The organism is Gracilibacillus halophilus YIM-C55.5, from assembly GCF_000359605.1.
GTDB classification, from domain to species: domain Bacteria; phylum Bacillota; class Bacilli; order Bacillales; family Amphibacillaceae; genus Gracilibacillus; species Gracilibacillus halophilus.
Genome location: NZ_APML01000025.1, coordinates 1 through 57,671, shown reverse-complemented (window position 1 = coordinate 57,671; position 57,671 = coordinate 1). Strand labels below are relative to the sequence as shown.

The following is a 57,671-nucleotide window of genomic DNA, read 5'->3' as shown; positions in this document are numbered from 1 at the left end:
ATTGTCCATCGGTTTCTGCATAAATCGCATGCAAGTTAATTCGGTGATTTCCTGGTATAAGTGACAATGCCTTTTCTAAATCATTCCGTAATTCCTCTGGTGAGGTTGCTTTACCTGGATAATTACCGGTTACATCAATGCCGCCGGATAATTCTTGTTGTTCGGTTTCAAAGCCGGCAATATCATCCCCTTGCCAACAATGAATTGAAATCGGGACATTCTTTAGTTTCTCAAATGCCTCCTCGATTGAAATCCCCCATTTTTCATACTGTTTTTTCGCTTGTTCAAAATATTCATGGTTCATGTCACCACTCCCTTTAAGAAAATGTATCAATTGGAAACGACTGTTGAATCAGTTGTTTCGATGCTTGAACCGATGAGAGCTCACCTGTTGCTGAAAATTGAGCGAGTAAATTGCCAAGCGCTGTTGCTTCCGTTGGCCCAGTGAAGATCGATTTATTTGTTTTCATCGCCAATTTTTCATTCATATAATGATTCTTACTCCCACCTCCAATAATATGAATCGAATCATAGGTCTTTCCGGTCAATTCTTCAATTTGTTCCGCTACTTTGTGATAACTCTCCACTAAACTATCAAAAATGCACTTGGCCAATTCACCAGCTGTGGTAGGAACCGATTGATTCGTTTCTTGACAATACGTTTGTATGGCTTCAGTCATACGATGTGGTCGTAAGAAACGTTTATCATTCACATCAACAATGGCATGAAAGTTTTCTTCTTGATATGCCAAATTAACAAAATCCGTGTACGAATAAACATGATTCCATTCGCGTTTGACTCCTTGGATCATCCAAAGTCCCATAATGTTTTTGAGAAAACGAATCGACCCATTCACCCCACCTTCATTGGTAAAATTGTAATCATACGCTTTAGGTGTACTCATCGGCTGATCTAACTCAACCCCCATGAGCGACCATGTGCCTGAACTAATATAGATCGTATCTTGGCGTGGCACGGCCATGACTGCTGAGGCAGTATCATGCGTTCCTGGCAAAACAACTTGCAACTGACAATCTAGTTCTTCCTGCAATTCATCTGTTAATTCCCCAAGCACTTGTCCTGGTTGCATTGGCTTTTGAAACAGCTTTGGATCAATATCAATGGCTTGTAATAATTCCTCGCTCCAATTTTTTGTATCCGCCTTCAACAATTGTGTGGTTGTTGCATTGGTGTACTCATTCGACAACCTTCCTGTAAATAAGTAATGCAAATAATCTGGTATCATTAGAAAATATTGAGCAGCATCAAGTACTTCTGGACTTTCTTGTTTCAATGCGTACAGTTGATAAATTGTATTAAATGGCTGAAACTGAATACCTGTTTCTTTATAAATATCATGTTTTGAAATGGTTTGAAACACTTCTTCCATCTTCCCATCGGTACGGTGATCTCTATAAGCGACAGCATCCGTTAAACGCTCTTTATGCTGATCAAGTAATACAAAATCTACCGCCCATGTATCAATGCCGATAGTTGTTGGTTGATACCCTTGCTGCAAGGACTTTTTAATCCCTTTTTTTATTTCGAAAAATAATGTATCGACATCCCAGCATAAATGACCATTTTGTTCGATCATTCGGTTATGAAACCGATGAACTTCATCGAGTTGTAGGCGCTCATCGTTCATATACCCAGCGATCACACAACCGCTAGAAGCACCAATATCGACAGCGAGTTTACATTTTTGCATTGCTTCACCCCTTTTTTGTAAACGGTTTATATTAAGTGTATGTGATAAGGAGTGAGAAAAATATATCGAAATTTTATTAAATATTGTCTTTTTTTGCATAGATTGATAAAAAGATGAGTATAGGAGGTAATAACATGGAGCTTTTGACGTGAATAAAAATGAAACCAAAAAAAACCTTGTTCGTATCACTCATATAGGAGGTGTAATTCTTACATGGTTTTTCGCGCCAAGATCGATACATTTTTTGTACGTTTTATATCAATCACGATTATCATAATTGGAATAGTGACTTTTCTTCCCTTACTTTTAGAAGATGGAGCTAAATTTTTTGTAATAATGATACTACTCTCTATATTCCTACTTATATCCAGTTTCATTCTATGGTGTGCCTTCGCTGTAAAATACGTTTTTTATCAAGATTATCTACTTGTAAAAGGTGGTCCATTTAGCAGTCGAATCCCCTATGTCAATATCACAAAAGTGTCATTTACAAAAGATATTTTTACAGGTTATCGAATACTCTCATCAAGGGATGGGATTGAAATTTTTTATACAAATGCGATACTGGGTAGTCTAAAAATTTCACCCAAGGATAAAAGGTCATTTATCAATGAGTTAGAAAAACGTTGCTCAATTACTAAAAATCAGGATGAAGATTCACTTTAACTTTTAGTACTCGTTACTTCGGCCTCTTCTGCCATATGTTTTTTATAGGATCGCGGGGTCCATCCATATTTCTTTTTAAACAAACGATAAAAATAGCTAATGTTTTCATAACCAACTGCTTCAGCAATTGCTTGCATCGACATATCTGAATGCAGAATCAGATTTTTAGCTACTAATAGGCGCTTCTCCTGCAATAAATCTTTAAAATTTTGATTCGTGAGTCGTTTAATTTGCTTACTTGTCCAATATACCGATTGATAAAAGATATCGGCTAGATCTTGTAAATTCGCATAAGGATAGTTTTCTTCTATATAGCGAAACACTTCTTGTAAAAACTTCTGTTCTTCTTCATGTTCGGTGGATTGTTGATTTTGCTGTTGCGTTTGAATGAGTTCGATAATTAATAATCCCATGAGAAACTTACGCTTGGATTTTGATAAAAATTGACCAAACGTCATTTCATTTAGAATTTGTTCCATCAATTCTTGTACACGTAAAGAAGAGGCAACAGGAAAGTATAAAAATTCACCCTTTTGCGAGTAAGCAAACATACTATTCATTAAAAATTGCATCATTTGATTTTGACTAAATCCTTCAGATAAATTTGCCAAAATATAATCAAAAAAGCCAGGATCAATAATAAAGTTAATGACAATATCATTTTTGCCACATGCGTATAATTCATGCTCAATATGCTGATTCAACAGGAGGATGTCTCCTTGGTTTAATGTCATCTCTTTATCACCGATTTTTTGTCGCAGGGAACCTTGAAATACGTAATTCATTTCAATATAATCGTGGGAATGGTTCGGAAAGTCAATATAACGTGGATGTTTACGGATCATAATCAATTCATCTTGTAAAAATTTTTTACTTTGTATGACAAAATTTGAAGTTACATCCGTGTAAATCGCTTTATTCACGGTTTGATTTTTTTCTTGAATGGCGCGTTCTTCATCTGTTTCTTTCATTAATTCTTCTAATAATTTTGAATCCATATCCGTCCCCTCCCTAATGGAAAGGAAGCAAGGCCATTCCCTGCTTCCAAAACAAAACTCAAATCAATAAGTGAAAAAGATCCTCGTCTTTATTGATTTCAATATACGTAAATCCATTCGCTTCCATTCGTTCAATCAGCTGATAATAATCGTTAGAATCTTGTAATTCGATGCCTACAAGTACCGGTCCTCTATCTCGATTATTTTTCTTCGTATATTCAAAACGCGTAATATCGTCATTTTCCCCTAGTACTTTATGCATAAATTCACGAAGTGCACCTGCACGTTGTGGGAAGTTAACGATAAAATAATGTTTGTACCCTTCATAAATGAGAGAACGTTCCTTAAATTCCTGCATGCGGTCAATATCATTATTTCCACCGCTAACGACACAAACTACATTCTTACCCTTAATTTCATCTCGATAATCATCAAGAGCTGAAATCGGTAGCGCGCCAGCAGGCTCAGCAACGATCGCATTTTCATTGTAAAGATTGAGCAGTGTTGTACAAAGCTTTCCCTCTGGTACTGTTGCTACATCATCAATGAAATTTTTCGCGATTTCAAAAGAAACATTTCCTACTTGTTTCACACTTGCGCCATCCACGAATTTATCAATTTGATCTAACTTAGTCACTTCATCTTTCGCCAAGGCCGCTTTCATAGAAGCAGCTCCTTCTGGTTCCACACCAACTATTTTCGTGTCTGGACTAATACTACTAATATATGAACCAACACCAGAAATTAGACCGCCACCACCGACAGACATAAATACATGCGAAATCGGTTCATCGATACTATCTAAAATCTCTAAACCAATCGTTCCTTGACCAGTAATCGTCCGTGTGTCATTAAATGGATGAATAAAAGCGGCCTCATGCTCATCGCAATAGGCCATAGCCTGTTCATAAGAGTCATCAAATGTGTCACCCACTAGTTTTATATCGACAAAAGGGCCACCAAAGAATTCTACCCGATCGACTTTTTGCCTCGGTGTTGTACTCGGCATAAAAATCGCACCTTTGACGCCTAATGCTTTACAAGAATAAGCAACACCTTGTGCATGGTTACCAGCACTCGCACAAACGACACCGTTTTTTAATTCTTCTTCTGATAAACCTTTCATAAAGTTATATGCGCCACGAATTTTAAATGAACGCACCACTTGTAGATCCTCACGTTTTAGGTACACATTACATTGATATTTCTCAGATAAAATTGTATCACGCTGTAATGGTGTCTTCACCACTACATCTTTTAATACTTGATTGGAAATAATAATATCTCTCACTTGGATTGGATTAACTTTAGTACTCATAATACGAACCCTTCCTACTACAATTATTAGCTTTATACTAACATAAAGCTGTAAAATAGAAAATCGTTACCTACTATATTATAACGCAATTTTGTGAATTGACGAAATATCCGCTTTTGTTGACAGCGGGATTGACATTTATACATAGGATATATCGTAACACGTGTTATTTGGGGGTTAAATAATGAAACAGAATTGGCAGGAGATATTTGGTTCATGGGTCGTAGCAACAGGAACTTTCGTGTCTGCGATAGCCAATACCCCTTCGATTCCATTCACTCGTACGTTACAGCAAGACTTTAAAGTGATTGGTAATACAATGCAGGGTACTGGTAATGCATTATCTGTACAACCAATCTATAGTTTCACACTTGAGGATCTAGCAAATGAAGTACAATCGATAGGCAATACCACGATTGTAGGCTCTCTTTTGCTTGATTTTAATGACTCAACGAAGCAATCACTGAATACAAAAGGAAACTTGTTACAAGCATTAGGTGGAGGTATGGCATTTGCAAAAAACTATCAGAAAAAATTGTCTATTCGTACAGTATACATTGGCTTTGGCAACCTTTTGCAAATGATTGGAAACAGTTTTCAAGCCGTATCTCCTCAACTGAAACAAATAGAAGCAATTATTAATACATTGGGAAATTGGATTCAAGCGCTTGGGGCACTGATGACTGCAATTGGTACAACAATGCCCGGCGAAACGAATCATTAGTAGATGACATGTTCAAGTTGTTTGATATGATGTTGATCATGATTGATTAACCTTTTTAAATCACCGTATAACGTATATTGTCCATTATTCGTATGAAATTCTTGATCCCACAGATCATCATCAAGCGATTGAAGGAGTTGAATGAGTTCTTCACGTACTTGATGAAATCGTTCAAAAATTTCTTCCTTACTTTTCGTTTTACTTTCGCGCGATGCTTCTTGATTTACTGACTCAATATCTACTTGCGTCAGTGTTGATTCATCAATAATTTCTGGGATTCGGTTTATAAAATATTGATCCCAATAAATGAAATGTCCGACCACTTCTGCTACGGTCCATTTTCCTTTAGCGATCGGTTTCCTCCACTTTTCTTCAGATATATTATGTAAATTTTCAATCCATTCTAATGTATGATGACAGTTCTCAATAACGGTTTCTTTTTGTTGATTCATTCTCGTTCGTCCTTTCCCAAATTTTAATTGAATGACTTATCTATAATAATCTATCAGGTTCATTGGCATACCACTCAGTAAGACCACAATTGGGGCAAACATATGGATTTAATCGCGTGTGTTTTTTATTCTGGAATAATTGAGCACCTTTAGGATTTTTAATTAACAATCCCTTCAGTCCCCCTTCATCAACTTGGGAAGCAATCATTTTTTGATTACATTTTTCACAATATTTTTCTTCTGTCATTTTTCTGTCCCCTTCCATGGTACATGTTTATCTATTGTACGTCTAGCATCCTATTGACGTTTCATCTTTTTATAAACACGAATGGTTCAACCTAAGATGATTGGCATCAATTTTTGAAGATGGCCAATGACAGGTAAGTTGGTTTGATGTTCGTTAGGTTTTCGATTGATCCATATTCCTTTGAATCCAGCTGACTGACTTGCGATGGCATCAGACTCAAGTTGGTCTCCAATATAATAACAATACGAAGCTTTCACTTGTGCTTTGCGACATGCATGTTCAAAGATACGTGCATTTGGCTTAGAAACGCCCACTTGATCGGATGTGATAATCAGTTCAAAGAATGTCTCGATTCCTATTGTTTGTAACTTGTCGACTTGTTGTTCGTAAGCACCATTACTAATAATTCCTAATCGATGGCCATGCTGTTTCAATTGTTCAAGACAATTCATCACATCATCGAACATTTTCCAGTTCCTTTTGTATAAAGATAGATATTTGTTAAATAAACAGTCCGCTTTTTCATCACTGATATCATATGAAAATAAATCTTTCATTCGCATTCTCCGTTGTTGTTGAAAGCTGAGTTGATGATTTAGAAAATGCGTGAAGTATTTATGTGAAAGTTGTGGCCATAATTTTAGAAACCGATCTTCGCTATACTCTAATGCTTGTACATGTTGATGATAGAATTGTTTCGCAGCCAAATGTTCTGCTTGCTCATGATTTAAGAGCGTACCATCAATATCAAAAAAAATCATTGTCAATAGCTCCTATATGTATTTCTTTACTAACCCTATACTTTTACGTTCAAAGCCTAGATCAGTATAAAATTTATGAGCATTCCGTCGCTCTTTACGATCACCGGTATTCAATAGAATCGTTTTTGCATCTTGTTTTACCGCCCAATTTTCGGCAGCATTAACCAATCAATGTGTGCAATACATAAGTGTAAACATTTATATCACATGATTCCTCGTCTCTAAGTAGAAAATTTTACGTCTATTTTTTCCGTAAAAAGTCTGGTATGCGTGTCATTACTTTCTCTTGCTCCAGATGAAAATCATATTGTTCGTAAAGTAGATGGGCATCTCTCGTCGATAAGTAACCAAATAAATCTTTGAAATCATCTGATCTCGTAATCTCCTCTATAAGCCTTTTCCCGATACCATTTCCTCTATATTGTTCATCTATAAAGACATCACAAAGGTAATACATTGTTGCATAATCAGTCACAATACGAGCAAATCCAATTTGTTTATTATGATGATAAACCCCATAACAAAAAGAGTATTCAATAGATTTGATCATTTTTTCTTTCGTTCGCCTATTTGCCCAATAACTCTGTTGTAGAAATTCATAGATCGCTTCCATATCTAGCAATGACTTATCTTGACTGATCTTTATGTCGTTCCTGTTCATCTTCAAACGACTCGCCTCCTACAAATGCTCATGAACCAAAACTAACTGCTACCATTCTAACACAAATTTCCTGCAGATAGTGTTACGAGTAGGAAACGTGTCTCTATTATTTAATATGGAAACATACATATTGTTTAGCCAGTTTAAGAGATCTCCATCAATTAATTTTTTTCATCGATAACGGCCTTAAACAACATTAGTTTAACGATAAAATTTCATATGGGGCTTTTCCTGTTTATAATAATCTAGTCGATCCTTTAACGTTCCCGTATGAAATTCAAATTTATGACTATCAGGATCTGTGAAATAGATGGATTTCCGATCCCTATCATCTCTAGAGCGTCCCGATAGAATGTTCACGCCCAACTCCTCAAGTTTCTGATATATCGTCTCATAGTCTGATTCCTCAATGGAAAAAGCTATATGTGTATATGACTGACTGATTTCATGCCGAGGAATATCTTTCTCTTCGTTAAGTGCCAACCACATACCATTCAAATCAAAATAAGCTGTTGTGTTTCCTTTCACTAATAATGTAGCGTTAAAAACATCTTGATAGAATGTAATCGAAGTTTCCAAATCAGATACCGAAAATAAAAAATGATTCAGTCCCTTAACAAACAATAGGCTCACCTCTTGCATTAAATGAAAATTTCAAACATGAATTCACATATGTACTCAAAAATAGTTTCAATCTTCCTGTTTTTATCCATGAATTATTTCATAGCATACCATTTTCTCAGTTGGTTTATATGAGCCTGATGATAGCGGTTATGATCAGCCATATGAATAGTTGCTCGCTTTTCATTGTTATGACCAAATGTAACTACTTTTTCAAGATCAGCATCTGTTAATTCTGTACATATATTTTTAAACTTATCAAATACATTATCATATTCAGATAAATATGTATTCAAAGACTTTCCTTTTACCATCGGAAGACGATTATTAACATCTATCATCGGTCCATATTGCATTTTTATAGAATAAGGCATTGTATACCCTTCCATTCTATAGGTCCAATTAAGGTCAACATACATGATATGTCTCATTAACTGCGCGGTACTATTTAAGTTGTCATTTGGTCCTTGATAATCTATTTCTTCTTGTGTCATACCTTCAGTAATACATTTTAGTCGATTGTAATTCTCTTTGACAGCCGAGTATAGTATTCCAACAGTTGGCGACATATTGGCTTCACCTTTTAAATCTTTAAACATTTTGTTCCCCACTTTCTATGATTTATCCGTAGAAAAACTATATCACACTGTAAGAAGAAAACTGACGCCTAGTTAAGCAACTATCCATACATTAGAAGGGCTATAATTATAGATACAATTGGTAATATGATGCCAATACCACTACAAATAACACCTGATATGGCAAGATTTCTGCCATTTTGCTCGAATCGTTTAATATTCGATAAACCTACGATACCTAAAATAAACCCAACAATTCCAAGGATGAGACCGATCAGTGGTATGATGATAAATATTATAGATAAAATGCCAAGAATCAACGAAGCAATACTTTTACCATTTGTTTCACTGTTGTTTGAAGCTACATTTTGACTCATTTTGAATCCTCCTATACTTTCTCTTTATAACCTATTCATAGAACAGCTGAGATTTTATGAAAAGAATAAATAAATCGGGTACTAATCCTCTTTTGACTAGTACCCTCTTGTTGAGCTATTTTTCTTGATTAAAAAGCATTGGTTAAGTTCGGAACCACTTGTTTCTTACGGGAAACGACCCCTTCAAGTGTAGCTGTTTGATTATCAAGTGTTACATCAAATGCTTTTGCGACTTTTTCGGTTTCTTCACCGACTGCGAGAACAACAGAATCGTTCTTCAAGATATCGGTAATTAAGAAGACAAACAGTTTTAAGCCTTTATCAGCTACATTTTTTTCGATCACTGGCTCAATTTGATCACGTAGTGCTAACACATCATCAACAGAAACCGTATTAACTTGGGCGACTTCAACTTTGTTTCCATTCATGTCAAATTCTTTCGCATCAAGTGAAATTAATTCCTCAGCTGATTTATCACTTAGATCTGCACCTGCTTTTAACATTTCCAGACCGTACGTTTCACTGTCAACACCTGCGATTTCAGCCAATTCTTTCGCTGCTTGCACGTCTTCGTCTGTACATGTTGGAGAATTAAATAATAAAGAGTCAGAAATGATCGCAGACAGCATTAATCCAGCTGTGTCCTTGTTGATTTCAACGTTATGTTCTTTATATAACTTATTAAGGATTGTTGCTGTACAACCCACTGGTTCAGCACGATAATATAACGGATCTTTCGTCTCAAAGTTGGCGATGCGGTGATGGTCAATGACTTCTTTCACCTGCACATCGTCTAAGTCTTCCACACTTTGTTGACGTTCATTATGATCGACTAAAATGACTTGCTCCACTTCATTTGCTACTGTATCGACCTGTCGAGGGGCTTTTTTATTAAAATATTCGAGTGCATAATTGGTTTCCCCATTCGGTTCGCCTAATCGTACAGCTTCGACATCCTCGCCTAATGCCTGCTTCAATTCTGCATAAGCGATCGCAGAACTAATAGTATCCGTATCTGGATTTTTGTGTCCGAAAATTAATGTCTTTGCCATTTTGCATACTCCTTATTTACTAAAATTTTTCTCACCGTTTATTATACATGAATTGTTTCATCAGAAAAGGATTTTATTTGATTTGTCCTTCTCCATATAGTAAATATTTTGTCGATGTGATGGCTTCGAGCCCCATTGGTCCTCTAGCATGTAATTTCTGCGTACTGATACCAATTTCCGCACCGAAGCCAAATTCAAAGCCATCTGTAAACCGAGTGGATGCATTGTGATAAACAGCTGCTGCATCAACTTCATTCATGAATTGAATCACATGTTGGTCCGTTTCTGTAACAATGGACTCAGAGTGCTTGGTACCATAATGGTTGATATGATCAATCGCATCTTGAACGGTTTCAACAACTTTTATGGCGACGGTCATATCAAGATATTCAGTTTCATAATCTGCTTCAGTGGCTTCAATGACGTTTTCTCCTTGATTTACAGTAAAGGAGTCGCCATGCACTTCTACCTTAGCTGCTTGTAATTTTTCGACTAATTCGCTCAAATGCTTCTCTGCCCAGTTTTGTTGGACGAGAATGGTTTCAGCTGAATTACAAACCGATGGGCGTTGTGTTTTTGCATTAATCGCTACATCGATCGCCATGTCTTTCTTTGCTGATTCATCGATAAACACATGACAATTCCCTGCCCCCGTTTCTAATACTGGTACGGAAGCCTGTGACACAACTGTATCGATTAGTTTTTTCCCGCCACGGGGAATGAGAACATCTAAATGCTCCGTCAATTGGAACATTTCAGAGGCCGTTTGACGACTTGTGTCTTCGACTAATTGCACGGCATCATTTGGTAAAGAGGACTCCTTCAGTGCATCATGTATAACTTGAACTAATGCTGTATTCGAATGAATCGCCGAAGAACTCCCACGTAGTAAGACTGCATTCCCTGTTTTTAAACATAAACTAGCCGCATCAATCGTTACATTCGGTCTTGCTTCATAGATCATACCAACAACGCCAATTGGTACTCTTACCTTTTGAATCTCCAAGCCATTTGGACGATCCCAAGATTCGATAATATCACCAATTGGATCAGATAAATCCGTTAATTGAATTAATGCATCAGCCATTCCTTCAATCCGTTGTTCATTTAAAATCAATCGATCAATAAGCGATTCATGGAGTCCATTCGCTCTCCCTTTTTCAATATCCTTTTGATTTTCCGTCATTATAAATGACTTTTGTTCGCGTAATGCCTCTGAAAGCAAACGTAACGCTTCATTTTTCTCTTCTGTGGTTTTAGTGGCTAATGAAGTGGTTGTGTCTTTGACAAGTTGTGCTTTTTTTAATAAATCACTCATATTGATAAGCCTCCTCCATTGATAATACTAAACGATCACGATGAACGACTTCTGGTCGATTCACCATCGTTCGTTCCATGACGACTTGACTTGATTCACCTTTCGTTTGTTTCATATCTCTTGAAGAGTAGTTAACTTGGCCTTTGGCTATCACTGTGTTTTCATCAACAATTTCAACGACAGCACCTGCATCAAAACTTCCATCAATCCAACGAATCCCCGCTGGTAACAAACTTTTTCCTTGATGGAGTATAGCTTCTACAGCACCTTTATCTACATAAATTCGCCCTTGTATTGGCGAATGAAAGGCGATCCATTGCTTCTGTTTGCGAAAATTATTCGTTAAATGCTCACCTATATATGTGCCATCGCCCCGATTTTCCATAATATCAATCAATTTATCTTCACCGTTACCAACACCGACAAACACGCGTACACCTAAGGAAAGAGCCGTTTTTGCTGCTAAAATTTTCGATTTCATGCCACCCGTTCCAACTTTTGATCCTGATTCTGCTTTTGTGTCTGCTACGATTTTATCAGATATTGTAGTTAACCGATCATATCGAATGGCATCAGGATGTGTGTTTGGATTCTTATCATAGAGTCCGTTAATATCAGTTAGCATCATTAAAAAATCAGCATGAACGAGACCGCTAACTAATGCTGATAACATATCATTATCACCAAAAGTTAATTCATCAATTGCTACTGTGTCATTTTCATTAATAATTGGGATGACATTACGCTTTAGTAGCTCAGTTAACGTAGAATAGACATTACTATATTGTGTCTCGTTACTAAAAACATCTTTGGTTAATAATAATTGAGCGGGCAACTCATCAAAGGTTCTAAAAGCGTCATTATATGCTTGAACTAATAAACCTTGGCCGACTGCAGCGGCTGCTTGTTTGCCTGACACGGTAACTGGTTTACTCGGATAACCTAAATCATGAAAGCCAGCACTAACCGCACCCGAAGAAATCAGAATCACTTCATAGTTTTGTTGTTTTAATTTTGCAATAGCGGCAGTGTGCTCGTTTAATTTCTTGATATCTAAACCACCGTTTTTGTTTGTTAACGAACTACTACCTATTTTGACAACGACTCGTTGTTTCGCCATTTGTCTCACGTCTTTCCTAGATTTTAAACTTAGAGTTTTATTTCCGCACCAAGCGAACGTTTGAGCAGAATTGACTGCATCACATAAACATGAATACATTTAATTAACATAAGTAAAAAAACTCTTCTCGCCTTCACTTATAAAAGGACGAAAAGAGTTCTCCGCGGTACCACCTTTGTTGATAATCCCGTGATTATCCACTTTCCTCTTTAACGCAGAGGTACGATTAAGTTCAGTCCTTAATAGCTCCCAGAGTAGGTTCATCAGATGAGTGGGATACGGAATTTCTCAGCCAGTGAATTCCGCTCTCTTGATCCTTCATTCCGACTATTGACTCTGATTGTAGCCGATCATTTTATTCTAATACTATTATAGCTAATACCTAACAAAACCTCAAGCAATTACTTGACGCGAACCACCCAATGAAACGGATCTTTTTCAACTCCGTATTGAATGCCAGTAATCGTGTCATATAAGCGACGAGAAATTTCACCTGTTTCACCTTGGTTAATTTCCATTTGTTCACCTTTCCAAGCGAGTTCGCCAATTGGTGAAATGACAGCAGCCGTTCCTGCACCAAAAGCTTCTTCCAACTCTCCATTTTGGTGATATTGATAAATTTCTTCCATGCTAATTCGACGTTCTGTTACTGGTATATCCCAATGCTTTAACAATTGAATGACAGAATCTCTTGTCACGCCTTGAAGAATGCTACCATTTAATGCTGGTGTAATGACTTCTCCATTTACCTTGAAGAATACGTTCATACTGCCTACTTCTTCAATATATTTCTTCTCTACACCATCAAGCCATAACACTTGGGCATAGCCTTTTTCAGCGACTAATTCTTGTGCTTTTAAACTGGAAGCATAGTTACCGGCTGTTTTTGCTTCACCTGTGCCTCCACGAACAGCACGGACATATTCATCCTCAACAGCAATTTTGACAGGATCAATACCTGCGTCATAATATGCACCAACAGGAGATAATATAACAATAAATTGATACGTCGTTGATGGGCGAACACCTAGATAAGCTTCTGTTGATATAATAAACGGACGAATATATAAAGAAGTGCCTGGAGCATCCGGCACCCACTCATGGTCAACATGTACGAGATGCTTGATCGCATCAATCCCGAACTCTTCATCAATCGATGGGATACATAAACGGTCATTCGAACGATTTAGTCGTTCCATATTTTTATTCGGCCGAAATAATTGGATATGCCCGTCTTCGGTACGATAAGCCTTTAATCCTTCAAAAACGGTTTGACCATAGTGAAATACCATTGATGCTGGATCTAACATCATCGGTTGATATGGGACAATGCGTGGATTGTGCCAGCCTTTGTCTTCACTATAATCTTGTATGAACATATGATCAGTGAAATAACGTCCAAATGATAAGTCATCGGATGCTGGTTTTGGCTTTTCTTCTTCACTTTTGATTACGGTAATTGTATATTGCGACATAACTACTGACTCCTTACTCTATTTCTTTCATTTTGCGCTTTTCATCCTGTATGTAATATTTTATTACTATTTTGTCTAAAAACACAACCTTTTCGCTGAAAATTTTCAAACAAATCTGTTTATTCCCGACAAAGTCGTTTAAAATAAGCAACAAACTATTTCATTATCATAAAGAAACGATTCAGTATCACGAAATTAGGTGAGATATGTTGGAATCAAATCAAAATCGACATCAACTCTCAGAAAGGTTTGAGGCGGCTTTTAATCGCATTCATGATCAGCTATGTTCATATGCACAAGAGCATAATCAACACGTCTCATTTACCGAAGTATTACAAAAAGCAAGGACAAAACATCAAGTGATTGACGTGCATTTCGATTTATTGAAGCAATGTACCAAATTAAGAAATGCCATGGTACATCGTAAAATTGATCATGATTTTTATATAGCAGAACCACATGAAGATGTCGTTGATGAAATCGAAAGACTATCCAAACAATTAGAGCAACCACCTGCTGTCACAACAATAGCATCGCAACCAGTTGAGTTTTTTTATAGCGACACTCCATTACGAAAAATTCTTCAAACCATTCAAGAACGTGGATTCTCGCAGTACCCGATTTATCAAAACCAACAGTTTACTGGATTGTTAACGGAATCCGGTATTACGCAATGGCTTTCCGCGCATTCACAAGATGTAACGATTGAACAGACGACTGCAAAAGATGTGTTATCATTTGAAGAAAATAACCATGTGAGCTTTTTAGCTCAATCGGCCAATATTTTTGATATTCAAATGACTTTTGATGCTTATTTAAAACACCAACGAAAATTAGAGGCCATTATTATTACAGAAGGTGGCGTTGCTCATCAATTACCGGTCGCCATTGTGACCTCATGGGATTTAATGAAATACAAACCGTTGCAATTTCCAATCATCCAGCACACGTAGAAAACCTGCAAATATGGGGTCACCCATAATCGCAGGTTTTCATCCTTACATATTCGCGACAGTTGGAAGAGCAGTTTCTCCCATTAAATATTGATCTACTTGATAAGCTACTTCACGACCTTCATTTATGGCCCAAACAATCAAGCTTTGACCTCTTCTTGCATCTCCTGCAGCAAATACGTGATCAATATTTGTTTGGAAATCATTATAAGCTGCATTTACCTTATTACGTTCAACATCTACTCCAAATGCTTGTAATACAGGCTGTTCTGCCCCTTCAAAACCAATAGCAATAAGCACGAGTTGAGCTGGCCAGACTTTTTCTGTTCCAGGAATCTCTTGATAAACAAACATCCCGTTTTCGTCGCGTGTTTTTTCCATTTCAACCGTATGCAACTCTTTTAATTTACCTTGTTCATCAGCGACAAACTTCTTCGTTTGAATGGAATACTGACGAATATCTTCACCAAATTTTTCTTTCGCTTCTTTATGTGAGTATTCTAAGCTAAATACTTGTGGAAATGCTGGCCACAAATTGTCTTCTGTTCTAGCAATTGGTAATTGTGGGTGTTTACCAAATTGATAAATACTTCTTGCTCCTTGACGAAGTGCTGTAGCGATACAATCTGCTCCTGTATCACCACCTCCGATGACAATCACATCTTTGCCTTTTGCATCTAATTCTTCTTCTGGTGCTACGTCTTCGTTTAATAACGATGCAGTAGACGTCGTTAAATAGTCCATTGCATACCGAACACCTTTGGATTCTCTACCTTCAAGTGGTAAGTCACGATGTTTTTGTGAACCGGTGCATAAAATGACCGAATCATATTCGCTTTTAATATCTTCAGCGGATATATCCTTACCCACTTCTGTATTTAAGACAAATTCAATTCCTTCATCACGTAATAATTGTACACGGCGCTCGACCACTTCTTTATCTAACTTCATGTTCGGAATACCATAAGTTAAAAGTCCACCCGCACGATCTGACCTTTCATATACTGTAACGCTGTGTCCTGCTTGATTTAATTGATCAGCCGCTGCTAATCCAGCTGGTCCAGAGCCAATAATAGCAACAGTCTTTCCTGTACGATGCTCTGGGATTCGAGGCGTAATCCATCCGTTTTCAAACCCTTTATCAATTATCGCTTGTTCAATATTTTTAATGGCAACTGCTGGATCATTGATAGCTACCGTACATGAGCCCTCACATGGCGCTGGACAAACTCTTCCTGTGAACTCAGGAAAATTGTTCGTTTGCATTAAACGATCTAACGCTTCTTTCCATTTTCCTTTATAGACTAAATCGTTCCATTCAGGAATTAAGTTATAGACAGGACAACCTGATGTTGCCCCATCAATATCCATTCCGATATGACAGAATGGTGTCCCGCAATCCATGCAACGTGCTCCCTGTCGCGTCATTTGTTCATCCGAGAAAGGAACAGAATATTCTTTCCAATCATTTAGCCGTTGCACCGGATCACGTTTTATCGATTCTTCTCGCTCAATTTCCATAAAACCAGTTGCTTTCCCCATATACCTGTCTCCTTTCTATTTGATTAGTGTTTCCTGTTGATCTGTCGTCACCGTCATTTTATCTTCTTTTTTGGCCATAAACGCTTCGTATCTTGCATCATCTGTCGATAATCCTTGATTCTCATAATACTTAATTTGTTCGACCATTCGTTTATAGTCCGTCGGGATAACTTTCACGATTCTTTCGATTTCGTCATTCCAGTTTTGTAATGTTAAAGCTGCCTTCTCACTATTTGTATAGTAATAATGGTTGGCAATGATCTGTTTTAACTCTTCAATTTCTTCTTGATCTGTGATGTTCTCGAATTGAATTAATTCTGTATTACACCGCTTTTTAAACGTTTCGATATCATCAGGTTTTACATAAGCGATTCCGCCTGACATTCCTGCTGCGAAGTTTTTACCGACATTACCTAAGATCACAACACGTCCACCTGTCATATACTCACAACCGTGATCTCCTACACCTTCAACTACGATATTTGCACCACTATTTCTAACCGCAAAACGCTCTCCAGCATAACCATGAATATACGCTTCACCACTCGATGCACCATAAAATGATACATTTCCTGCTATTACGTTATTACCTGGATCAATCGTAGTCTCTTTAGGGGCACGAACAATTAGTTTACCGCCAGATAATCCTTTTCCGACATAATCGTTGGCATCCCCGGTGACCTTCATCGTCATACCAGAAGGAATAAATGCACCAAAGCTTTGTCCGGCTGAACCGGTAAAGTTAAGTTTTACCGTATCTTCTGGTAATCCTTTTTCCCCATATAGCTTGGATATTTCACTTCCCACAATCGTACCAGTGACACGATCAGTATTTTTAATCGCAAAGGAAGCTTCTATCTGTTCTCCGTGTTTTATCGCATGTTCTACTTTTGGTAAGATCTGTTTCATGTCAAGTGATCGATCTAATTGATGATCTTGCTCGACTCTATGAATACGTGTGCCTTCAGGTTGATAGAGTAAGGTGCTTACATCTAAATGTTTTGCCTTCCAATGACTGTGCGCACGGTCTGATACTTGAAGGACATCCGTTCTTCCTACCATTTCATCCATCGTACGGAATCCTAATTCAGCCATGATTTCCCGTACTTCTTCTGCAATAAATTTCATATAATTCACAACATGATCTGGGTCACCTGTAAATTTCTTGCGCAGTTCAGGGTTTTGTGTCGCTACACCAACAGGACAAGTATCCATATGGCATACACGCATCATCACACAGCCAATAACGACTAATGGCGCTGTTGCAAATCCATATTCTTCAGCACCTAGTAATGCTGCCATGACCACATCTTTACCCGTCATTAATTTTCCGTCGGTTTCAAGAATGACTCGATCTCTTAACCCATTCATCATTAATGTTTGATGAGCTTCTGAGAGTCCAAGTTCCCATGGTAGACCAGCGTGTTTAATACTTGTCTTTGGAGAAGCACCAGTTCCACCATCATAGCCGACAACCGAAATTACATCTGCATTTCCTTTGGCCACACCAGCTGCAATCGTACCGACGCCTGATTTCGCTACTAACTTCACGGTTACTCTCGCATCACGATTGGCATTCTTTAAGTCATGGATGAGTTGTGCCAAGTCTTCAATCGAGTAAATATCATGATGTGGCGGTGGTGAAATTAAATCCACACCAGGTGTAGATCCACGAACATCAGCCACCCACGGGTACACTTTTTTCGCTGGTAATTGGCCACCTTCACCTGGTTTAGCACCTTGTGCCATTTTAATTTGTAATTCTTTTGCATTGACTAAATAATGACTTTTGGCTCCAAAACGTCCAGATGCCATTTGTTTAATCGCACTAGAACGTAAGTCCCCATTTTCATCAACTGTATAGCGCTTAGGATTCTCTCCGCCTTCGCCACTGTTACTTTTACCACCTAATCGGTTCATGGCTATCGCTAGCGCTTCATGTGCTTCTTCGCTAATGGAACCAAATGACATAGCTCCTGTCTTGAATCGTTTCACGATCGATTCGACAGGTTCTACTTCTTCAAGTGGAATACTATTTGTTTCTTTAAAGTTAAATAAGTTTCTGAGGAAACCGATTCGTTCTTCATTCGCAGCGTCTGAAAATTCTTTAAATAAGCTATAATCACCACGGCGACAAGCCATTGCAATTTATGAATCGTTGTCGGGTTAAAGGCATGGTGCTCGCCTGTTTTTCTCCATTGAAAATCACTGCCTGGTTCTAACGACTGCTCAATGGCCTTTGTATAACCATCTTTGTGTCGTTTCTCTGTTTCTTCCTGGATAACCGCTAAATCAATCCCATCAATTTGTGAAGCTGTGCCAGTAAAGTATGTTTCCATCACTTTCTTACTAATTCCAATCGCTTCAAAAATTTGTGCACCACGATAGCTTTGAACGGTAGAGATGCCCATTTTCGACATCACTTTGATAATGCCTTCCGTTGCAACAGATAAAAATGTTTGCTCTGCTTCTTTGAAAGATAAGTCCAAGTTACCTGCTACGATTTGAGAGTGTAACGTTTGATAAACGAGATACGGATGAATCGCATCAACACCATAACCGAGCATTGCCGCAAAATGGTGAACTTCACGTGCTTCACCCGTTTGTGCAATGATACTTGCTTTTGTACGAATGCCTTCACGGACAAGATACTGGTGCAACCCACTGACAGCTAACAGTATCGGCATGGCCGCGTTCGTTGCATCCATCGATTGATCAGAAAGAACGAGAATATTATGACCGGATTCAATCGCAACTTTTGCATCGGTAAAAAGTTGATCCAATGATTGTTCTAAATCACCGTTAAACGTCGTATCTAATACCTTTGTTGAAAAACCATCCACTTCATGTTTAACGATTCGATCCATTTGTTTGTTTGATAACATCGGCGAATCAAGACGAATCCGTTTGGCACTCGTGTTCTCTGGGTGTAATAAATCGCCTTCTGTTCCTAACCAAGTTAAAGTTGAAGTGACTAATTGTTCACGATACGCATCAATGGGCGGATTGGTAACTTGAGCAAACAATTGTTTGAAATAATTAAATAACGACTGCGGTCTTTCTGACAATACGGCGATCGGTGTGTCATTTCCCATCGCACCAATTGGATCTTTACCACCTGTTACTAGTGGAATTAAATATTTCTCGATATCTTCGGTTGTGTAACCAAATGCTCGTTGTTTCTGTATAAGCTGTGGATCAATGAAATCATCTTGATCGCTATTTCCTTCAGGATCAAGAGTGACGATTTGTTCGTCTAACCATTGGTCGTATGGTTGAGCATTACTAATCTCTTCCTTAATCTCTTGATCAGATATGATCCGTCCTTCTTCCATATCAACCAATAGCATTTTCCCTGGGCTCAAACGTTCTTTTAACAGGACATTTTCTTCTTCATAATCAATGACACCAACTTCAGAAGAGTAAATGATATAGTCATCTTTTGTGACATAATAACGAGCTGGACGTAGACCGTTACGATCTAATATAGCTCCTATTTGCTTACCATTTGTAAATGTGATCGATGTAGGTCCATCCCACGGCTCCATTAACGTACTATGATATTCATAAAACGCGCGTTTATTTGGATCCATATGCGGATTGTTTTGCCAAGGTTCTGGAATTAGCATCATTGCAGCATGTGCTGGTTTTCTACCTGCTAGTGTGAAAAATTCAAGCGCGTTATCCAACGTTGCCGAATCACTGCCATTTGCATTGACGATTGGCAATACTTTTTCTAAATCATCACCAAATGCTTCTGAGACAAATTGTTGTTCTCTTGCGCGCATCCAGTTCACATTACCGCGCATCGTATTAATTTCACCATTATGAATTAAATATCGATTCGGATGGGCTCTTTCCCATGTAGGAAACGTATTTGTACTAAAGCGGGAATGTACAAGTGAAAATGCAGACACAAAATCTTCATCCTGCAAATCTAAATAAAACTCATCGACTTGATCAGGCGTTAGTAATCCTTTATAAACGATCGTTTTATTCGATAAGCTTGGAAAATAGAATCGAATCCCTTGATCTTCAGCCCATTTTTCCGCTTGCTTACGAATGACAAATAGTTTTCGTTCAAATGCCAAATCATCTAAAGATTCATTGGCACGAATAAACACTTGTCGTACACTCGGTACAGTTTCTTTGGCGGTCTCGCCAATTTTCGATTCATCAGTCGGTACGTCCCGCCAACCAATTAATTGCTGCCCTTCTAATTCAATTAATTGATTGATCTTATCTTCTACCATTTGTTGTTCGTTCTCATCTTTAGATAAGAAAAGCATCCCAACTCCATATTCACCTGAAGCTGGTAGTTGAAAGTCTTTACATTCTCTTCTAAAATATTTATCAGGGATTTGTACCATTAATCCCGAACCATCACCCGTGAGTGGGTCACTGCCCTGCCCACCACGGTGCTCTAATTTACAAAGCATATTTAGCCCTTTTTGTACGATATCATGTGTCTGTTTTCCCTTTATATGTGCGTATAAGCCAATACCACAAGCGTCATGTTCAAAATCGGGATGGTATAACCCTTGAGCATGTGGCAAATCGTGATACGTCATATTTGTCGCCCCCATTCCAAAAAACTTTTATGATCAGTTACGGTGTCTATTTCTATTGTAATTGTTCTTATTTATCGAAACAATATATAATAAATATCATAATGTTCTCATTTTGATATATATTTGAGGTGAAGCCTTTGGAACTACGTCAGTTACGCTACTTTGTAGAAGTAGCCAGTCGCGAACATGTCTCTGATGCCGCTAATGAATTGCATGTAGCACAATCCGCGATCAGTAGACAAATTGCGAATTTAGAAGCAGAACTTGGAGTAGAATTATTCGAAAGAGAAGGAAGAAATGTGCGATTAACTCATATCGGACGAATTTTTCTTACTCATACCAAAACGGCATTAAAAGCGATTGACCATGCCAAAAAACAAATTGATGAATATATTGATCCAGAACGTGGGTCGATAAAAATTGGTTTTCCGACCAGTCTCGCCAGTAATCTATTACCGACTGTCATATCTGAATTTAAGAAAAGACATCCGAAAATCGGCTTTCAATTGCGTCAAGGATCATATAATTTCTTAATTGAATCAGTAGAAAATCGAGAAATTGATGTCGCTTTCCTTGGTCCTGTCCCTACTGAGCACCCTGACATTATTGGCGATGTTTTATTTCGGGAAAGTTTTTATGCACTCGTACCGAATTCACATCCATTAGCTGAACAAAGCAGTGTGAATCTGACAGATATTCATGACGAATCATTCGTGGTATTTCCTGAAGGGTTTGTGCTTCATCAATTAGTCATCGATGGATGTAAACAGGCTGGTTTTACACCAAACATCACATCACAGGGGGAAGATTTAGATGCTATTAAAGGGTTAGTGGCAGCAGGAATCGGGATTACGTTGTTGCCAGAAAGTGCTTTTAATGATTTAAATCCATACTATAGTGCAAAAGTTGCCATCCAGAATCCAGAATTAAAGCGATCGGTCGGTATTATTATCCCGAAAAACAGAAAACTTGCCCCATCAGAGCAAGTCTTCTACGAATTTATTAAAGATTTTTTCTCCATCTTGCAAAGTTTTCAGTGATTGCCTAATTTATATGAAGCGTCTTGAATGACCTAGATATGTTGGTTAAGCGAGTTGGCTCACTTTGCTTAACCAGCGCTCTGGATTTTGAAACTCAAGTTCCTCTCGTAAATATTGATCAACTACTTCGATTTTTGTTTTCCAAATCGCTTCTTGGATATCAAAGGTTAAAGGTACACTTGTGTAAATTTCAGCAAGCTTACGTGAGATATCTAAATCATCTTGGTATTGCTCTAATTTTTTTTGCATCCCTTTGGTTAATTGATCTTTATGCTCAATTAAAGAATGAATGGAGCCATACTCTTTTAATAACTTTAATGCAGTTTTCTCACCTACACCTTTTACACCTGGATAATTATCTGAAGAATCTCCCATTAATCCTTTCATATCAATAATTTGACTTGGAGATAATTGTTTTTTCTCTTGAAAATTTTCTTCAGTGAATACTTCATAATTGCCTTGACCTTTTCGCATAATGGCTACATCAATTTGGTGATCCACGAGCTGTAATAAATCTTGATCTCCCGTCATAATCGTCACATGATAATCATGGTGAAATTGCTTGGCCAATGTTCCGATACAGTCGTCAGCTTCATATCCTTCCATACCAACGTTAGGAATATCAAAAGACTCCACTATATTTTTGGCTAAATCAAATTGAGGTATGAGTTCCTCTGGTGGTGCATTCCGGTTCGATTTGTACCCTTGATACATTTGGTTACGGAATGTTTGAGAACCCATATCCCAACAACATATCACATGAGTGGGCGTAAAGGTTTCAATCGCATTGGTAAAATAGTTCAAAAAACCAAATAAACCATTACGCGGAATCCCTTTACTATTCACCATAAAATTTCCTGTAAACGCCGTCGCAAAAAATCCACGGAATAACAGTGCCATTCCATCGACAATTAATACTCGTTTTGTATTTGTCATCTTGAATCATCCCTTATATTACCTATTCATTTACAAAAAAATCATAACGTTGTATATTATACATCATGTGAACGATGATGAGGAGAGATTTTAGATGAAAAGATTTGAAAAAGCAACGTTTGCTGGCGGATGTTTTTGGTGTATGGTGAAACCATTTGATCAATGGGAAGGTGTACATAGCGTCGTATCGGGGTATACCGGTGGTGATATAGCCCATCCTACTTATGAACAAGTAAAAACAGGTACAACCGGGCACTATGAAGCTGTACAAATTACATATGATCCAACCATTATCAATTACCAACAAATTTTAGATTTATATTGGCCTCAAATTGATCCAACTGATGACGGTGGTCAATTTCATGACAGAGGTCCACAATACCGTACCGCGATTTTTTACCATACAGAAGAACAGAAACAATTCGCTCGAGATTCTAAAAGTGCGCTAGAAAACTCCAAACGTTTTCAAAAAACAATCGTGACAGAAATACTACCTGCAAGTACTTTCTATCCAGCTGAAGACTACCATCAAGATTTCTATCAAAAAAATCAAGAGGAATACAAGCTAGATCGAGAAAAGTCAGGTAGAGACAAATTTATCGAAAACTATTGGAAATACTAAGACGTTTTATAGATAGTTGAACTCTTCTGAAGATACCAACAATTAAGCTTTTATATGTATGAATCGGTCTGGATGCATATGTTAATGGATCGCAGAGTACCGATTCATTACATTTATGACCGTGCAATATCATTTCAATTCGTCTTTATTGGTTTTGCATTTTCCTATTTTTTCTAGTGTTGTTCTAATTTTTCCAGGCATTCCTGTTATACTTCACAAAAAGATGCTCCTACCTAAAATCGATAAAATGCTACTATGATACTTAAGCAGATTCAGATTTTTTTACGTTTTCCTGCGTTAAGAATCATTTTATAAATTAGAGTTAATACGTAATCATCATATCCGCTATAAAATACTATTACTGATGAAATTCATAGTTAAAGACGATAAAGGCAACAAATAATAGTTTTTCATTTTCGATCGTTTCATATGTCGGATGAAAATGATAGACAGAATCACCTAACCGTTTACCCTTAGCTATACAAGTATCTCCTTCATATACCTCTGTTTTTGAACCAATTCCAAATGATGTATAATAGTATTGTCTACCGTTATATTCTACAAGCATGCTTTCTTTTAATTTCGTTGCATTTTTTACAGAATAATCGGTATGTATTTCTCCTGCTTTCACATCGCTAGTGTATATGTCCCACTGGTTATGTTTAAATATGTTGTTTTGCTTTACTCCTTTTATTTCAATTTGTTCATCATTGACAAAAGAAAAAGTTAGATTTAAATACCATTGGCCAGATTTACCCATCATATCTGCGATAAATCGCTGCCAACGAGCTTGATAGAATCGATAATAAAAGCCAATTCGCTCGCCGTTATAATATACTTGTTTTTTTGTTCTTGAAATACGATCCCCTAATCTTGTTACATAATCAGTATAATATTGATCTGGTGCATAATCACGATCTTTATTGTATTGCCATTTTTGTACATAAACGATCCCAATACTAGCCATAGGAAATAGAAAAAGAATGAACAGCTGATCGATTTCAAATTCTCCCTTAAGCAAATAGCGCAAACATAAACCAATAAACCCTAAAATAAAAAGAACTAATAGCGTAGTCATAGAAACACCTCCTACCAACTTCTCATATTATGTTTACGCGCTAGAAGAAATTACGTTTCATTTTCTAACATAAAAAAGGTTGCCTTTCGTATCTTTTTACAAGAACATCAGACAACCTCTCCTTTGAGTTACCATTTATTAATTTCGGGGCGATCTCCTTTGCTGTTTCCTTTCTTGGCAAAACGGTTGGCTAATTCACGCTTTACATCTTCTAGAGACACATCCTGATCAGCCATGAGAACGAAGGCGTGATAGAGTAGATCACTAACCTCATTTGTTATTTCGTCTTTGTCTTGATTTTTAGCTGCGATAACGACTTCTCCAGCTTCTTCAATCACTTTTTTACCGATCTTATCGATACCTTTGTCATACAAATAATTTGTATAAGAGTTATCAACACGATGCTCTTTCCGTTCCTTCACTTCTTGCATAACCTCTTCAATGATCGCTGAATGATCATTTTCATCAGCTTCTTTTACCGGATGGAAGAAGCAAGAAGTCTCTCCCGTATGACAAGCAGGGCCGTTAGGAACAACTTGAATTAACAAAGTATCTTGATCGCAATCGAGATCCATTGATATCACTTCTTGTGTATTTCCGGAAGTAGCACCTTTATGCCATAATTCATCACGTGAGCGTGAGTAAAACCATGTTTCATTCGTTACTAACGTTTTCTCATATGCTGTTTCATTCATGTAAGCGAGCATTAATACATCTTTTGTTTGGTAATCTGTTACGATTGCTGGAATTAATCCTTTTGAAAAATTAGGCTTCACGTACATTCACTCCTTGTTGTATGCAAGAATCTTTCACTTGTTTCATCGTAAATGTATTTTCATGAAAAATCGATGCAGCAAGTCCAGCTGAAACATCGGTTTGATTAAATACTTCAGGAAAGTGTTCTGGTTGACCAACACCACCAGAAGCAATCACTGGGATACGCACAGCACGAACAACTGCTTCTGTTAATGAAAGATCAAAGCCATCTTTCACCCCATCAGTATCCACACTTGTTAGTAACAGTTCGCCAGCACCTCGAGCTTCTGCTTCTTTGGCCCACTCCAGGGCATCAATACCTGTATCTTTACTTCCACCATGTGTCATTACATGCCATTTATCACCGACACGCTTGGCATCAATTGCTACGACTGTACATTGGGCTCCAAATCGTTCCGAGGACTCTGTAATGAGCTCCGGATTTTTCACAGCTGCTGAATTCATACCTACCTTATCAGCCCCAGCTTTCAATAAACGATTGACATCATCGATTGATCGTACACCACCACCAACTGTAAACGGCACGAATACATTCGTCGCTGTTTCACGGACGATATCAACCATCGTTTGACGACCTTCGTTTGTAGCCGATATGTCCAAAAAGATAATTTCATCCGCTCCTGCCTCAGAATATCTCGCTGCCATTTCAACAGGATCGCCAAGTTCGCGCAGACCAACAAAATTCGTTCCTTTTACAACCTTCCCTTCTTTTACATCAAGGCAAGGTATAATTCGTTTCGCTATCACGACGTCATCTCCTTTAATGATACGCTGCCATCATAGATTGCTTTCCCGACAATGGCTTCTTCAATGCCAATCTCATCTAAAGCACGAATATCTTCATTACTACTAATGCCACCTGAAGCAACGATTTTACAGCTCACAGCCTCGTTCAAACTTTTCAATTGGTCAAGGTTGGGACCGGTTAGCGTACCATCACGTGAAATATCCGTGAACACAATCGTTTGCACCCCTAATGCTTCCATTTGTTTGGCAAAGGTAATATAGTGTGTCTTAGATACAGTTTCCCAACCTTGCGTCGCTACCATTTCATTTTTCGCATCAATGCCAACAACAATATGTTCTTGAAAACGATCTAACGCTTCTCTTAAAAACGTTTCATCCTCTAAAGCTGCAGTACCTATAACTAATCGATCGGCTCCAGCGTTCACTAGATTCTCTACCGCTTCGATATTTCGAATCCCACCGCCAACTTGGACAGGAACGGTTGCAATCGAGCAAAGTTGTTTAATCAATTCATACTGTCTAGCTTCGCCATTTCTAGCGCCATCTAAGTCAACAATATGAACAATTTCTGCTCCATCATCAAGAAATGTTTGAATTTGAGATTCCGGATCACTACCTACTTGTTCCGTTTTCGAAAAATCACCTTGATATAAGCGAACACATTTTCCATCAATTAAATCAATGGCAGGTAAAATTTTCATTTTCACGCCTCCATTATGTCGTTAATTCCATAAATTTTTTTAACAATTGTACACCGACTTCACTACTTTTTTCCGGGTGAAACTGCATCCCGTATACGTTTCCCTTTTGAACAATCGCAGGTATTGTTGTGCCGTAGTCTGTTGTCGCCACCAAATACTTGGATTCAGACACCGCTTGATACGTGTGAACAAAATAAACGTGATTGCCTTCAAATTGGTTCCATTCATCGTCATCAAGCGCTACTTGCAGTTGATTCCAACCAATATGCGGAAGTAAGTAATCTGTTTCTATTTGCTCGACTGTACCTGGAATAATCGCTAAACCATCTGATTCGCCATTCTCATACCCTCTTTCAAATAATAACTGCATACCTAAACAAATTCCTAGAAACGGTTTTTCTGTAGCCAATTGTTGTAAGGCTTCAAGGAGTTGACGTTGGCGAATTTCTTCTACAGCTGCTTTAAAAGAACCAACACCAGGTAAAATAATGTGACTGGCGTGCTGTAATTCTTCTATATCATCCGTAATTGTCACTTGATACCCTAAGTTTTGAAAAGCTGTTTTTACACTCGCTACATTTCCCATACCATAATCAACGATCGCTATCATTCGATCAACCCCTTTGTTGAGTTCACCCCAGTGATTTCTGGATTTATCCGAATGGCTTGACCAAGTGATTGCCCGAGTGCCTTAAATATCGATTCAATTTTATGATGGGTATTCTGTCCGTATAAAACATTGACATGTAATGTAATACCCGCTTGGAACGCAAAGGCTTGTAAGAATTCTTGCACGAGTTCAGTATCGAAGTTGCCTAGTTTCGGATTATCAAAACTGGCGTGAAATACAAGATACGGACGACCACTAATATCTAATGAAACAAAACCAAGTGTCTCATCCATCGGTACATAAGCGTGACCATATCGGTTGATTTGTTTTTTATCTCCTAATGCTTCTTTAAGTAGTTGGCCTAAGACAATGCCGACGTCTTCCACCGTATGATGACTATCAACGTGTAAATCACCATGGGCTTTCACATCCATACCAATCCGACCGTGGCGAGCAAACAATTCAAGCATATGATCAAAAAAACCTACCCCAGTTTCAATCGATACATCATTTGCACGATCTAAGTCGACGGATACGTCAATCTTCGTTTCAAATGTCTCTCTTGATTTACTTGCTTTTCTCATTTCTTTTCGCCTCCAAACGTTTCTTAACAGCAATTCCATGTCCCTCAAGGTGTTCTTCATTCGCAATTGTCATCACATGGTTACTTGCTTCCTCTAAGGCACTTTCGGAATAATATAAGAAAGTGGTTTTCTTCATAAAATCATCAACAGACAGTCCTGACGAAAATCGTGCAGTTCCAGATGTCGGTAATACATGATTTGGTCCTGCATAATAGTCTCCCAGCGCTTCGGGTGTATAACTTCCTACAAATACAGACCCTGCATGTCTCACTTGACTTAATCGAGCAAATGGTTCAGAAACTTGAATCTCTAAGTGTTCTGGTGCCAACTGATTTGCAACTTCGAACCCTTCGTCAATTGTATCAACAACGAGGGCTGCACTTTTATCGGTCAATGCTCTTGTCGCAATTGCTTCTCTAGGTAATTGCTGGCACTGTGATGATAATTCCTCTTGGACTTTTGTCAGTAAACGTTCAGATGTTGTGATAAAATAAGCAGGTGAATTCACATCATGCTCCGCTTGTGCAATTAAGTCAGCAGCGACAAATGTCGGATCAGCTGTTTCATCGGCCACAATCGCTACTTCACTTGGGCCTGCGATCATATCAATGCCGACATCACCAAAAACTAACTGTTTCGCCGCCGCTACATAAGCATTTCCTGGTCCAACAATTTTATCTACCGCCTCGATCGTTTCTGTACCATAGGCGAGCGAAGCAATCGCTTGAACGCCACCAAATCGATACATTGTTGTAACGCCGCTAATATCTGCTGCCACAATTAAGATCGGCGCAATTTCTTCCCCATTACGAACGGGTGTAGCCATGATAATTTCATCAACACCTGCTAATGATGCAGGAATGGCATTCATTAGTACCGATGAAGGATACACCGCGGTCCCACCTGGCACATAAATACCTACACGTTCGATCGAGCGATATAACTGACCAGAAATGATATCATTGTCAGTTTGCATCATGCGCGAATTTTGAAGCTGTTTTTCATGAAAGGAACGAATGTTTTCTGCTGCTTTCTGTAATGATTCAATGATTTGATCATCCACTTGATTCCACGCGTTCTTTCGGTCTTCTTCTGTAACGAGTAGTGATTCGGGTACCTTCCCATCAAATTTTTCAATATATTTATGAACGGCTTGATCACCGTTTTCTTGTATATCATCAATGATACTAGCTGCCGCTTGTAAATACTGTTGCTTCTCTTTACTTTTCGTTTTTTTACGTGAGATCTTATCAAAAAATGTATCCTTATCTAATCGAGGTATCATGCTTGATTGGCTCCTTTCTTAAATGATTCAATGACAGGAACGAGTTGGTTACGTTTTATTTTTAAATTCGACCGATTGGCAATTAAACGGGCACTAAATGATAAAAATTCATCCTGTACAACTAAACCATTTTCTTTCAATGTGGTTCCCGTTTCCACGATATCAACGATCCCATCAGCTAGCCCTAAAATAGGCGCTAATTCAACGGAGCCCTCTAATTTAATAATATCTACAGATTCGCCTTTCTCACGATAATACTCATTCGTTATATTGGTAAAAGTACTTGCAATCCGTTTCTTATGATCAGGCCATTCATAACCAGCTTTGGTCGCTAACGCCATTCGACATTTCCCAAACGGTAACGGAAATAAATTAAATACATCCGGTTCATGTTCGAGTAAAATATCGCCACCAACAACACCTAAATCGGCTATACCGTTTTCTACATATGTCGTCACATCTGGTCCTTTCGCAAAAAAGAAAGAAAATTGCTCAGTTTCTACTTGAAGTTTTCTCCCTTTATTAACTAACGGTTCGGTTTCATAATCAAGTGTTTCGAAAAAGTTTAAAAATTGCTTCTCTAATCGTCCTTTTGTAAGTGCAATTACTGGCTTCATTGTTCAACCACCTTGTATTCATTGTTGACGGTTTGTATTTTATAGACGCGATCAAAGGAATGATTCTCTGCCAACTGATACTGAATATCAACCGTTTTTCCTTCTAGTTGCGTACGGTATTGTTCTGCAATGACATGTGTTTCTGGTGATGCTAGTATACAGACTTTTTCTTTCTGTTTGACTGGTTCCATTTGCACCGCTAACACATCAACGTCAAATGCTAAGCCGACAGCGAAGTGGATTGATCAAATTGTTCATATAAACGGTCATACCGTCCCCCGGAAAAGCAAATCTCACCAGATGGTGTTAAAAATCCGCGGAACATCACGCCATCATAATAAGGTAAATTTTTTACTCGTCCTAAATCAACAATGACGTCATCAACACCGATTGTCTCTAGTACATCGATTAATTGTTTAAGTCGTTGCAATACAGCTAATAATTCAGGGCGATCCTTCCATTTCTTCTCATACGTCGCAATCACTTCTTTTCCGCCATAAGCATTGATCAAACCAATCAATGTCTGGCTAAGATCCGTTTGGTCATATGATTGTAAAATGTCAGTAATTCGATCTTCCTTCTTATCATGCATGGCGATGCGTAAATTTTCTTCTTCTATCTTTGTTAATCCGATCGAGTCAATCAATAAATTAAAAATCGATGAATGTCCTAGTTCAATGACATATTGACCAATTGTTAACTGATTTAAATATTGAACCGCCGTCAGAAGACATTCCGTTTCCCCATAAAACCGGTCAGCATGAACAATTTCAATCCCTGCTTGCCTGCTTTCTGTTCCGTCCTTATCAATTCGAAATACCGACCCTTGATAAGACCATTTTTGCTCTGATGGACGTTGATTAGCAATCGCTCTTGCCACTGCTGCGGTCCAATCCGGTCGTAATACTTCTATTTCGCCATCATTATTAAACCATTTCAACATATATTCCAGTTTCATTCCAGCCATTTCATTAATAAATGTATTAGCATACTCCACAACTGGAGTCGAGATTGGCTTAAAATGTCTCATTTCACTCACTCGCCGGAAAATATCTGAAGCTCGTAGTCGATTAGATATTTGTACACCTGTTTCATCTTGACTTCCTTCAGGTAAAAACATGAATTCTCACATCCTATAAACGCTTTATCGTTTTATCACTCTACCGTGATAAAGTGTTAGTATAACATATACATTATCATAGTATTTTTTATATTGTCAATCAACTCTTTTCAATTTTGACAAAAATGTTTATCATAAAGTATGGAAGGAGTGCATTGATATGACGACCTATGGAGATTTCCATATACATACTTCATATTGTCCGCATGGCTCGAATGATCGCGCAACTGATTATATTGAACAGGCCATACAACAAGGATTACAAGAAATAAGTTTCACAGAACACGCCCCACTTCCGGTTCATTTCACAGATCCAACGCCTGAAAAAGACAGCGCAATGGACTGGAAAGACATCGATGCTTATATCGAGGAAATTCAAAAACTAAAAAAGCACTATCAACACAAAATTAAAATTAACTTAGGTTTTGAAATCGACTTTATTCAAGGTTACGAAGAAGAAACGAGACGATTTTTACAAACATATGGACCGATCATGGATGATGCGATTTTATCTGTTCATATGTTGCAGACGCCTAACGACCATTACGTATGTATTGATTTTAGTCGTTCTAATTTCGAATGGATTGTCCAAGAATTTGGCTCGGTTGATCAAGTGTATCAAACGTATTATCAAACACTAAAACATGCTATCAAAGCAGACCTAGGCATGTATAAACCGAAACGAATCGGTCATATCACGTTAATTGAAAAATATAGACAGTCATTTCCACCACAAATGTCTTATGAAAAAACGATCGAAGACATATTATATGTCATCAGACAAAATCATCTAACACTAGACATGAATACAGCTGGACTGTACAAAGAGGATTGTGGCAATATGTACCCGCCTATCCACATCATACACCAGGCACAAAACCTAGGCATCGGTATATATCCTGGTTCCGACTCTCACGAATCTGCCCATATTGCCAGAGGATTTGAACACCTTCCAACGAATCATACATGATCATTAAAAGCAAACATTACGACAAATAGAGATAAGGTCGTAATGTTTGCCTATTTACACTTAACGAACAATGGCTTCAAGCGTCTCCACCACTTCTTGTAAATATGCTTGATCTGTATCTGAATTTTGCAAACTGCTCTGTAATTGTTGATAATATTCTTCTACTTGCATTTTGTACTGTTCTTGTAGTTCCTGCTTCTTCTTTCGCCATGCGCTTTGATAAAATGGCTCAAATGCCGATGCTGCTTGATCAATAACTGTTTCCCACTGTTTGGACATGACTTCTTGTAAAAATTCATACATTTGCATTCGTTCTTGGTCAGCGAAAAAACTTTTCGTATGCTTATAATAAGATAACAGCTTACGAATCGTTTGATCATCTAGTGATATCTCTACAAAAGACAAATCTGGCATTGATAATGAAACCGGCTCCCAATCACTTAAAGAAAAGTCTTGATCGATTTGTTGCAGTTGATCATTTAAGGTTTGATGAAATGTTGCGAAAGCTTGATTATAACTTGTCTCCAATCGAACGATAATCGCTTTTAATTCATCAATCAAAATTTGTTCCTCATCTTGAATTAATTGATCCAGCGCTAGTCGTAGCTCTTCTTTCCCTTTCTTTCCATTGGATTGAATGGCTCCAGGATGAATATGTGAACGAAATACATCAAGAAATTGAATCCCTAAACGTTGTTTAACGAAGAACATTTGTTTTTCTTGTTTCTGCCGTAATTCAGCATACAGGTGTTGCTGATCAAACGAATCAATCTTCTCAACCATATGATTCTGATGCTTTAAGTACCGCTTTAGAAATTGTTCTTTATCTTCAGCATCCAGTGTTAATGTGTGTAACCAGCGATTCACGAAGCGATAAGCACGTTCAATATCCGTATATATAGCTCGCATACTGATTTGGGTCAATTCTTGCGAGATAAATTGATAAAAAACGGTTTCGAACTCGGTAAAACGCTCATCTTGCTCTCCTCTACTTTTCTGATCTAAAGCTTGTTTTGATGATAACGGAAATAACCGCGGATCTTGAATATCGAATGACATCAACTGCTCATTCACATATGAAGTGACAAGTTCCACATCTTGTTCGGAATGAGCCAGATCGATCGCATTGATCATAAAAAACATTTTATCCATTTGAAAGGCATCTTTTACCTTACCTAATCGACGCAGGAATATTTCGTCCGCTTTAGCAAATGGATGATTATAATATGTAACAAATAAAATCGCATCCGCATCTTTAATATAAGAAAAAGCTAGATCCGTATGGCGTGCATTGACAGAATCAGCACCCGGCGTATCCACTAATGTAATGTTTTGTTGTGTAAGCGGACAATCATAAAACAATTCCATCTCTTTCACAAAGCATGCAATGGCTTCATCTTGTACATACGATGCAAAAGACTCTATTGCAATCGAATAGGATGTACCAATCCTTCCATGCATATGAGTAAACCCTTGATAAAACGCCTGCAAAAAGGATCGATGCGTATCGTGCACTGGCAATTGATCAACGTCTTTTTTATCGAGCCAATGATACGCACTACTTAAGGATGAGAAGGTGGTATCCTCTAAAATCGAATGAATGTCGCCAAGCAACTCTCCTTCTTGCTTTATAGTAACCAATACCTCTTCATGATCAAAGTCATGGTTCGGAGGACTAATTTTATTAATCGCCGCTGTTGTTGGATTTGGGGACACAGGAAGCACGTCTGATCCAATTAACGCATTGGCAAAGGAAGATTTCCCCGCACTAAAAGCACCAAATAACGCAATGGTGTGCTTTTTCTGTATGAAACGGTTTCGTTTCAACTTTATATCGTCTCTCATTTGACGTAAAGATGGCAGGTTATATAATAAATCAATTGTCGTTTTCGCATCTTTGCGCGTTTGATCCATGGACAAATGAGCTTGTTCTGAATTCTCTTCAGTTGCGTTTGATTCAACGTTGATTTCTTCTTGTAGATCCGTTTTCCAATCTTCAAAATGAACATAATGTTTATCATAAAAGTGATGCCATTTTTCTAGAAATTCAGAATCATCTTCCACCTCACCGTTATCCTCTAAGATGTTTAATACCACCTCATCAAATTGTTCCCACTGCTCTTCAAGTTGCTGTTTCTCATCTTTGAGCGATGTTTTCTTCTTTACTTCTTGAATCTCTTGATCGATGGATGTAAGCTGTTGATCAATTTCAGCAAAAATCGTTGGTTTATATTGATTCATAAGATCCATATAATATTGTTTATAAATCTTTTTGATCTGATGGCTTACTTGTTCACAATAAACCAATAGGTATTGTCCATTTAATGTGGCACCTTCATTCATTTGATCAATGCATAGCGATGATTCAACTGATTGCGTGAAAACATTGTGATCGACGCCAACATCAATATAAGACTGAAGAAAAGTTACCATTTTATCGCGCAATTTCCATTCTAGCTGTACTTCAACCTGTTCTTGAAGGGATCCGAAGAATGATTGTAATCGATCAGCACGCGCTTTATCTATCTTTTTTCTGTTTTTGAATAAACCCACTTTAAAATCTGGTTGATACGCTTCTAACAATTCTCTTGCTTGTTCACGCAAGTTGTATGGCATTAATTGGGCATTCTTTAAAGTTTGTTGAAGTAAGTCGCTATATTCTTTTTCTATATGAGCTTTGCGATGATATAATTCATCTCGTTGCTCTTGTAATTGCTCGGGGGGTGTTTCTATTTCAATTTGATCAATGGCTTGTTCAAGATCTTGAGATTTAGAATCGAATTCATCCCCAACATCCGCTTGAAATTCTTGCACCAAATGGCTGATCATTTGATTAATGGTAGATTCGATCAATTTTTGCTTATCTTGATGCATCTGATGAATCAACTGTTGTCGCAATAAGTGCCACTGATTGTTTGGATCTTCAATATTCTTTGCACTTGTAAAATAAATCCCTTCAGGCGTCAGCCCCATTGATGTAATACGTTTTCTAAACTTTGCTGATAACTTGAAAAAGATAGTTCAGCTTCTTGATGTTTATCGATTTGATTCACAATCACGTAATAACGCTTATTCATTGATTCAAGTTGTTGCAAAAACGTTGCATTAACTTCTGATTGTACGTGGTTATAATCCATAACATAATAGACAATATCTACTTTGTGTAAAGCTGATTCTGTCATTATACGGTCGGCATCATCCACAGCATCAATACCTGGCGTATCCATAAGGGTGACATCAGATGGAAGCAATGGGTTTTCTCTCCAAATATCAACTTGTGTAATTTCTTCTCGATTACGGCATAATTCTTGAACTTCAGCTAGTGAGCGATCATCTTCTAATAAAATCGCGTTCTGTTCTTTCGTATGTGCCACAACTTGTGAATGGCCCTGATGAATTTCAACAATGTTGGCACTCGTTGGAATAGGACTTTCGGGTAATAAATCTTCTTCCAACAACTGATTTAATAGCGTTGACTTCCCCGCAGAAAAATGGCCACTAAAACAGATATGTGCCTGTTGGTTCTGTTTTTTTGTATATAAATCCATTAGTTTTGTCTGTTCATCGAATGCATTGTATTTCTGAAATAAATGATCAAGTGATATCATTTGTTTTGTGTCAAAAGACTGTGCTGTTGTCGTCATCATTCATCGAAACTCCTTACTCCTCGTGGTCATCTATACCTATTATACTGATTTTTCAGACAAATCGCCACAACCTTGATAAAAAAACTCTCCGCCCATTAAACGTGTCTAATGATGCCATTTTACATTTGTATTCTTTAAAAGCAGTTGAAACAAAAAATGAGCATCAAATTGCAATGCAATTCAATGCTCATTTTATATATTTTTATGGTTTGTCATTCGAAACTGAACTACTTAACGTGGCTCGGATCCCTTTATTCTTCTACATTTGAGTGATCTTCTGTAAAAGGTTTATTTAATGCTGCTTTTTTCCAAATCGAAGTTATATAACCATCGATATCTGTATCAATAACAAATGAACCATTACTGTGCCGATCGCTATTCGGTAAATCCATTGGAGAGATTTCTCTTTCAGTTCCCTCATTGGTTTTTAAGATAAATCGATCGTGATCATTCATCTGATCAAATCCGACAATGTAATGGGGATGTTTTTTGAGTTCCCGCAATAACGCTTGTCCTTTCTTTGCTCTTGAACTTTTTTCAAAACGATTCAAGGTCATTCTCTTACATGCACCGCGCTGGGTTGCTACAAATAGTTGTGACGGATTCGCTTGCTCATCGAATACAACTCCATTAATGATGTGTTCATCTTGTTTTAACTGCATGGCTTTCACACCTGTTGCACGTTGGCCGATAGGTGAAACTTCAGATTCATGGAACCATAAACCGTACCCTTTATTAGAGACAACAAAAACATCTGTATGTCCATCCGTTACATGGACGTTAACTAATTGATCATCTTCTTTCAAATTCAAAGCGATTAACGGTCGTGTATATCGTTGGGATTGATATAAATCAAGTTTACTTTTTTTCACCATACCATTTTGAGTAAAGAACACCAAATAGTGATCTTGATGAAACTCACGAATAGGTATGACTTCTACAATCGTCTCATCATCTTCTAATGAAACGAGGTTTGAAAAATGTTGCCCCAACTCTTTCCATTTAATATCTGGTAATTGGTGAACAGGAAATGGAACAAAACGACCATTGGAAGTAAATATCAAGAGATAGTCCGTCGTATTCACTTCCATTAATCGAAGCAAGTAATCGTCTTCCTTCATCGTGAGGTCTTCATCCTTGCTCGCCCCATAAGAGCGTGTACTCGTTCGTTTCACATATCCATTATCGGTTACTGATACAATCACATCTTCACTCGCGACGGTGACCTCAACATTGATCTGTAGTTCTTCAACTTTTTCTTCAATTCTTGTCCAACGATCAGTTGCATATTTCTTTTTCATTGATCGTAAATCTTTTTTTATCACTGACAGCAATTTGTTTTCATTACTTAAAATTTCTTGATAACGCGCAATAGCTTGTTCTAATTCTTCTGCTTCCTTTTCCAAGGCAGTGATATCTGTATTGGTCAATCGATAGAGCTGTAAAGTAACAATGGCCTCCGCTTGTTCTTCAGTGAAACCGAATTGAGCAATAATCCGATTTTTGGCATCTTTTTTATCTTCGGAAGCGCGGATCGTTTGAATTAACTCATCTAAAACAGAAACAGCTTTGATCAATCCTTCCACGACATGAGCTCTTCTATTTGCTTTCTGTAAGTCATAATGCGTTTGCCGTACAACAACGTCCTTCTGATGGGCAATATACGCCTCAATCATATCAGTTAGTGATAATAATTGAGGCGTTTTGTCCTTGATCGCGACCATATTAAAATGGTACGTGATCTGTAAATCGGTATTTTTATACAGATAATGCAAAACACCTAAACTGTCAGCATCTTTTTTTAACTCAACGACGATGCGCAAACCTGTACGATCGGTTTCATCACGAACTTCTGCAATGCCTTCTACTTTGCGGTCCATCCGTAATTCATCGATTCGTTTTACAAGAGTTGCTTTATTGACTTCATATGGAATTTCATCAATCAAAATTTGTTCACGATTTGCTTTTAATGGTTCAATCGTCGCTTTTCCGCGAACGACTACGCGACCTTTTCCGGTTTCATATGCTTTTTTTAGTCCTTCATAACCTTGTAACGTTCCACCGGTTGGAAAATCCGGTCCTTTGATAATAGTAAGCAGTTCATCCATCGTCGTGGTTGGCTTATCGATTTTCTTAATGATCGCATCTATGACTTCCGCCAAATTATGCGGTGGAATTTCCGTTGCATAACCAGCAGAAATTCCCGTAGAGCCATTGACCAATAAATTCGGAATTTTGGCAGGAAGGACAACTGGTTCTTCAATTGTATCATCAAAGTTAGGTATGTAATCGACCGTTTCTTTCTCAATGTCACGAATCATCTCATCAGCCAGTGCCGACAATCTTGCCTCTGTATAACGCATGGCAGCAGGCGGGTCGCCATCCACACTTCCATTATTCCCATGCATTTCAACCAATACATTCCGAAGTTTCCATCGCTGACTCAAACGGACCATTGCCTCGTATACTGAGGAATCTCCATGCGGATGATAATTCCCGATTACCGTACCCACCGTTTTGGCCGATTTACGAAATGGTTTATCATGGGTGTTACGCTCCTCATGCATCGCATATAAAATTCTTCGCTGTACGGGTTTTAATCCATCTCGAGCATCGGGTAATGCCCGATCTTGAATAATGTACTTACTATAACGTCCGAAGCGATCACCCATCACTTCTTCTAACGGTAAATCTAAATAATTCTCTTCCACTGCCAAGAAAATTCCTCCTCCATGACATTACTGCTGGATATTCTCATTATCAATAATATTATCATCTTCTTCTAAACTAAATTGCACATGTGATTCGATCCAATTTCTTCTCGGTTCCACTTTGTCTCCCATTAATGTAGTCACTCTTCGTTCAGCACGTGCCAAATCATCAATCGTCACACGAATTAATGTTCTTGTTTCAGGATTCATCGTTGTTTCCCAAAGTTGATCAGCATTCATCTCGCCTAACCCTTTATAGCGTTGTAGTTGATAGCCATTTTTTAAAGTTTTCGTGATTTTGTCTAATTCTTCTTCAGTCCAAGCATACTGGACCTGTCGTTTCGCACCCTTACCTTTAGCGATTTGATACAAAGGAGGCAATGCAATAAATACTTTTCCCTCTTCAATCAATTGACGCATATATCGATAGAAAAACGTTAGTAACAAAACTTGAATGTGCGCACCATCTGTATCAGCATCTGTCATGATGACAACTTTATTATATTGAACATCATCTAATTCAAATTCTGTGCCTACACCAGCGCCAATGGTATGAATAATGGTTGAAATTTCTTCATTTTTAAAAATATCTGTTAGTTTGGCCTTTTCTGTGTTAATTACTTTCCCTCGTAATGGTAACACAGCCTGAAATTTTCGGTCTCTTCCCTGCTTAGCTGATCCGCCAGCAGAGTCACCCTCAACTAAGTATAGTTCATTTTTATCAGCATTACGTGATTGAGCAGGCGTAAGTTTCCCACTAAGTAAAGCGTCTTTCTTTTTCTTTCGTTTGCCAGTTCTTGCTTCTTCGCGTGCTTTTCGTGCTGCTAATCTAGCTTCTTTCGCTCGAACCGCTTTCTTAATGAGCATAGAAGCTACACTTGGATTCTCTTCTAAAAAATATAGTAAATGTTCGGCGACAATACTATCGACGGCTGAACGTGCATCCGGGGTTCCTAGTTTTCCTTTCGTCTGCCCTTCAAACTGAAGCTTTTCTTCAGGTATCTTTACAGAAATAACTGCTGTAAATCCTTCGCGAATGTCATTCCCATCTAAATTTTTATCTTTCTCTTTTAAAAGTTGGACTTTACGAGCATAATCATTCATGACACGCGTTATAGCAGTCTTTGCACCTGATTCATGTGTTCCACCGTCTTTTGTACGTACGTTGTTTACAAATGAAAGAATGTTCTCTGCATAACCATCATTAAACTGAAAGGCAAAGTCAACGTCCATTTCTTGATGTTGTCCTTCAAATGAAACGACTTGGTGGAGCGTATCTTTTTCTTCGTTTAAGTAAGTAACAAATGCTTCTAATCCATCCGGATAATGAAATACTTCCTTACGTGTCTCATTTCTTTCATCCATTAATTCAATGGTAATCCCTTTTAATAGAAAGGCAGCTTCTCTTAATCTTTCAGAAAGAATATCGAATTGAAAAGAGTATGCAGAGAATATAGATTGATCAGGGCGAAACGTAATCGTTGTTCCTGTCTTTTTCGTTTTGCCGATTTGTTCTAGGGTTGTAACAGGGTGCCCACCATTTTCAAAGCGTTGGTTAAATACAAAACCATCTCGTTCAATGGTTACTTCTAAATACTCCGATAATGCATTGACAACCGAAGCACCGACACCGTGTAGACCGCCACTTGTTTTATAACCGCCTTGCCCAAACTTACCGCCAGCATGCAAAACCGTCAAAATCACTTCTGGAGTTGGACGACCCGTTTGATGCATACCTGTAGGCATTCCACGTCCTCTATCTTTCACAGTAATACTATGATCTTGATGAACAATGACCTGTATTTTATCACCATAACCTGACAATGCTTCATCAACTGCATTATCAACAATTTCAAAGACAAGATGGTGTAGTCCTCTTGCATCCGTACTCCCAATGTACATGCCAGGTCGTTTTCTTACCGCTTCTAGTCCCTCAAGTACTTGAATCGATTCATCATTGTAGCTCGATTGATTCATTTTTTAACTTCTCCTTCCTCACGTCAACACTTATTCTCATAAGCATTGACAGCCACTGTAGGCGATCAAAAGAATCTAACTTATAATATAGAACATATGTTTTTCATTGTAAAGGAAATATCTAGCGGTTACTTCATGAGCATAGAATGGGCCACTTTTATACATTGATCCATAATTACCTTTTTATCATGATCTTGAAGGTACTGACAAGCTTTATCATCTTTCACACCTTGTTGCATCCAAACATATGGTGCATCCGTTTGAACGATTTCTTTTGCGATATCTTGCAAATAAACGGATTTACGAAAAATATTAATGAGTTGGAATGGCTTGTCTATTTTTACCACAGATTTGTATGCTTTTTCACCTAATACTTCATTTACATTTGGATTGACGGGAATGATTCGGTATCCTTGTTGTTGCATGGCTCGAGCAATTTGATAAGATGTTCGATCCTTTTTATCCGATAATCCGATTACTGCGATTGTTTCGGTATCTTGTAACATCTGTTTCATTAATTGTTGATCATTAGTCTTATCCATTTATTAAACACCTCATTTTACATGATTAAATCATGTAATAGTAAGATTAGCAAGTCATTATATTTCATCAACAGCTAATTTTTGTAAGTATATTCCCTTTTATTCCTTAAATAAAAAAGTATTTATTACAACTTTTTTCGTTTAGAAATGTCTTTTTTGACAGGTCGTGATAAAATATAGTCGTATCATGGAATCATAGGGATAGAAAATTTAATGAAAATAAGGAGATTCTCGAATGGAATACGCTATTTTTATTTTACTTGCTTACTTGTTAGGGTCGATACCATCTGGCCTCATTATCGGCAAGTTAGGTTATCAAATGGATATTCGCGAGCATGGAAGTGGAAACCTTGGGGCTACCAATACATTTCGTGTGCTTGGTATCAAGGCTGGATCAATTGTCATCGTCATCGATATTTTAAAAGGGACATTAGCAGCCTCTTTACCTGTCATCTTTCAAGCAGAACATATATATCCATTACTGATTGGTATTTTTTCAGTCATCGGTCATATGTATCCAATATTTGCAAAGTTTAAAGGTGGCAAAGCGGTTGCTACTTCTTCTGGGATCATTTTAGGTGTCAATCCATTATTATTTGTAATTATGGTGATGAGCTTTTTAGTCATTTTGTATTTGTCTAAGTATGTTTCTCTCGCTTCGATGCTAACAGGTATCATCACCATTATTGTTACCAGCATCCAACAGGATATTGGACTCATCATTGTCACCAGTTTGTTAACGATTTTTGTTATATATCGCCACCATACCAACATTAAACGAATTATTAAGAAAACAGAACCAAAGATTACATGGATGTAAAAGCTATTTAATTGCATCTTGCTAAAGGATTGCGTATAATTTTACCATTGCAGTGGTTAGAAAGGAGTCATAATCATCATGAAAGATGAAAGAAATGTTTCATTACCAAATAAAGCGGAACGGCATAAGCTTTTTGGGTCAGTAGAACCAGGGCCTAGATCAAAACCAACCAAAAAGCATGAGATGCCTGACCTTCAAAATACAAAGCAAGATTTTCTTTTTGACATTGACCATGTCGGTATTACTAATGTGAAGCATCCTGTTATTGTGAACAGTCATGTAACTCCTCACGTACAAACAACAATTGGCACATTTTATATGACATCATCTGTGAATAAAACACATAAAGGAACAAATATGAGTCGTTTTACAGAATTGTTAAATCAGTACTATGAAAATGGGGAACTCGAAGTAAGTCTGGCATTTTTAAAAGAGTTTACAGCTGAACTAAGTCATCGATTAGAGCAAGAAGAAACAACCATCACCGTTGAGTTTCCCTGGTTTTTTGAACGACGAGGACCTGACTCTGATAAACCCGGTATGAATCATGCAGATGCAAAGGTGACTGTTCACTATCATCAAACCAGTGGTTATCATTACACCGTTTCTTTAAAAGGAACCATTACAACATTATGTCCATGTTCAAAAGAGATCAGTGAATATAGCGCTCATAACCAGCGAGGAAATGTCAGTATGGAGGCTGAACTGACTGGTGATTTTGATGAAACAACAACCGACTGGAAGCTTGCTTTATTAGAGGCAGCAGAAAGTAACGCTAGCGCTCGCATTCATCCTGTGTTAAAACGACCTGATGAGAAAATGGTCACAGAACAAGCATATGAAAATCCTCGTTTTGTCGAAGATATGGTGCGATTAGTAGCTGCCGATTTGTATGAAATGCCATTTATTCAGAAATTTACTGTTACTTGTCAAAACGAAGAATCCATCCACTTACACGATGCGATTGCAACTATTACTTACGATAAATCATGGCATATGTAGGTGATGTGTTTGAAACGGTTATTTATTGGGTTTATCCAATTTTATCAAAAGTTTATCAGTCCGATGTTTTTACCAAGTTGCCGTTTTCAACCCACTTGTTCGCAATATAGCCTTGAATGCTTTCAACAATTTAATATATTCAAAGCCACTTACTTGTCATTGAAACGTATCGTAAAATGTCACCCGTTTCACCCTGGTGGATTTGACCCTGTCCCTACTAGAAAAGACGAGCATCATGATTAAATGCTCGTCTTTTTATACGTTAAAACTTACGAAAGCTAACATATCCATTTTTAATTATATCAAGTTAAAAAAGTGAATTTGATCCCATTGCTGCTCTGCTTTTAATATCTTTCTTTGATACTCACCGAATAAATCAAAATGCGGATATACGGGATCGTTATGAATCCATTCTTTTCGAAGGCCATACTGTTTTCCCCAATCAGCTAATCGTTGATAATCACTACAACCTACTTTGGTGACTGTTTTACAATTTGGAAAACGATCATCCATCCAATAATGGGTTAGAAAAGAAATTTTCCCTTTCTTCACATCTTTCTTCCATTGTTGAAGATGTTTTCTGCGCAGACCAAATGCCATTAGTCTTGATCCTCCAATGCTTGCTGATAAGCATGATGCCAATGGGGGAACTTTTTCTTTAATGATAACGGACGAAAATTATCTTTTTTGACAATGACATGTTCTGTTTGTCCACTTACAGCTACCTCACCTTGATCATCTAATATATTGTAACCATAAACGGTCCGAATCCCATTATATGATTGAATCCATGTTTCCACAAATGCATCTTGACCATAACGAATTGGATGTTTGAACGACATATCAGCATGCACTACAGGAGATACAATCCCTTCTTTTTCCATATCATTATACTGAAATCCTAATTCCTCAATAAAAGCCGTTCGGCCGATTTCAAACCAAATTAAATAATTGGCATGATAAACAACGCCCATTTGATCCGTTTCCTGATAACGAACTTTAATTGGTGTTTTCACAATCATTCATTGATCCCCCTTGTCGCACCCCATGCTAACTCGAAATCTTCTTTCGTTAATTCTTGTAATTGATCATAATCCATCTGATCACTGTCTTGAATACGTAGTGCTTGAAATTGAATCGCTTCATTGATGAGATTGACAACAAACCGAGCATTGCCAGGGATATGTCGCTCTTCAAATTGTTTGTATAAATAATTTTCTACTTGGCGATCCCATTGATAGTCAAAATTATTCACATGATATTTAGCAATCTGTAATAGTTCTTCCGTTGTATAATCTTTAAAGTGAAAATATTTTTTAAACCGGGTTTCTAAGCCTGGATTGCTTGCAATAAATTGTTCCATTTCTTTCTGATAGCCTGCTAAAATAACGACGAGATTTTCATTATGCTTTGTCATTTCATCGACTAAAGTATCTATCGCTTCTTTCCCGAAATCTTTGTCTCCTCGAAATAATGCATAGGCTTCATCAATAAATAGGACGCCACCGAGTGCTTCTCTTATCTTATTTTTTGTTTTTAGCGCTGTTTGGCCGACAAATCCGGCCACTAAATCACTACGTGAAGCAATCACAAGGTGGCCACGTTTTAACAAACCACGATTTTTCAAAATCTTAGCAAACACTTGGGCTACGGTTGTTTTACCAGTGCCAGGATTTCCAGAAAACACGGCATGAAGCTGTATGGGGACAGTCGGAAGTTCGCGTGTTTTCCGTTGTTGTTGCACTTCTACAAAAGCTGACAATTTCTTAACTTCTTCTTTCACTTCTGACAAACCGATTAATTGTTCCAGTTGTTCCATTGGATCAGTCTGTGTGTCATGATCATCAACGAGTGCAATATCTTCTTTCGTGATGCGCATATGTTCGATCCAATTATCCTTAGTAGGCATTTGATGATTAGAACCAATATGAAAAATGACTTTGAGCACTAGATCTTTAACCGTTCTAGCATTACCGAACGATTCGTCAACTCTCGCCTTTTCGATTAATGAATGAAAATGCTGCAATGCTTCATCTGTAAAAAAGTAGTCATTTTGAAGTGCAGTTTGTTCTGCTATATCCATCAGTTCTCGATCATTAAAATCAGGTAACTGAATAAAATTTCCTTCTGGGAAACGACTACGTAACCCTTGATTCGCCCATAAAAAATGCCGCATTTCTTCAGGATATCCCGCGATAATAACCGCAAATTGGTTCGCGTATTCTTGACTAGTCATACTAGACACTAATGTGTCGATAACCGCTTGACCGTAATCGTTTCCTGTCTGATCTTCACGTTTTAAATTGTATGCTTCATCAATAAATAATACCCCACCGAGCGCCTTCTGCACATAATGTAGCGTATTTTCTTCACTTTGTCCCATAAACGAACCGACTAATTGAGACCGGTTAACTTCGATCACATGATTAGTACGTAAAATACCTAGCTGATAATAGATTTCGGCTAGTAACCGCGCAATTGTCGTTTTACCAGTACCAGGATTCCCAGTGATCACCATATGCAACCCTTGCTCGTCTACCATTTGAAAACCTAATTCTTTACGTCGCTTTTGGTACTTTAAATAGTGATAATAATTATTCATATAATCTTTAATTTGATGAAGTCCAACCATTTGTTGCAATTCTTCTAGCGGATCATCTGTCTGTTCCTGTCGAAGAAATTGAGGAAGTTGTTGATAAAAATAGTTTATCAGACGTTGCAATTGGTCGAGCATTTCATGATAAGTCGAAAGTGATTGTACAGTTCTTCTCTGCTCTAATCCTTCCACCATTTCTTGCAGTACATCTTTTAGTGATGTAATTTGTTCAATGACTTGGTAAAATGCCTGCGTTAACTTACCTAGAGTTTTGTCTTGTTCCAAAAGAGAATATTCCTCAAGTGGTTTCAATTCTCCTAGAAATGCCTTTGCCTTTTTTAATTTTACTGGATCAAAATCAGTTTCTCTTATCATATATTGAGAAAAATCAATCGAACGTAACTGTTGATAAAACGACAAATAATGTTTGATCCGTTTAATTTCGCCAACAATCGAGGGAACTTGCTCTTCAGGAAACGTATCCAGTTGTTCTTGTAAGTGGTCATCACCGACATCACGTTGCATTCGGTAATAAATCAACATACTATATAAAATAGCTTTTGTTTGTATTGATAATGTGATCAATCCATGCTCTTCATGATCAATCATACGTAATAACTCAATCTCGGTATAAGGAGGCATTTGATCTAATGCCTCCCACCTAGATATTGAATGTTCGATTTGTGCTGCGTCAAAAACTGACACGGTTATGACTCCTTTCGGATACCATACATCTTTTCAACAAAAGATGCGAATAAATTCTTCTTCTTATTATAAAACAATCTCCTCACACCGTCTAATGATCAATATTATAACAGATCCTTATCCATAAAAAAGATAGCCGATGATCGGCTATCTTTAAAACATTTATGCTTCTTGTGCGATTTTATTACGTAGTACCATCTGTAAGATTCCACCATGACGATAGTAATCGACTTCTACATCACTATCAAAGCGCGCCACAACTTCAAATTCAGTTTTCTTTCCATTTTCATCAGTTGCTGTCACTTTTACTAAATCATGAGGTTTTACATTTTCATCAATATCAATTTCAAATGTCTCTTTACCAGTTAATCCGAGTGAATCTGCGCTTTCACCATCTTGGAACTGAAGTGGTAGAACACCCATCATGACTAAGTTCGAACGGTGAATACGTTCATAACTTTGAGCAATGACCGTCTTTATGCCTAATAGATTGGTTCCTTTCGCAGCCCAGTCACGAGAGCTTCCCATGCCGTAATCATTACCAGCCAATACAACAAGTCCAGTTCCATCTTCTTGATATTTCATAGCTGCATCATAAATCGGCATAATATCCCCAGTTGGCCAATAAGTAGTGAAACCACCTTCTGTTCCTGGAGCTAACTGGTTTTTAATACGAATATTAGCAAATGTACCACGCATCATAATTTCATGGTTCCCTCGACGAGACCCATATGAGTTGAAATGACGAGGCGATACACCTTTTTCTTGCAAGTACTTACCAGCCGGCATATCTTTGGCAATTGCACCTGCTGGCGAAATATGGTCAGTTGTCACCGAATCACCGAATTTACCAATCGCACGCATATCAGATAAAGGTTTTACCTCACTAGGATCTTTTGATAACCCTTCAAAGAATGGTGGATTTTGAATATATGTTGATTCACTATCCCAGGAATATAGTGGTTCATCTGTTGTGTCAATTTCATTCCATTTTTCATTGGAATCAAACACATTTTCGTATTCTTTGCGGAATAATTCAGGTGTAACAACTTTCTGCACTTCACTACGAATCTCGTCCATTGTTGGCCAAATATCATTAAAATAAACCGGTTGGCCATCTTGATCTTCACCGATTGGATCATTCTTCAAGTCAATATCCACTGTACCTGCTAATGCATAAGTTACTACTAATGGTGGTGAAGCTAAATAGTTCGCTTTCACTAATGGATGAATACGTCCTTCAAAGTTACGGTTACCCGATAAGACAGATGCTACCGTTAAATCAGAATCTGCAATGGCTTGTTCGATCTCTTCACGTAGCGGTCCAGAGTTACCAATACATGTCGTACAACCATAACCAACCAAGTTAAACCCTAACTCATCCAGATATTCCATTAATCCCGAATTTTCTAAATAACTTGTCACAACTTTTGAACCAGGAGCTAGTGAAGTTTTTACATAATCAGGTACGTCTAGCCCTTTTTCAACTGCTTTCTTCGCTAATAAGCCAGCGCCAAGCATAACATATGGATTGGATGTGTTTGTACATGAGGTAATCGCTGCAATGGCAACATCACCTGTCTTCATTTCGGATTTTGTACCGTCGTTGTACTTAATCTCTGCCTTTTTATTAAATTCAGATTGATCAAGTCCAAATCCTTGGTTACCAGCTGGTGCTGTAATCGCATCATTAAACGATTTTTGCATTTGAGATAGTGGTATTAAATCCTGTGGACGTTTAGGCCCAGATAGGTTTGGTTCAAGTTCAGATAAATTGATTTCAACTAAATCAGTAAATGCTGGATCTGGCTGATCTGGAGAATACCATAAATCGTTCTCTTTACAATATTTTTCAACAAGAGCGATATGTTCTTCATCACGTCCTGTTAAGCGTAAGTAATTTAATGCTTCATCATCCACTGGGAAGAATCCACAAGTCGCTCCGTATTCTGGTGCCATGTTTGAAATTGTAGCGCGATCGGCTAATGGCATATCTTTTAACCCTGGTCCGAAGTATTCTACAAATTTCCCGACAACATTCTTCTCACGTAATACTTGAGTGACTTTCAGAGCTAAATCTGTTGCAGTCGTTCCATTTGGAAAGCTACCTGTAAATTTCACACCGATTACTTCTGGTGCTGGTAAGTAAGATGGTTGTCCTAACATACCGGCTTCTGCTTCAATACCGCCGACACCCCATCCTAGTACACCTAAACCGTTGATCATCGTCGTGTGAGAGTCAGTACCAACGAGTGTATCAGGGAATGCATCTACTTCACCATCATCATTTTCAATTGCGTGAATAACATTCGCAATATACTCTAAATTGACTTGGTGAACAATACCAGTTGCTGGTGGAACCGCACGATAATTATCAAATGCTTTTTGTGCCCAGTTTAAAAACTCGTATCTTTCTGCATTGCGTTTAAACTCTAAATCCATATTTTTTTGTAATGCATCCTTCGTACCGTATTGATCAACTTGAACCGAGTGGTCAATAACTAAATCCACAGGTACTTCAGGATTGATTTTCTCTGGAGATCCACCCATATCTACCATTGCTTTGCGTAGAGAGGCTAAATCCACAACAGCTGGAACACCGGTAAAATCCTGTAAAATCACACGAGAAGGCTTAAACGGAACATCCTCGTCTGCATTTTCTCCCCATTTTGCTAAACTTTTTACATGTTCATCTTTGATTACATGACCATCATGTTGACGCATCAACGATTCTAGTAACACACGAATAGAAAATGGTAAACGGGATATATTGCCAATCCCTGCATCTTCAAGTGCTTTTAATTGATAGTAATTATAAGTCTTACCATTTAGTTCAAATTGCTTTTTTGTCTGGTATACGTTCTGATTTGCCATGACGTTCAGTTACCCCCTTCGAATAAAACTTACCTTATCTATAAACACAATGCAAGATCCTTCACGATATTAATTTTAAATGAAATCGATTTAGAAGTAAATTAATTCACTAGAAAAACTTTATCAAATCACTATTTTGCTAGTTTAATAACTTGATGAGTTTGGTAAATAAATACGAAATGTGCTTCCCTTTGACGGATTAGATTGAATATCTAACTGCCCTTGATGGTTATCGATAATTTGATTGGATATCATAAGCCCTAAACCAGTTCCATTCTTTTTTGTCGTGAAAAAAGGTTCTTTTAATTTATGTAGCAAATGTTTTGGAACACCTGGTCCCTCGTCAATAATAGAAATTACACACCATTTATCATCATGAGTTACATCAATTTCAATGGTTCCACCATTTGTCATTTCTTCAATTGCGTTTTTAATTAAATTGATAAAAACTTGCTTCATTTGCGAACGATCACAGTAAATATCAAGTTTATCTGAAACGTTGAGTGTTAATTGAATATCATATAAGTTTGCTTGTGTTTGTAATAGTGTCACGACATCTTGTAACATTTCTTTCACATTTTCTAAGTTTTTTTCATCAGTCATTGGTTTCGAAATAAACAGTAATTCTGATGTAATGGTATTAATTTTTTCTATCTCATCAATCATAATCTTATAATACTCTTCTTTACTACTAATACCTGCTTGTAATAACTGTACAAATCCTTTGAGCGATGTTAATGGGTTGCGAATTTCGTGTGCAATACCTGCTGCTAATTGACCTGCGATTGACATTTTTTCTGAGCGGATTAACATTTCCTCTGCTTGTTTTTTGTCAGAAATGTCGCGAGAAATCGTAAGAATATATTTTCTTCCATCGTGCCATTTCAAGATTGTAATCATGGTTTCAAAAATAATATACTTACCAACATCATTCCGAATATGTATATAATATGGTTGTGCTACTGTTTGATGAAGATCAATATGCTTAACGATATATTCCTTATCCTCTTGTAAAATATAGCGAAATACAGAGGTGCCTAACAGTTCATTTTTCTCATAACCTAACACTCTCTCTATAGAATCTGATAAAAATAAGATGTGCCCAGAAATGTCACAAACCGTAATGAGGTCAAAACCATGTTTAGTAATGGCTTGAAGCACGGATTTGGGTAATTGATCTGTGGTGAGGGTATCATTGTTGGAGTAAGATGTCTCATTTTCTTGATTATCATCATCGACATGGTTGAGCACGGTTTCTTCCCCCCTTTTTCGTTTTATCAATCATGTACTTCTTTATCAAATCATTGTGGTACAAAAAATACGTTTATTCATGCTATAATATCATTGTTCTAGTAAATTATATGAGAAGAATGGAAGAAAATGCACATAAATACGATTCAATGTTATATTACTATAATTTAGAGAAAAAGAAAATGTCATTAAATGTATAAGCAAGGTTGGAATTCACCCTATAACACAAAAGAAAGGAGGTATAGATATGTCTACAGGTTTCGCCACATTTATCATTTTATGGACGTGTATCTTAATTACTTTGATGGCGATCGGTGGCTTTTTTATGTTCCGCAAATTTTTAAAAAGTTTACCGAAAAATGATGGTCATTCAATTTTGGATTGGGAAAAATTTTACATAGAAAAGTCAAAACATTTGTGGAGAGAATCAGACAAAGATTTTTTAGAAGAGTTAATTTCGCCCGTACCTGAATTATTTCGAGATGTCGCTCGTCAAAAAATTGCTAGCCAAATCGGGAAGTTAGCATTAGACAACAATGAAAAAACCATCACTCAAGATACATTTATTCAAGGATACATAATGGCCACGCCAAAACGCGATCACAAATTTCTACGCAAAAAATTAAAAGAAAAACAAATTGATATTACCCCGTACCTCGCATATTTTGAATTGTCACCAAAAGATTATCGGAACAAAAAATATGCAGCAAAGACAAATAAATCATAGACACTTGTCTTCGCTGCAACCATTCCCTTATGACCGATCATTTGAAATTGTTAAAATAATTGTTAAGGTAACACCAATAACAGTCAAATACACACCAAGATCGAACAACAATGCTGTTGCTAATTCGAGTTCACCAAAGATTGGGAAATGAAAATAATCAAACGTTTGACTTAGGAATGGCTCACCGAAAATAAATGAACCGATACCAGTGGCGACTGCTATTGTAAGACCAATTGCGGTCAATACACGATAATTAATCGGTATGACTTTATTAATTGCTTCCATTCCATATGCCATATACATAAGTACAATCGCAGCTGACGTCATTAAACCTCCAATAAATCCACCACCTGGTTTATTATGTCCTGCGAAAAACAAATATATGGAAAAACCAAATAAAATAAACGCGATAAGTACAGTCATTGTGCGAAGTATTAAATCATTTGATCTTGTCAATGCCCTTATCCTCCTTCATTACACTTGATCCACTAGTGATTGATAACTTAAAGCTTACCGATGGAAAACACAACACACTTTATCTCTCGTTATATTCTTATGATAACATAAAATATCATACGCATTTGACAAAACCCTTGCTACATACATAGCAAGGATTCTATCTTCATATTATGTGATCATGTGCAATTACTTTTTATTATCCATTTGACTGTTCATGGAACGCATCATTTGTTTAATTTTCTTTTGCGATGCTTTTGGCCCATCTGCATCATCATTGTCCGCAACATCTGCTCATTAATCGGCGGATTTTTCTTCAAATAATTCATCATGTACTTTCTTGCGATAAAAAAGCCTAATGCCACACCTGCAATAAGTGCCAAGATCGCAATTAGTACAACCCAAATTGTACCCATGCTTACTCTTCCTCCTTCACTTCATCTCTCATACAGTATAGTAAAAGTCAATTAATAATACAAGCCGTAATTTACCAAACTGTAAGCACTCGAATCAGAAAAAAATCCTTAGCAGTTGCTAAGGATTTTTCATACGACATTAGAATAATTCATTCACATGGTTTACAACGTTATCTACGTTAAAGCCATATTCATCAATAATTTTGCCGCCATTTGCTGAAGCGCCAAAGCGATCAATGGAGATCACTTTACCATTTATACCAACATAACGTTCCCAACCAAGTGAAGCCGCCATTTCAATACCTACACGTTTCGTCACAGCGCTCGGTAGAACTGATTCTTTATAGGCAACATCTTGTTGATCAAATCGATCCCAAGAAGGTAGACTTACGACGCTTACATCTTTTCCTTGCTCTTTTAATGCTTCTTGTGCTTTTACAGCAAGTTGTACTTCAGACCCAGTTGCAATAAGGATAGCATCTGGCGTATCTTTAGAGGCCGGACTAACGACATAGCCACCTTTTTTCACACCTTCGTATGCTTTTTCAGCAGTACTTTCTAGAGTTGGTAGGCCTTGACGAGTTAATACCAATAACGTTGGATGTGAAGTAGCTTCCATCGCCAAACGCCATGCTGCTTGTACTTCATTTCCATCTGCTGGTCGAATAACAGATGCATTTGGCATTGCACGGAAGGCAGCCAACTGCTCTACTGGTTCATGTGTTGGTCCATCTTCCCCAACAGCAATTGAATCATGAGTTAACACATAAGTTACTGGTAAATTTTGAATCGCTGATAACCGAACCGACGGACGCAAATAATCACTAAACACGAAGAAAGTACCACCAAATACTTTTAATCCTCCGTGTAAGGTCATACCATTTAGCGCAGCAGCCATTGCATGTTCACGCACACCAAACCAAACATTCTTTTCGGCTGGTGTATCCTTAGAGAAATCATCAAACGCATTTAGATTTGTTTTGTTCGAACCTGCTAAGTCTGCACTACCACCGAACAAAGAAGGTACGCTATCAGCTAATGCGTTTAAGACTTTCCCTGAAGCCGCGCGTGTTGCTGCTTCGTCTTTCCCTGCTTCAAATACAGGAAGGTCTTTATCCCAGCCTTCAGGGAGTTTATTGTTAATGGCATTTTCTAGGTCTTGTCCGAGTTCAGGATTCGCTTTTTTGTATTCTTCAAACGCTTGATTCCAAGCTTGTTCTGCTTCCTGACCTCGTTTTTGAATTTTTGTTTCAAAGTCTTTGTATACTTCATCTGGTACATGGAAAGGCTCATGTTCCCAATTATAAAATTCCTTCGTTAAAGCAACTTCATCTTCACCAAGTGGTGCACCATGAGATGCAGCAGATGCAGATTTATTTGGTGAACCATATCCAATCACAGTTTTTACTTCAATTAATGTTGGCTGATCCGTATTCGCTTTCGCTTCAGAGATCGCTTTAGAAATCGCTTCAATATCATTGCCATCTTCTACGCGAAGAACTTGCCAGCCGTAGGATTGAAAGCGTCCTTCAATATCTTCAGAAAACGATTTGTGGAGATCACCGTCTAACGAAATATCGTTTGAATCGTATAATGCGATTAACTTCCCTAATCCTAAATGCCCTGCAAGTGAAGCAGATTCATGAGAGATCCCTTCCATTAAGTCACCATCACTCACAAGAGCATACGTATTGTGGTCGATAATCTCGTGTTTGTCTGTATTATACTTTCCTGATAAGTGTTTCTCTGCCATTGCCATACCAACACTCATCGCAATTCCTTGCCCTAGTGGACCAGTGGTTGCTTCAACTCCGTCCGTATGATGAGCTTCTGGGTGACCTGGTGTCTTGGAGTCCCACTGACGAAATCCTTTTAAGTCATCAATCGAAACATCATAACCTGATAAGTGTAGTAGACTATACAATAACATTGATCCATGTCCAGCAGATAATACAAAACGATCACGATCAAACCACTTCGAATGTCCAGGGTTATGTTTCATGTGCTCCGTCCAAAGTGTATAAGCCATAGGCGCAGCACCCATCGGCAATCCCGGATGCCCTGAACTAGCATTTTCAATTGCGTCTATAGACAATGTACGAATCGAGTTTATAGACTTTTGTGCGGTTTCATTTGACATGCTATTTTCCCCCTTTAAATGATATACAATATGTACGTACATTTAATATCCTATAATGAAATAGAATATTAAACAAGTATCTAACATAAAAAAGCACATATTTCTTTTATTATAACTGAATATAAATAATTTTCGCAATTTTTAGACGGCTTATTTTTCGGATTTTAGTCGTTTGATTTTATTTGGTGTGACATCTTCTCCATTTGGATCCATCACTTTCATACCTTTAAATTGATTCTTAAATGATTTTCTTACATTTTTTAAATATGCGTCTCGCAGCTCCTGCTGTTCTTTCTTCTCCGCATCACTTAGTCCTTCTGTTTTTGACTTATTCGCTAATTCATTAATACGGGCTATTTTTTCTTTTGAAAGCATCAAATGTCTCCTTTAGTTGAACATGATATCGAATGAAAAAGAGTATACATCTTTTGTATACTCTAAGTACTATTCTATATCATTTGATTATTTTGATTCAAGCGATTGATATTCTTTATAACGACGATGAACCGTTGCTTTAGAGACTTGATATCCCATACCTCGTAAAATAGATGCAATTTCTTTAAAAGTAAGGTTATTATTTCTTAATCGTATGACTTCCTCGATTGGAAATTCAATACGTTCTCGTCCGTTGGCAAGGTGTTGATTTGATAAGTTATCAGTCGGATCATACCCATGATGAATCGCTTTTTGCATTCCTCTTTTAATTTTGGCATTGTGAAGTTTTCGTTGATACTCTTCAACGACTGATACAATTTGCAACACCATCGAATCCCCTTCTGATAATTGTAATTGACCATTTTGACTTAAAGTGTATATTGAAATACCCATTTTAGATAACTGATGTAATAAAGCGATTCTTGTGTTCCCTCTTCCAAGTCGCGTTTCGTCTTGAATAAGTAATATAGAGGCCTGATTCGCTTGAAACATTTCTAGCATTTCTAAAATATTAGCTCGTTCCAGTTCATATCCGCTGGCTTTCTCTTCAAAAACTTTAATAATGTTCATTTCATATGCATCGGCAAAACTTGATAATTCTTGCTTCTGGCGTTGAAGTGAAGATTCTTGTGTTTCTTTATTTGTACTCACTCTGCAATAGATGATTGCTTGTTCCATCGTCATACGTCCTTTTTTATATACTAGTAACTGCTGCTCCATATAAAAATATAATAGCTACAATAAAAGCAATCAAATAGAATAAATCAACTTTCGTAAGTTTCTTAAGCATATATTTAACCTCCTGCGATCAAGTGTTCGTATATTATACTACAACGAACACAAGTTCCTGTCAATAATTTTTCGAACGAATGTTTGTGTTTCTGTTTGTATTATGCTATACTACAGTTAATAAAAATTACGCAGAAGGTGATATAAATATGACAAATCTATCAAAAAGGCAAGAAGAAATACTAGCTTATATAAAAGAACAAGTTGATTTAAAGGGATATCCTCCATCTGTACGAGAAATCGGAGAATCAGTTGGTCTTGCTTCTAGCTCAACTGTTCATGGGCACCTAGCTCGTTTGGAAAAAAAGGGATATATTCGCCGTGACCCAACAAAACCACGCGCCATTGAGGTGCTTCCTGAACTCGGCGAAGTCGAAATTCCTCAAACAGATCCTGCGTTCGCTCCAGTGATCGGTAAAGTTACAGCGGGACTACCCATAACGGCTGTAGAAAATATTGAAGAGTATATCCCAATACCGAGCTACGAAGGATCAACTGACGAGCAGACTTTTGTTCTTGTTGTTGAAGGAGATAGTATGATTGAAGCAGGGATTTTGGATGGAGACAAAGTCATTGTTAAGCAACAAAATACAGCGGATAACGGTGATATTGTGGTTGCAATGACTGAAGAAGAAGAAGCAACAGTAAAACGTTTCTTTAAAGAAGCAGATCATATTCGTTTACAACCAGAAAACGCTACAATGGAACCCCTTATTTATCATAGTGTAAGCATTCTCGGAAAAGTCGTCGGACTGTATCGATCCATCTAACTCTCATTAATGGATCGATGGACATGTATAGAGCATATAGCCATCGATCCATGACATAACACTTCATTTACCTTATAACCACCTCTCATAATTAATCTTATTGTATAAAAAGACATTATTATGTAAATAACAAAAGAGAAAGTAATGAACGGGAGGTGAAAGCTTACACAATAAAGGTGTAAGTGGTATTTTGGAAATCATTCAATTGAGTATTGTTGCTATCTTAATTATTTTAACAGCATTTTTTGTAGCATCTGAGTTTGCCATCGTGAAAATAAGAAAATCTCGACTGCAAACATTAGTGGAACAAGGAAAAACTGGAGCAAAATCTGCTGATAAAGTCGTCAACAATTTAGATGGTTATTTAGCCGCATGTCAACTTGGAATTACAGTGACCGCACTAGGTATTGGCTGGTTAGGGGAACCCGCTGTCGCCCATCTTCTGCACCCGGTCTTTAATTCAATTGGTTTAAATGAAGCCCTTGTATCAACGGTTTCCTTTATCATTGCCTTTCTTCTTATTACCTTTTTACATGTTGTTCTTGGTGAATTAGCACCAAAATCCTTTTCTATACAAAAAACCGAAGCAGTTACGTTGTTACTCTCTCCGTTATTGGTTGTATTTCACAAGATTATGTATCCATTTATTTGGGTATTAAATGGTGCAGCACGTATTTTTGTACGTATGTTTGGCATAAGACCAGCATCTGAAAGTGGTGAAGTTTATTCCGAAGATGAAGTACGTTCAATTTTGTCTACAAGCTACAAAAGCGGTGAAATTAACGCGAGCGAAATGAGATATGTAAATAACATTTTTGAATTCGATGAAAGATCCGCTAAAGAAGTAATGATCCCAAGGACAGAAATGGTTTGTCTATACCAGTCCAATGAGCATGAAACGAATATAGAAACATTACGAATGAGTACATATACGAGGTACCCTGTCGCAAAAGAAGATAAGGATCAAATTATCGGCGTAGTAAATACTAAAGAATTTTTCAAGCACTATCTTAATGAACAGGAAACCGATTTGACGAAATACATCCAACCCATTATACACGTCGCAGAACATACTCCTGTCAATGAAGTTTTGAAAACATTACAAAAGCAGCATAGTCATATGGCTATTGTCATTGATGAATTTGGTGGTACAGCGGGTCTTATTACTATGGAAGATATTATTGAGGAAGTGTTTGGCGAGATTCAAGATGAACTTGACGAAAACGAGCGACCTATGTACCGAAAAATAAATGAAAGTACGTATATATTGAATGGAAAACTGTTACTTTCCGATACCAATGAATTGCTTCAGATAAATATTGTAAACGATAATATTGATACAATCGGCGGTTGGATTCTCGATCAAAATTTAGAACCAAACGAAGGAACAACGGTTGAATATAATGATTACCGATTTACAATAAAAGATGCAGACGGTTATCGAATCAAACAAATTAAAGCCGAAAAACAACATAAATGAATCAATTTCATAATTGCTCTTTTTAAAAAATCAAAGACTGGTAGGATTTTAAAAATGCCTTTTAAAAAATGGCTGTTTTTGTAAACTTTGTTGTTTTAAG

The 57,671-nt window shown here is 37.5% G+C and carries 53 protein-coding genes, 2 pseudogenes and 1 other annotated feature (1 of these 56 running past the window's edge); of the genes and pseudogenes, 12 read left to right on the top strand and 43 right to left on the bottom strand.

The annotated features are described in order from the left end of the window. On the bottom strand, positions 1 to 304 hold the beginning of the coding sequence (gene rhaA / locus J416_RS07605; protein WP_003467857.1) for an L-rhamnose isomerase. The gene continues 953 nt to the left of window position 1, outside the view; the window shows 304 of its 1,257 coding nt (coding positions 1-304); its start codon is at positions 302 to 304; its stop codon lies off the left edge, out of view. Between the two features lie 13 nt (positions 305 to 317). Next, the gene (rhaB, locus tag J416_RS07600) at positions 318 to 1,712 is read right to left on the bottom strand and encodes a rhamnulokinase (protein ID WP_003467854.1); all 1,395 of its coding nucleotides are present in this window, start codon (positions 1,710 to 1,712) and stop codon (positions 318 to 320) included. Between the two features lie 213 nt (positions 1,713 to 1,925). On the opposite strand from rhaB, the gene J416_RS07595 reads away from it, so the two are divergent. Further along, the gene (locus tag J416_RS07595; protein ID WP_003467851.1) at positions 1,926 to 2,378 is read left to right on the top strand and encodes a PH domain-containing protein; all 453 of its coding nucleotides are present in this window, start codon (positions 1,926 to 1,928) and stop codon (positions 2,376 to 2,378) included. Here the strand turns inward: J416_RS07595 and J416_RS07590 are convergent. Further along, the gene (locus J416_RS07590; RefSeq protein WP_003467848.1) at positions 2,375 to 3,376 is read right to left on the bottom strand and encodes an AraC family transcriptional regulator; all 1,002 of its coding nucleotides are present in this window, start codon (positions 3,374 to 3,376) and stop codon (positions 2,375 to 2,377) included. The genes J416_RS07595 and J416_RS07590 overlap by 4 nt on opposite strands. A gap of 58 nt (positions 3,377 to 3,434) precedes the next feature. After that, on the bottom strand, positions 3,435 to 4,694 hold the full coding sequence (ilvA, locus tag J416_RS07585; RefSeq protein WP_003467846.1) for a threonine ammonia-lyase IlvA: 1,260 nt from the start codon (positions 4,692 to 4,694) through the stop codon (positions 3,435 to 3,437). 184 nt (positions 4,695 to 4,878) lie between these two features. Between ilvA and J416_RS07580 the strand changes: the two genes are divergently transcribed. After that, positions 4,879 to 5,418 carry a DUF6944 family repetitive protein gene (locus tag J416_RS07580; RefSeq protein ID WP_003467843.1) on the top strand — a complete coding sequence of 180 codons (540 nt, stop codon included), beginning with the start codon at positions 4,879 to 4,881 and terminating at the stop codon, positions 5,416 to 5,418. On the opposite strand, the gene J416_RS07575 is transcribed toward J416_RS07580, so the two are convergent. From J416_RS07575 to J416_RS07525, 11 genes are all read right to left on the bottom strand, one after another. Then, a complete protein-coding gene (locus tag J416_RS07575) occupies positions 5,415 to 5,870 on the bottom strand; it encodes a DinB family protein (RefSeq protein WP_003467841.1) in 456 nt (151 codons plus the stop codon). The genes J416_RS07580 and J416_RS07575 overlap by 4 nt on opposite strands. A gap of 40 nt (positions 5,871 to 5,910) precedes the next feature. Continuing rightward, complete coding sequence (locus J416_RS07570; RefSeq protein WP_003467837.1) at positions 5,911 to 6,117, bottom strand: hypothetical protein; 207 nt, start codon at positions 6,115 to 6,117, stop codon at positions 5,911 to 5,913. Between the two features lie 86 nt (positions 6,118 to 6,203). Continuing rightward, positions 6,204 to 6,878 carry an HAD family hydrolase gene (locus J416_RS07565; RefSeq protein ID WP_003467835.1) on the bottom strand — a complete coding sequence of 225 codons (675 nt, stop codon included), beginning with the start codon at positions 6,876 to 6,878 and terminating at the stop codon, positions 6,204 to 6,206. Between the two features lie 241 nt (positions 6,879 to 7,119). After that, a complete protein-coding gene (locus J416_RS07560) occupies positions 7,120 to 7,539 on the bottom strand; it encodes a GNAT family N-acetyltransferase (protein ID WP_040513149.1) in 420 nt (139 codons plus the stop codon). A gap of 201 nt (positions 7,540 to 7,740) precedes the next feature. Further along, complete coding sequence (gene fosM / locus J416_RS07555; RefSeq protein WP_420805431.1) at positions 7,741 to 8,181, bottom strand: FosM family fosfomycin resistance protein; 441 nt, start codon at positions 8,179 to 8,181, stop codon at positions 7,741 to 7,743. Positions 8,182 to 8,255: 74 nt separating this feature from the next. Then, complete coding sequence (locus J416_RS07550) at positions 8,256 to 8,759, bottom strand: DinB family protein (RefSeq protein WP_003467830.1); 504 nt, start codon at positions 8,757 to 8,759, stop codon at positions 8,256 to 8,258. An 80-nt stretch (positions 8,760 to 8,839) separates the two neighbouring features. Beyond that, positions 8,840 to 9,115, bottom strand: coding sequence for a DUF4190 domain-containing protein (locus tag J416_RS07545; RefSeq protein ID WP_003467828.1), 276 nt, complete (start codon positions 9,113 to 9,115; stop codon positions 8,840 to 8,842). A 128-nt stretch (positions 9,116 to 9,243) separates the two neighbouring features. Continuing rightward, the gene (locus J416_RS07540) at positions 9,244 to 10,167 is read right to left on the bottom strand and encodes a manganese-dependent inorganic pyrophosphatase (protein ID WP_003467826.1); all 924 of its coding nucleotides are present in this window, start codon (positions 10,165 to 10,167) and stop codon (positions 9,244 to 9,246) included. Positions 10,168 to 10,240: 73 nt separating this feature from the next. Further along, positions 10,241 to 11,485 carry a glutamate-5-semialdehyde dehydrogenase gene (locus J416_RS07535; protein WP_003467819.1) on the bottom strand — a complete coding sequence of 415 codons (1,245 nt, stop codon included), beginning with the start codon at positions 11,483 to 11,485 and terminating at the stop codon, positions 10,241 to 10,243. Further along, positions 11,478 to 12,605 (bottom strand): glutamate 5-kinase, encoded by a 1,128-nt coding sequence (gene proB / locus J416_RS07530; protein ID WP_003467817.1) that lies wholly within the window; start codon positions 12,603 to 12,605, stop codon positions 11,478 to 11,480. Before proB ends, J416_RS07535 begins: the two co-directional genes overlap by 8 nt. A gap of 140 nt (positions 12,606 to 12,745) precedes the next feature. After that, positions 12,746 to 12,958: a binding site (T-box leader), on the bottom strand. Between the two features lie 48 nt (positions 12,959 to 13,006). After that, the gene (locus J416_RS07525; RefSeq protein WP_003467815.1) at positions 13,007 to 14,080 is read right to left on the bottom strand and encodes a branched-chain amino acid aminotransferase; all 1,074 of its coding nucleotides are present in this window, start codon (positions 14,078 to 14,080) and stop codon (positions 13,007 to 13,009) included. Between the two features lie 209 nt (positions 14,081 to 14,289). Between J416_RS07525 and J416_RS07520 the strand changes: the two genes are divergently transcribed. Continuing rightward, the gene (locus J416_RS07520; RefSeq protein WP_003467813.1) at positions 14,290 to 15,033 is read left to right on the top strand and encodes a CBS domain-containing protein; all 744 of its coding nucleotides are present in this window, start codon (positions 14,290 to 14,292) and stop codon (positions 15,031 to 15,033) included. 45 nt (positions 15,034 to 15,078) lie between these two features. Here the strand turns inward: J416_RS07520 and gltD are convergent, their stop codons facing one another. Further along, complete coding sequence (gltD, locus tag J416_RS07515) at positions 15,079 to 16,575, bottom strand: glutamate synthase small subunit (protein WP_003467809.1); 1,497 nt, start codon at positions 16,573 to 16,575, stop codon at positions 15,079 to 15,081. Between the two features lie 15 nt (positions 16,576 to 16,590). After that, a pseudogene (gltB, locus tag J416_RS07510) lies at positions 16,591 to 21,146 on the bottom strand (glutamate synthase large subunit). A gap of 137 nt (positions 21,147 to 21,283) precedes the next feature. On the opposite strand from gltB, the gene gltC reads away from it, so the two are divergent. Beyond that, on the top strand, positions 21,284 to 22,186 hold the full coding sequence (gene gltC / locus J416_RS07505; protein WP_003467808.1) for a glutamate biosynthesis transcriptional regulator GltC: 903 nt from the start codon (positions 21,284 to 21,286) through the stop codon (positions 22,184 to 22,186). A gap of 45 nt (positions 22,187 to 22,231) precedes the next feature. On the opposite strand, the gene J416_RS07500 is transcribed toward gltC, so the two are convergent. After that, the gene (locus tag J416_RS07500) at positions 22,232 to 23,122 is read right to left on the bottom strand and encodes a 5'-3' exonuclease (RefSeq protein ID WP_003467807.1); all 891 of its coding nucleotides are present in this window, start codon (positions 23,120 to 23,122) and stop codon (positions 22,232 to 22,234) included. A gap of 94 nt (positions 23,123 to 23,216) precedes the next feature. Here J416_RS07500 and msrA point away from each other — a divergent pair, with 94 nt between their 5' ends. Beyond that, the gene (msrA, locus tag J416_RS07495; protein ID WP_003467806.1) at positions 23,217 to 23,744 is read left to right on the top strand and encodes a peptide-methionine (S)-S-oxide reductase MsrA; all 528 of its coding nucleotides are present in this window, start codon (positions 23,217 to 23,219) and stop codon (positions 23,742 to 23,744) included. 358 nt (positions 23,745 to 24,102) lie between these two features. Here msrA and J416_RS07490 read toward each other — a convergent pair whose 3' ends face one another. From J416_RS07490 to J416_RS07450, 10 genes are all read right to left on the bottom strand, one after another. Continuing rightward, positions 24,103 to 24,822 carry a hypothetical protein gene (locus tag J416_RS07490; RefSeq protein ID WP_003467805.1) on the bottom strand — a complete coding sequence of 240 codons (720 nt, stop codon included), beginning with the start codon at positions 24,820 to 24,822 and terminating at the stop codon, positions 24,103 to 24,105. Positions 24,823 to 24,950: 128 nt separating this feature from the next. Continuing rightward, positions 24,951 to 25,604 (bottom strand): bifunctional phosphoribosyl-AMP cyclohydrolase/phosphoribosyl-ATP diphosphatase HisIE, encoded by a 654-nt coding sequence (gene hisIE / locus J416_RS07485; RefSeq protein ID WP_205619690.1) that lies wholly within the window; start codon positions 25,602 to 25,604, stop codon positions 24,951 to 24,953. Beyond that, the gene (gene hisF, locus J416_RS07480) at positions 25,588 to 26,346 is read right to left on the bottom strand and encodes an imidazole glycerol phosphate synthase subunit HisF (protein WP_003467803.1); all 759 of its coding nucleotides are present in this window, start codon (positions 26,344 to 26,346) and stop codon (positions 25,588 to 25,590) included. Before hisF ends, hisIE begins: the two co-directional genes overlap by 17 nt. Then, entirely contained in the window at positions 26,343 to 27,047 is a 705-nt protein-coding gene (gene hisA, locus J416_RS07475) for a 1-(5-phosphoribosyl)-5-[(5-phosphoribosylamino)methylideneamino]imidazole-4-carboxamide isomerase (protein ID WP_003467802.1), read from the bottom strand. Before hisA ends, hisF begins: the two co-directional genes overlap by 4 nt. 13 nt (positions 27,048 to 27,060) lie before the next feature. Continuing rightward, a complete protein-coding gene (gene hisH, locus J416_RS07470; protein WP_003467801.1) occupies positions 27,061 to 27,657 on the bottom strand; it encodes an imidazole glycerol phosphate synthase subunit HisH in 597 nt (198 codons plus the stop codon). Beyond that, a complete protein-coding gene (hisB, locus tag J416_RS07465; protein WP_003467799.1) occupies positions 27,654 to 28,241 on the bottom strand; it encodes an imidazoleglycerol-phosphate dehydratase HisB in 588 nt (195 codons plus the stop codon). Before hisB ends, hisH begins: the two co-directional genes overlap by 4 nt. Then, positions 28,225 to 29,526 (bottom strand): histidinol dehydrogenase, encoded by a 1,302-nt coding sequence (hisD, locus tag J416_RS07460; RefSeq protein ID WP_003467796.1) that lies wholly within the window; start codon positions 29,524 to 29,526, stop codon positions 28,225 to 28,227. The genes hisB and hisD overlap by 17 nt, the downstream gene beginning before the upstream one ends. Further along, complete coding sequence (gene hisG / locus J416_RS07455; RefSeq protein ID WP_003467793.1) at positions 29,523 to 30,143, bottom strand: ATP phosphoribosyltransferase; 621 nt, start codon at positions 30,141 to 30,143, stop codon at positions 29,523 to 29,525. Before hisG ends, hisD begins: the two co-directional genes overlap by 4 nt. After that, a complete protein-coding gene (locus tag J416_RS16230) occupies positions 30,140 to 30,340 on the bottom strand; it encodes a hypothetical protein (RefSeq protein ID WP_240407259.1) in 201 nt (66 codons plus the stop codon). Before J416_RS16230 ends, hisG begins: the two co-directional genes overlap by 4 nt. Positions 30,341 to 30,363: 23 nt before the next feature. Beyond that, a complete protein-coding gene (locus J416_RS07450) occupies positions 30,364 to 31,263 on the bottom strand; it encodes an ATP phosphoribosyltransferase regulatory subunit (RefSeq protein ID WP_003467786.1) in 900 nt (299 codons plus the stop codon). A 160-nt stretch (positions 31,264 to 31,423) separates the two neighbouring features. On the opposite strand from J416_RS07450, the gene hisJ reads away from it, so the two are divergent. Next, positions 31,424 to 32,233 (top strand): histidinol-phosphatase HisJ, encoded by an 810-nt coding sequence (hisJ, locus tag J416_RS07445; RefSeq protein ID WP_003467783.1) that lies wholly within the window; start codon positions 31,424 to 31,426, stop codon positions 32,231 to 32,233. A gap of 60 nt (positions 32,234 to 32,293) precedes the next feature. Here hisJ and J416_RS07440 read toward each other — a convergent pair whose 3' ends face one another. The 5 genes from J416_RS07440 to J416_RS07420 form a co-directional block, all read right to left on the bottom strand. Continuing rightward, positions 32,294 to 35,206, bottom strand: coding sequence for a dynamin family protein (locus J416_RS07440; protein WP_003467781.1), 2,913 nt, complete (start codon positions 35,204 to 35,206; stop codon positions 32,294 to 32,296). Then, complete coding sequence (locus tag J416_RS07435) at positions 35,197 to 35,880, bottom strand: dynamin family protein (protein WP_003467779.1); 684 nt, start codon at positions 35,878 to 35,880, stop codon at positions 35,197 to 35,199. The genes J416_RS07440 and J416_RS07435 overlap by 10 nt, the downstream gene beginning before the upstream one ends. 251 nt (positions 35,881 to 36,131) lie before the next feature. After that, positions 36,132 to 38,597, bottom strand: coding sequence for a DNA topoisomerase IV subunit A (gene parC / locus J416_RS07430; protein WP_003467777.1), 2,466 nt, complete (start codon positions 38,595 to 38,597; stop codon positions 36,132 to 36,134). Between the two features lie 21 nt (positions 38,598 to 38,618). Continuing rightward, positions 38,619 to 40,568, bottom strand: a complete 1,950-nt coding sequence (gene parE / locus J416_RS07425) for a DNA topoisomerase IV subunit B (RefSeq protein WP_003467776.1) — start codon at positions 40,566 to 40,568, stop codon at positions 38,619 to 38,621. Between the two features lie 128 nt (positions 40,569 to 40,696). Further along, entirely contained in the window at positions 40,697 to 41,110 is a 414-nt protein-coding gene (locus tag J416_RS07420; protein ID WP_003467774.1) for a CoA-binding protein, read from the bottom strand. Between the two features lie 235 nt (positions 41,111 to 41,345). On the opposite strand from J416_RS07420, the gene plsY reads away from it, so the two are divergent. From plsY to yidD, 3 genes are all read left to right on the top strand, one after another. After that, positions 41,346 to 41,930, top strand: a complete 585-nt coding sequence (gene plsY / locus J416_RS07415; RefSeq protein WP_003467765.1) for a glycerol-3-phosphate 1-O-acyltransferase PlsY — start codon at positions 41,346 to 41,348, stop codon at positions 41,928 to 41,930. A 78-nt stretch (positions 41,931 to 42,008) separates the two neighbouring features. Beyond that, entirely contained in the window at positions 42,009 to 42,932 is a 924-nt protein-coding gene (gene folE2, locus J416_RS07410) for a GTP cyclohydrolase FolE2 (protein ID WP_003467764.1), read from the top strand. Positions 42,933 to 42,941: 9 nt separating this feature from the next. After that, positions 42,942 to 43,175 (top strand): membrane protein insertion efficiency factor YidD, encoded by a 234-nt coding sequence (gene yidD / locus J416_RS15405; protein WP_003467763.1) that lies wholly within the window; start codon positions 42,942 to 42,944, stop codon positions 43,173 to 43,175. 54 nt (positions 43,176 to 43,229) lie between these two features. Here yidD and J416_RS07405 read toward each other — a convergent pair whose 3' ends face one another. The 5 genes from J416_RS07405 to J416_RS07385 all read right to left on the bottom strand — a co-directional run bounded on the left by J416_RS07405 (position 43,230) and on the right by J416_RS07385 (position 50,358). After that, on the bottom strand, positions 43,230 to 43,532 hold the full coding sequence (locus J416_RS07405) for a hypothetical protein (RefSeq protein WP_003467762.1): 303 nt from the start codon (positions 43,530 to 43,532) through the stop codon (positions 43,230 to 43,232). Beyond that, positions 43,532 to 43,954 carry an acyl-CoA thioesterase gene (locus J416_RS07400; protein WP_003467761.1) on the bottom strand — a complete coding sequence of 141 codons (423 nt, stop codon included), beginning with the start codon at positions 43,952 to 43,954 and terminating at the stop codon, positions 43,532 to 43,534. The genes J416_RS07405 and J416_RS07400 overlap by 1 nt, the downstream gene beginning before the upstream one ends. Continuing rightward, positions 43,951 to 46,233: an AAA family ATPase gene (locus J416_RS07395; protein WP_003467760.1), complete on the bottom strand. Its 2,283-nt coding sequence runs from the start codon at positions 46,231 to 46,233 to the stop codon at positions 43,951 to 43,953. Before J416_RS07395 ends, J416_RS07400 begins: the two co-directional genes overlap by 4 nt. 162 nt (positions 46,234 to 46,395) lie before the next feature. After that, positions 46,396 to 49,107 (bottom strand): aconitate hydratase AcnA, encoded by a 2,712-nt coding sequence (gene acnA / locus J416_RS07390; RefSeq protein ID WP_003467759.1) that lies wholly within the window; start codon positions 49,105 to 49,107, stop codon positions 46,396 to 46,398. A 144-nt stretch (positions 49,108 to 49,251) separates the two neighbouring features. Next, the gene (locus tag J416_RS07385; protein ID WP_003467756.1) at positions 49,252 to 50,358 is read right to left on the bottom strand and encodes an ATP-binding protein; all 1,107 of its coding nucleotides are present in this window, start codon (positions 50,356 to 50,358) and stop codon (positions 49,252 to 49,254) included. 247 nt (positions 50,359 to 50,605) lie between these two features. Here J416_RS07385 and J416_RS07380 point away from each other — a divergent pair, with 247 nt between their 5' ends. After that, positions 50,606 to 51,085, top strand: a complete 480-nt coding sequence (locus tag J416_RS07380) for a DUF2621 family protein (protein WP_003467753.1) — start codon at positions 50,606 to 50,608, stop codon at positions 51,083 to 51,085. Positions 51,086 to 51,112: 27 nt separating this feature from the next. Here the strand turns inward: J416_RS07380 and J416_RS07375 are convergent, their stop codons facing one another. The 5 genes and pseudogenes from J416_RS07375 to J416_RS07355 all read right to left on the bottom strand — a co-directional run bounded on the left by J416_RS07375 (position 51,113) and on the right by J416_RS07355 (position 55,210). Further along, positions 51,113 to 51,541, bottom strand: a complete 429-nt coding sequence (locus J416_RS07375; protein ID WP_003467750.1) for a Na(+)/H(+) antiporter subunit B — start codon at positions 51,539 to 51,541, stop codon at positions 51,113 to 51,115. Positions 51,542 to 51,730: 189 nt separating this feature from the next. Further along, positions 51,731 to 51,957: pseudogene (locus J416_RS07370) on the bottom strand (YneF family protein). Between the two features lie 139 nt (positions 51,958 to 52,096). After that, positions 52,097 to 54,097 carry a transketolase gene (tkt, locus tag J416_RS07365; RefSeq protein WP_003467744.1) on the bottom strand — a complete coding sequence of 667 codons (2,001 nt, stop codon included), beginning with the start codon at positions 54,095 to 54,097 and terminating at the stop codon, positions 52,097 to 52,099. A 150-nt stretch (positions 54,098 to 54,247) separates the two neighbouring features. Next, positions 54,248 to 54,472 carry a DUF896 domain-containing protein gene (locus J416_RS07360; protein ID WP_003467741.1) on the bottom strand — a complete coding sequence of 75 codons (225 nt, stop codon included), beginning with the start codon at positions 54,470 to 54,472 and terminating at the stop codon, positions 54,248 to 54,250. Between the two features lie 87 nt (positions 54,473 to 54,559). Beyond that, positions 54,560 to 55,210, bottom strand: coding sequence for a YneB family resolvase-like protein (locus J416_RS07355; RefSeq protein ID WP_003467738.1), 651 nt, complete (start codon positions 55,208 to 55,210; stop codon positions 54,560 to 54,562). Positions 55,211 to 55,470: 260 nt separating this feature from the next. On the opposite strand from J416_RS07355, the gene lexA reads away from it, so the two are divergent. Both lexA and J416_RS07345 read left to right on the top strand, forming a co-directional pair. Then, positions 55,471 to 56,091 carry a transcriptional repressor LexA gene (lexA, locus tag J416_RS07350; protein WP_003467736.1) on the top strand — a complete coding sequence of 207 codons (621 nt, stop codon included), beginning with the start codon at positions 55,471 to 55,473 and terminating at the stop codon, positions 56,089 to 56,091. Positions 56,092 to 56,281: 190 nt separating this feature from the next. Beyond that, positions 56,282 to 57,571 (top strand): hemolysin family protein, encoded by a 1,290-nt coding sequence (locus J416_RS07345; protein WP_003467734.1) that lies wholly within the window; start codon positions 56,282 to 56,284, stop codon positions 57,569 to 57,571. The last annotated feature ends 100 nt before the right edge of the window (positions 57,572 to 57,671 follow it).

Excerpts from the sequence above, each read along its gene's own strand:
- rhaB (WP_003467854.1), bottom strand. The coding sequence starts at position 1,712 with ATGCAAAAATGTAAACTCGCTGTCGATATTGGTGCTTCTAGCGGTTGT.
- J416_RS07595 (WP_003467851.1), top strand. The coding sequence starts at position 1,926 with ATGGTTTTTCGCGCCAAGATCGATACATTTTTTGTACGTTTTATATCA.
- J416_RS07590 (WP_003467848.1), bottom strand. The coding sequence starts at position 3,376 with ATGGATTCAAAATTATTAGAAGAATTAATGAAAGAAACAGATGAAGAA.
- ilvA (WP_003467846.1), bottom strand. The coding sequence starts at position 4,694 with ATGAGTACTAAAGTTAATCCAATCCAAGTGAGAGATATTATTATTTCC.
- J416_RS07580 (WP_003467843.1), top strand. The coding sequence starts at position 4,879 with ATGAAACAGAATTGGCAGGAGATATTTGGTTCATGGGTCGTAGCAACA.
- J416_RS07575 (WP_003467841.1), bottom strand. The coding sequence starts at position 5,870 with ATGAATCAACAAAAAGAAACCGTTATTGAGAACTGTCATCATACATTA.
- J416_RS07570 (WP_003467837.1), bottom strand. The coding sequence starts at position 6,117 with ATGACAGAAGAAAAATATTGTGAAAAATGTAATCAAAAAATGATTGCT.
- J416_RS07565 (WP_003467835.1), bottom strand. The coding sequence starts at position 6,878 with ATGATTTTTTTTGATATTGATGGTACGCTCTTAAATCATGAGCAAGCA.
- J416_RS07560 (WP_040513149.1), bottom strand. The coding sequence starts at position 7,539 with ATGAACAGGAACGACATAAAGATCAGTCAAGATAAGTCATTGCTAGAT.
- fosM (WP_420805431.1), bottom strand. The coding sequence starts at position 8,181 with ATGCAAGAGGTGAGCCTATTGTTTGTTAAGGGACTGAATCATTTTTTA.
- J416_RS07550 (WP_003467830.1), bottom strand. The coding sequence starts at position 8,759 with ATGTTTAAAGATTTAAAAGGTGAAGCCAATATGTCGCCAACTGTTGGA.
- J416_RS07545 (WP_003467828.1), bottom strand. The coding sequence starts at position 9,115 with ATGAGTCAAAATGTAGCTTCAAACAACAGTGAAACAAATGGTAAAAGT.
- J416_RS07540 (WP_003467826.1), bottom strand. The coding sequence starts at position 10,167 with ATGGCAAAGACATTAATTTTCGGACACAAAAATCCAGATACGGATACT.
- J416_RS07535 (WP_003467819.1), bottom strand. The coding sequence starts at position 11,485 with ATGAGTGATTTATTAAAAAAAGCACAACTTGTCAAAGACACAACCACT.
- proB (WP_003467817.1), bottom strand. The coding sequence starts at position 12,605 with ATGGCGAAACAACGAGTCGTTGTCAAAATAGGTAGTAGTTCGTTAACA.
- J416_RS07525 (WP_003467815.1), bottom strand. The coding sequence starts at position 14,080 with ATGTCGCAATATACAATTACCGTAATCAAAAGTGAAGAAGAAAAGCCA.
- gltD (WP_003467809.1), bottom strand. The coding sequence starts at position 16,575 with ATGGGGAAAGCAACTGGTTTTATGGAAATTGAGCGAGAAGAATCGATA.
- J416_RS07500 (WP_003467807.1), bottom strand. The coding sequence starts at position 23,122 with ATGACAAATACAAAACGAGTATTAATTGTCGATGGAATGGCACTGTTA.
- msrA (WP_003467806.1), top strand. The coding sequence starts at position 23,217 with ATGAAAAGATTTGAAAAAGCAACGTTTGCTGGCGGATGTTTTTGGTGT.
- J416_RS07490 (WP_003467805.1), bottom strand. The coding sequence starts at position 24,822 with ATGACTACGCTATTAGTTCTTTTTATTTTAGGGTTTATTGGTTTATGT.
- hisIE (WP_205619690.1), bottom strand. The coding sequence starts at position 25,604 with ATGTACGTGAAGCCTAATTTTTCAAAAGGATTAATTCCAGCAATCGTA.
- hisA (WP_003467802.1), bottom strand. The coding sequence starts at position 27,047 with ATGAAAATTTTACCTGCCATTGATTTAATTGATGGAAAATGTGTTCGC.
- hisH (WP_003467801.1), bottom strand. The coding sequence starts at position 27,657 with ATGATAGCGATCGTTGATTATGGTATGGGAAATGTAGCGAGTGTAAAA.
- hisB (WP_003467799.1), bottom strand. The coding sequence starts at position 28,241 with ATGAGAAAAGCAAGTAAATCAAGAGAGACATTTGAAACGAAGATTGAC.
- hisD (WP_003467796.1), bottom strand. The coding sequence starts at position 29,526 with ATGATACCTCGATTAGATAAGGATACATTTTTTGATAAGATCTCACGT.
- hisG (WP_003467793.1), bottom strand. The coding sequence starts at position 30,143 with ATGAAGCCAGTAATTGCACTTACAAAAGGACGATTAGAGAAGCAATTT.
- J416_RS07450 (WP_003467786.1), bottom strand. The coding sequence starts at position 31,263 with ATGTTTTTACCTGAAGGAAGTCAAGATGAAACAGGTGTACAAATATCT.
- hisJ (WP_003467783.1), top strand. The coding sequence starts at position 31,424 with ATGACGACCTATGGAGATTTCCATATACATACTTCATATTGTCCGCAT.
- J416_RS07440 (WP_003467781.1), bottom strand. The coding sequence starts at position 35,206 with ATGGGGCTGACGCCTGAAGGGATTTATTTTACAAGTGCAAAGAATATT.
- J416_RS07435 (WP_003467779.1), bottom strand. The coding sequence starts at position 35,880 with ATGATGACGACAACAGCACAGTCTTTTGACACAAAACAAATGATATCA.
- parE (WP_003467776.1), bottom strand. The coding sequence starts at position 40,568 with ATGAATCAATCGAGCTACAATGATGAATCGATTCAAGTACTTGAGGGA.
- J416_RS07420 (WP_003467774.1), bottom strand. The coding sequence starts at position 41,110 with ATGGATAAGACTAATGATCAACAATTAATGAAACAGATGTTACAAGAT.
- plsY (WP_003467765.1), top strand. The coding sequence starts at position 41,346 with ATGGAATACGCTATTTTTATTTTACTTGCTTACTTGTTAGGGTCGATA.
- folE2 (WP_003467764.1), top strand. The coding sequence starts at position 42,009 with ATGAAAGATGAAAGAAATGTTTCATTACCAAATAAAGCGGAACGGCAT.
- J416_RS07405 (WP_003467762.1), bottom strand. The coding sequence starts at position 43,532 with ATGGCATTTGGTCTGCGCAGAAAACATCTTCAACAATGGAAGAAAGAT.
- J416_RS07400 (WP_003467761.1), bottom strand. The coding sequence starts at position 43,954 with ATGATTGTGAAAACACCAATTAAAGTTCGTTATCAGGAAACGGATCAA.
- acnA (WP_003467759.1), bottom strand. The coding sequence starts at position 49,107 with ATGGCAAATCAGAACGTATACCAGACAAAAAAGCAATTTGAACTAAAT.
- J416_RS07380 (WP_003467753.1), top strand. The coding sequence starts at position 50,606 with ATGTCTACAGGTTTCGCCACATTTATCATTTTATGGACGTGTATCTTA.
- tkt (WP_003467744.1), bottom strand. The coding sequence starts at position 54,097 with ATGTCAAATGAAACCGCACAAAAGTCTATAAACTCGATTCGTACATTG.
- J416_RS07360 (WP_003467741.1), bottom strand. The coding sequence starts at position 54,472 with ATGCTTTCAAAAGAAAAAATAGCCCGTATTAATGAATTAGCGAATAAG.
- J416_RS07355 (WP_003467738.1), bottom strand. The coding sequence starts at position 55,210 with ATGGAACAAGCAATCATCTATTGCAGAGTGAGTACAAATAAAGAAACA.
- lexA (WP_003467736.1), top strand. The coding sequence starts at position 55,471 with ATGACAAATCTATCAAAAAGGCAAGAAGAAATACTAGCTTATATAAAA.